Origin of the sequence: Hymenobacter lapidiphilus (genome assembly GCF_013377885.1) — a bacterium.
Taxonomy (GTDB): domain Bacteria; phylum Bacteroidota; class Bacteroidia; order Cytophagales; family Hymenobacteraceae; genus Hymenobacter; species Hymenobacter lapidiphilus.
Genome location: NZ_JABKAU010000005.1, coordinates 57,672 through 114,610, shown reverse-complemented (window position 1 = coordinate 114,610; position 56,939 = coordinate 57,672). Strand labels below are relative to the sequence as shown.

The window sequence follows — 56,939 nt, the reverse complement described above, 5'->3', positions numbered from 1 at the left end:
CGATGGCTCCATCGACATCAGCAAAGCCCTCAAAATTGCCGAGCAGTTCGAGCAGAGCAAGCAGTTCTGGGCCTTTCTGACGGAAAAGTACGATGTCAAGGAAATTGAGCGGTTTATCAACTACATCCCACACATGAGCTTCGTGATGGGCCGCGAAAACGTGGAATCCCTGCGCAAGCGCCACGCGGCCCTCACCGAATCGGCCCTGTTCAAGGGCATGCAGTTCAGCGACGATCGGGCTGAAATTGAGAACTGGATGCCCTTGGTGATGGAGGGCCGCAACGCCGAGCAAACCGTGGCCGCTACCCGCATGGACCTGGGCACCGACGTTAACTTCGGCTCCCTGACCCGCGGCATGTTTTACCTGCTGCAGGAAAAGCCGGGTGTGACCCTGCACTTCCATCATGAGGTGGAAAAACTACGCCACAAGTTTGACGGCACCTGGGGCGTGAAAACTAAAAACCTCGAAACGGGTGCCGAGCTGAAAGTGCGGGCGAAGTTCGTATTCATTGGGGCCGGAGGCGGCTCGCTGCCGCTGCTCGAAAAGTCCGACATTCCGGAGGCCAACGGCTACGGAGGCTTCCCGGTAAGCGGGCAGTGGCTGCGCTGCATTAACCCGGCCGTTATTGCCCGCCACAACGCCAAAGTATACGGCAAGGCCTCGGTAGGCTCGCCGCCCATGTCGGTGCCCCACCTCGATACGCGCGTGATTGATGGTGAAAAGCAGCTGCTGTTTGGCCCTTATGCCGGCTTCAGTACCAAGTTCCTGAAAACGGGCTCCTACTTCGATCTGCCGGCCTCCATCCAATTCGGCAACGTGAAGCCCATGATTATGGCCGGCCTCAAGAACCTCTCGCTCACCAAATACCTCATCCAGCAGGTCGTACAGTCGCCCGACGACCGGTTGGCGGCCCTGCGCGAGTACCTGCCCGATGCCCAGGCCCAGGACTGGGAGCTGGCCATTGCCGGCCAGCGCGTGCAGGTTATCAAGAAGGATAAGGAAAAAGGCGGCGTGCTCGAATTCGGTACCGAGATGGTTACGGCCGCCGATGGCTCCATTGCCGCGCTGCTCGGGGCCTCGCCCGGTGCTTCCACCGCCGTCAGCATCATGCTAAATTTGGTGCAGAAGTGCTTTCCCGCGCAATCGGCCGCGCCCGAGTGGCAGGCAAAATTTCGCGAGATGGTACCCACCGTGGGCCACCAGCTGGCCAATGAGCCGGAGTTGGTGAACCAGACGCGCACCCATACCAGCACCGTGTTAGGGCTGGTAACGCCGCAGCAACTGGGTATTGAGGCCTAGCGCCTGCGCCCGATCAACGACTCAACCAAAACGAGCCCGCCGGAATTGGCAGGCTCGTTTTGGTTGGTAGTAGAAGGGTGACAACAGGCACATCATGTCCTTTTACTCGCCGGCCACTCAATTTAGCCGGCTACAATTTAAACGGCTTCGGGCAGAAACACCTCCGCCAGCATGCACCGGACGCTGCCGCCGCCCAGAGTTTCGATGGTGGGGATGGGCAGCGGCAGCAGCTCGGCGTGGCGGCTGAGCTGCTGCCGCTGCTCGGCCGTGAGCGAGTCGTGGGCGCTCTGCGACATGGCCAGCAGCACGGGGCCGCCCACGGGCTGCAGGGCCAGCATGTTGCCGGCGAAGCAGGCCACCTGGGCCAGCGAAATGGGCACGATTTCGTGGCCGGTTTCGGTGAGCGAGTCTACCACGGCGCGGCGTTCGGCCGCATCCACAATGCTTTCGAGGCAGGCCACTGCAAAGCCGGGCCCGATGCTGAGCATCACGTTGGTGTGGTAGATTTCCTGCCCCCGCCCATCGACGGACCGGAACGATACCGGCTGGTAGCCCAAGCGGGCACAGGCGTCGGCCAGCAGGCCCGGCTCGGTGCGGGCCGAGCGGCCGGCATAGGCGCGGCGGTGCTCATGGTCGAAAATAATGCTGCCGGTGCCTTCCAAAAACCGGCCTTCCGCCTCCGCGCCCGACAGATCAAGCACTTCGGATATCCCAAATTCCTGGCCCAGGGCCGCCACAATATCGGGGCGGCGCTCGGGGCGGCGGTTGGGGGCGCACATGGGGTAGAGCACGGCGCGGCCATCGGCGTGCAGCGAAAGCCAGTTGTTGGGAAACACGGCATCGGGCTTGGCGGGGGCGGGCGTATCGTCGAACACGCGCACCTGTATGCCCCGGCTGCGCAGGGTATCAACCAGGGCCTCGAACTCGGCCACAGCGCGGGCCTCGGCAGTGGCGGCGCTCAGGCTGGTGGAGGCCTGCTGGAAGTGGTTGGATTCGGCCGTTTCGGCGTTGAAGCCGAACCGGGCGGGCCGGACGACAAATACGGTGGAGGCTGCTTGCTTCATGGGGCTAAACTACGGAGAACGGCCCTGCAAATTCATCCTACCGCCCTACTACAGAGCGCAAAAAAGCACGCCCCTAGCTGGAGCGTGCTTTTTGCAACTACAAAAAGTAGGGTAGGCTAAGCGCGACGCACTTTAACGGCGTTCAGGCCCTTACGGCCCTGCTCTACTTCGAATTCTACCTTGTCATTGTCGCGGATTTCGTCAATGAGGCCGGTTACGTGTACGAAGATGTCTTCGCCGGTTTCGGCGTTGTTGATGAAACCAAACCCTTTGGTCTCATTGAAAAATTTTACGGTTCCCGTCTGCATGATGCTTGGAAGGAGGTGGAGATGATAAAGCAAGCAGCAGCGGGACGTATTGGCTCAATTCAGGCGGGCTGAGTTGAGTTGAGGACTCGTTGGCAATTTGCCTTTTAACGTGCTAAAGATAGACTTTTTTTTTGGAAGTACTCGACAGGTTATTTGTTATAAACCAGCATTGCGGCCACTGGGGTACCCAGGACCACCTTCGGCCGTTTCAGACGAGGCGCGTGCCGACCATAAAATAGCCCAACAGCAGCGCCAGCAGCCCCACCCAGGCCAGCAGTACCCGGCGGCGCGGCAGCAGCAGCCCAGCCGCCACCGCCGGAATGAGCACGCCCATCAGCAACGAAACCAGCACGTAGCCCAGGCCGGTTGCACGGCCCAGCCGCTCCAGCACCCGAATGGTGTAGTTGTAGAAGCCCTGGCCGGTGGTGCCCGGCTGCCGCAACACCATATATCAGGGCGGCTAGGGCCAAGTTACCGGCCAACAGTCAACTACCTAAGTTGCGGAGGTCGGTGTAGGGGCGGGGCTTAGCTGCGCTGTCCTTCGGTTGTCCCCGCCCGCCGTTGAACGATTCCCGTTGGAGGATTAGCGTTGCAGCGGCACGAACGGCGGGCGGGGACAAGCCGCCCCGCCCTTACACCGACCTCCGCAGCTTGGGCTCAACACTACATGGGTATGGAACGGGCCAGTGAAACTGGCGAGCATCGTTTGCATACGCCAGCAAATGGATTGGGTGGGCCCAGTTGTGGCGACGGTTTTTGAGGCAGCCGCGGCGGGAGCAACAACTTTATAGGGGCCGGCCGGGTAAAGCAGCTGTTCGCTTCGGTGCTGCGAAGGTCACACTTGGCCTTGCCTGCGCTGTCGCTCCACTCCTGCTACAGCTTTTTGTTTTCCATGACTGAACCAACCACTTCCGCTCCGGCCAACTCGCCGCTAATTGTACTGGCCGGGGCCACCGGGGCGCTGGGTTTGCTTATTGCCCACCAGCTGCGCCGGCGCGGAGCCGAGGTGCGGGCACTAGTACGCCCGGCCAGCCTGAGCGGGGCCGAAGCCGAGTCGTTGCGGCAGCAGGGGGTGCAGGTGGTTGCCGTGGACTATGGCAGCCTCGCCGACCTGACCCGCGCCTGCCAGGGGGCTGGCTGCGTAGTATCGGCACTCAACGGGCTGCGCGATATTATAGTGGAAACCCAGGGCCGGCTGCTCGATGCGGCCGTGGCGGCCAGCGTACCGCGCTTCATTCCATCCGACTTTTCGGCCGATTTCACCCGGGTGTCAGAGGGCTCGAACCGCAACTTCGACCTGCGGCGCGAGTTTGCCCGCCGGCTCGATAACGCGCCCATCCGGGCTACTTCGGTGCTCAACGGCATGTTCATGGATTTGCTGCGGGGCACGGCACCGGTAGTGCTGGCCGGCCCGCGGCTGGTGCTGTACTGGGGCAACGCCGACCAGCCCCTCGACCTGACCACCATGCAGGACACGGCCGACTTTACGGCCGCTGCCGCCCTCGACCCCACCACACCCCGCTACCTGCGCGTGGCCGGCGAAGTAGCCAGCCCCCGGCAACTGCGCGAGGCCGCCAGTGCCGCCACCGGCCGGCCCTATCGGCTGCTGCGGCCCGGCGGGCTGGGCCTGCTAAGTACGCTCATCAGCATTACCAAAACAATGGTTCCGGCCCCCAACGACGTGTTTCCGCCCTGGCAGGGCATGCAGTACCTGCGCAACATGCTCAGCGGCGACGCCAAGCTGCAGGGCCCCCTGGACAACAACCGCTACCCGGGCCTGGAGTGGACGACGGTACGGGCCCTGCTGGCGGCGAACCGGTAGGCGGGCCGGCGCCACGACCGAAACGGCCCGGCTTACGGCTGTTGCCGCGCCTGCCACCACGCCCACCCGAGCCGGCCCACACTCAGTAGCGCTATCAGCCAGATTACCAGCACCACGGTGCCTACCAGCCAATTGGCGTGCCGGGAAACGGGCGTAGCAGCTGCCCGCTCCCGGGCCTCCCGCATCACCTCGGCCGGCACCAGCCTAATACTGAGCGCTATGCCCGCGGGCACCAGTATCAGGTCGTCGAGGTAGCCCAACACGGGGATGAAATCAGGAATCAGGTCGATGGGACTGGCGGCGTAGGCCAGCGTCGCCACCATCACCAGGCGGGCATACCAGGGCGTGCGCGGGTCGCGAGCAGCGTAGTAGAGGGCCACCAGTTCGGTTTTGAGGACCCGGGCGCGGCTCTTGAGGTTGGTAAACATCATCGGAAAGGTAAGCCGTCCTGCCTGAAAACTGTGCGTTGGCCACCGGGCAGAACGCGCTGTACTGGCCGCAAACCAGTACGGTAAGCCGTCAGCAGGCTTTCGGTTGGTCGCCGTAGCTTTACGGCATCACCGTTTGCGCTTATGGAAAACCGCCCCTCTCCCACCGCTCCGATCTGGAAGCGAAACATTTACCGCGTCGTTTTTGAGGCTGATACGCGAGCCGGCCAGCTGTTCGACATCCTGTTGCTGCTGGCCATTTTGCTGAGCGTACTGGCCGTGATGTTGGAGAGCGTGAGCAGCATCAATGCGCAGTACGGGCCGGCGCTACGGGTGGTGGAGTGGGTGTTTACGGTGGTGTTTCTGGTCGAGTACCTGGTGCGGCTGCTGATTGTGAGGCGGCCGTTGCGCTACGCACTAAGCTGGCTAGGGCTGATTGATGTGGTAGCCATTGTGCCATCGTTGCTGGTATTGGTGCTGGCGGGCAGCCACTACCTGCTGGTAGTGCGCACGGTGCGGCTGCTACGGGTGTTTCGCATTTTCAAGCTGGGGCAGTTTATTGGGGAAGGCGAATTCATTCTGAATGCCCTGAAAGCCAGCCGCTTCAAAATTCTGGTGTTTCTATCGTCGGTCCTGACGCTGACCGTTCTGATGGGCACGTTTATGTACGTGCTCGAAGGGGGCCAAAATGGCTTCACCAGCATCCCGAAAAGCGTGTACTGGGCCGTAGTAACGCTAACGACAGTGGGCTACGGCGACATTTCGCCCGTAACGGTGCTGGGGCAGACGCTGGCCGCTTTGCTCATGATTATGGGCTACGCCATTATTGCCGTGCCCACCGGCATTGTGTCGGCCCAGATGTCGCGCAGCCAGGCCGCGGCGGTTCCGGCCGCTGGCGCCACCCCACCAGTAGCCGGAACCACCGCCGGGCTGGCCGCTCCGGCCTACAAACAGGCTCGTTGCTCCCGCTGCCAGGCCGAGGGGCACCGCCCCGACGCCGCGTTCTGCTGGCACTGCGGCGGCGCGGTATAAAGGTGGTTTAGGTAGCGGATAAGTACTTAGAGCTGAATAGCACTTGATCTGCATGGTTAACGCTCCATTTGCTGAGAGTATAGGCCACCAAAATTATCATTAGACAGCAAGATTCACGCTTTGAGCCTTGGCCACCAGATGTGCGCAGACACCAGTTCTCCATCTATGGTTAACAAAGGCTCGGGGTCGAACCCGGTGGGTGTGCCAGTACTGAATTGCGTGCCTTCGCTCAGCAGAACAATTCGCTTACCTAATAACAGGGAGATACTGGTCAGATAGCGCATCAAATGGTCATGGTCGATGCTCGAACGGACATCGCGCGGGTCAATGTCGCCATCAATAATATCCTCGCTTAGAAAAAAACAATTCACCCTTACCCCGCCAACTTGGATGCTGGCATGCGGCACGCTATCATCCTTGTCGTTACTATCCCAGTACTTGAATACGGCTGGCATATTTATTTCTACTTCTACGCCCTCGTGTCCGTCACCAGGAAAGTACTTCACCGGATAGTTGCTATTCACAAAATCTGCCCACCGCCGCCACTCGTCCCGGGTTGTTTCCAAAACATATGTATCTGGCAAGGAGCCATCGGCCGGATAGATGCATTTCTTCACATCCTCCCAACTTAGCTCCGCTAAATTGACTTGCATATAATGTGTGGTTAGAATTACTCCATTGCCGGAATCTGCACGCCTCGCTCCCGGGCTACCTGCTGGGCCAGTTCGTAGCCGGCGTCGGCGTGGCGCAATATGCCCATGCCGGGGTCAGTTGTCAAAACACGTTTGAGGCGTTCGGCTTTTTCGGGGGTTCCGGTGGCCACTATCACCATGCCCGAGTGGGTGGAGTTGCCGATGCCTACGCCGCCGCCGTTGTGCAGGCTCACCCAGTCGGCGCCCGAGGCGCAGTTGGCCAGGGCGTTGAGCAGGGGCCAGTCGGCCACGGCGTCGGAGCCGTCCTTCATGCCTTCGGTTTCGCGGTTGGGCGAGGCCACTGAGCCGCAGTCGAGGTGGTCGCGGCCGATGACGATGGGGGCCGACACTTCGCCCCGGGCCACGAGGTCGTTGATGACCAGGCCGAACTTTTCCCGCTCGCCGTAGCCCAGCCAGCACACGCGCGCCGGCAGCCCGATAAACGGCACTTTGGCCTGGGCCTTCTCAATCCAGCGGGCCAGCAGCTTGTCGTCGGGGAAGGTTTCGAGCAGGGCGCGGTCGATGCGCAGAATATCCTGGGGGTCGCCGGAGAGGGCCGCCCAGCGGAAGGGGCCCTTGCCCTCGCAGAACAGCGGCCGGATGTAGGCGGGCACGAAGCCGGGATACAGAAACTGGCCCTGCTCGTCGCGCACTTTCAGGCCGCCCTTTTCGGCTTGGCCGCGCAGGTTGTTGCCGTAGTCGAGGGCCACGGCGCCGGCCGTCTGCATATCGATTATGGCCTGGCAGTGCTTCATGATGGAAGCCAGCGCCTGACGCCGGAACTCGGCGGGATTGTCTTTCCGCAATTGCAGCACCGCGTCGATGTCGCCTTCGGGAATGTAGTCGAGCAAGTCGTGGGCCGAGGTCTGGTCGGTTACAATATCGATTCTGTAGCCACGCTCCAGCAGCTCGGGCAGCACCGTGGCGGCGTTGCCGGTAAGGCCGATGCTCCAGCCTTTGCGCTCCTGCCGGTACTGCTCGCACAGCTCCAGGGCGTGGTCGAGGTCGTGGGCCTGCTCGTCGAGGTAGCCTTCGCGCATCTTCTGCTTCACGCGCTCATCAATGGGCTCGATTACCAGGCATACGCCGTCGTTCATGGTAACGGCCAGAGGCTGGGCCCCACTCATGCCGCCCAGGCCGGCCGTTACGGTTACGGTGCCGGCCAGCGTGCCCGAAAAGTGGCGCTCGGCTACGGCGGCGAAGGTTTCGTAGGTGCCCTGCAGAATGCCCTGGGTGGCAATGTAAATCCAGGAGCCGGCCGTCATCTGCCCGTACATCATCAACCCCAACTTATCCAGCTCATCGAAATGCTCCTGGGTGCTCCAGGCAGGCACCAGGTTGGAGTTGGCGATGAGCACTCGCGGGGCGTGGGCCCAGGTACGCAGCACGCCCACGGCCTTGCCGCTCTGCACGAGCATGGTTTCGTCGGGCTCCAGGTTTTTGAGCGTGCGCACAATAGTCTGGTACTCCTTCCAGTTGCGGGCGGCGCGGCCGGCCCCGCCGTATACAATCAGCTCGTCGTACACGAGGCTCACGGCCGGGTCGAGGTTGTTTTCCAGCATCCGCAAGGCAGCCTCAGCTTCCCAGGTTTTGCAGCGCAGCGTGATGCCATGCTGGGCCTTCACAGTTTCCTTGGGCTGATACTCGTAGTACATGGGCCGGCCAGAAGCTGCCACGGCACCCAGTTTCGAGGTGGCTTCGAGGTTGAGCTCGGGAGTTTGCAGGGCAGATTGAGGCATGACGAGGGAGCAACAAGTGGGCACGCGGAGCGCATCAGCAAGATATTGCTTTTAGCCCGGCTGCCACCAGCCGGCAGCATAGCATACACGGGCTGCCGAAAGTGGCTGGCGGCTTTATTTCGTCTTTGGCAGCGGATCAGACCCGGTTCGTCAGTTTATACCAGCAGGCCAACATCCGAAGCCTTACTTTTGCCGTAAGCAGCAGCACGGCCCTCCAATGGGGCCGGCTGACCCGATTCGCACCTTACTCTAGCATGCAACGTTTTACCAATTTCCTTCGATTTTTCCTCCTTTTCGCGTTACTACTGGTTGGCGCTGCCAATCGGCCGCAGTCTACCCCCCGCGTATCTCTCACCGACGAAGTACTAGCCCTATTCCGCACTACAACTACTAGTCCCCAGAGCTAAATTCGGCAACATCCCAGTTCTAACCCGGCCCAGCAGCCGGGTTTTTAGTGTCCTGCAGCTACATCGGCTGCGGGCTATTTTTGCTTTCCTTGAAACCGACGCGGCGCTCTGGCTCCGCGTCGGTTTTCGTTTAGGTCAGTTTGGCTTCCTATTGAAGCACCCATTACGGCGCTACGCCGGGCTGCTTGACGCGCCCTCTTCCAGGCGGGTTTGCAGCTGTGCAAGCTGCTGTTCGAGCAGAGCCACGCGCTCTTCGAGCAGGGCCGGGCGGCGCAGGTAAGTGCTGAAGCTGCCATGTACCTCCCAGATTTCGAGGGCTTCGGGCAGGTGGAAATCCTGGGGCGGATAGTCGGGGTTGTCGGCTCGTAGTTTGAGCACCTGGCCGGGCAGCTGCTCCTGCAGGCGGCGCACCAGCAGGCGGCTTTGGGTGAGCAGGGCGTACACCCGGCCGCTGTGCAGGCGAGGCAGCACCTTATCAACGCGGCAGCAGAGTAGCACGTCCTGGTGGCGCAGGGTGGGCGCCATGTCGGGGCCGTTGAGGTCGAAGGCGCGGGTGGCGGGTCCCAGCTGGTGCGGGAACGTGAGCGGAGGCAGCGCGTCGATAAAGGCCGAATCGTGGTGGCGAACGATGTATTCGAGCAGTCGGGCCTGAGGCACGTAGGGCGTGAGCTGGGGCCGCTGATCGGCCAGCGCGGCGGCGGCGGGCGCATCGGCTTTGGTTAACACCGACTCCTGGGACTTGAAAATATCGAACCGATAGAGCTCATTTATGGTCAGCTCTTTCGTGAGTAGCAAATCCACTGACAAGCCAAAATGCTGAGCAATCTGCAGCAGCGTCTCCATTTTCGGCTCCGACCTTCCTTCCTCGTAAGCGCCCACGCTGGGCCGTGCCAAGCCAAAAAGCTCCGCAAAAGCGGCCTGACTGAGCTTTTTGACGGTTCTTATCTTCCGGATGTTCTTGCCAACGTACGACATAGACGAAAATATTTTTAGCTCAAACTTTGAGCATATAGCAAACTTTGCTTACTATTGCATCGTAAAGTTACCACAATCCCAACGGTCATTCAATCTGGCTGCTACTTTTTTGAGCTACGCGAAACATCAGGAGCTGCCAGCCCAACAATCCGCCCGAATTGCCTAAGTTGTTTGCTCTCTACTTTTTCTCTCCCACTCTGCTATGGCTACCCCTTATTTCACGCTGCTACACACCTACTTACTGGAGCTGGGCTTCGATGTACACCATCAAGATGAAGCCGCCAGCCTGCTCGTAGTAAGCCGGCCGGAGCTGGGCATTCATCACCTGGTGCTGGGCTGCGGCGAGCCATTACTCATTATGGAGCAGTACCTGCTGGAACTACCCGCTGCGAGTTGCACCGTTTACCAGCGCCTGCTCCAAAAAAACCGCGACATCATCCACGGGGCTTTCGTGCTCGACGAGTCAGGCCTCAAGGTCATCTACCGCGACACACTCCAGCTTGATATTCTGGACCGTGCGGCCCTCGAAGCCGTGCTCAATTCCCTGGCCTTGGTACTCAGCGAGTTTGGCGACGAGCTGATTGAATTTTCAAAAGGAATCCCCGAGAAGTTGGAGGCTTAGCTAAAGCTCTTTTTTAGTCCTTCCAGTTCCCAGACCCCATAAACCCCACTATCATGAGCTTTCTCAATCGTCTCTTCAAAATCGGACAAGCCGAAGCCCATTCGGCCGTCAATCAGTTCGAAGACCCCATCAAAATGACCGAGCAGGGCCTGCGCGACCTGCGCGAGGACCTCGACAAGGCCCTGCACGCGCTGGCCGAAGTAAAGGCCCTGGCTATCCGGAGCCGCAACGACGCCGAAACCGCCCGCAGCAAAGCCCTCGACTACGAGAACAAAGCCGTGCTGCTGCTCCAAAAGGCCAACCGCCAGGAGTTGGAAACCGCCGACGCCGACCGCCTGGCCACCGAGGCACTGACCAAGAAAACCCAGCACGAAGCCCAGGCCACCCGCGCTGGCCAGGACCAGGAGAAGTTCGAAGCCTCGGCCAGCCAGCTCAACCAGAATGTGCAGCAACTCAAGCAGACCATTTCGCAGTGGGACAACGAGCTGCGGACGCTGAAAGCCCGCGTGACGGTGAGCACGGCCACCAAAACCATCAACCAGCAGCTGGCCCAGCTCGACTCGTCGGGCACGGTGAACCTGCTGGAGCGGATGAAGGAGAAGATTGCCACCGAGGAAGCCCTGGCCGAATCGTATGGTCAGATAGCCAACGAAAGCAAGTCGGTGGACCAGGAAATTGATAAGGCGCTGGGCGCCGACGGCAGCGGCCAGGCCTCAGCCGATCTGGCGGCCCTCAAGGCCAAGCTGGGCATGCAGAAGCAGCTTGGCAGTTCTGAATTGTAAGGAAAGCCCTTTATCGATAGTGCTATGACGACCCTCGAAAAGTTCTTATTCTACTTCGGTGTTGCCCTCATTCTAGGCTCGGCCCTGGCGCGGGTTTCCCACGTCATCGAGTTGGAGCAGGCCTACTTCCTAATGCTGATAGGCGCGGCCCTTGAATTCAATGGCCAGAGTCGCTACAACCGCCGGCTGCGGCAGCGAATTGAGGAATTGGAGGCCCAGCCGGGCCGCTAGCAGCTACCCCTGTTTTTTCTTATTTACCCTTCCTTCATGACACGCTCTCCTAATTTGTTCTTTGCCTTGGCCACGCTAATACTGCTGACCAGTGCGGGCCTGCGCTTTATTGATGGGGCAAATATGCGCTGGGCTCCGTCGCTAATGATTTTTGGATTCTGCTTTCTGGCGGCGGGCTTTGTACGCTACCGCCGCAATCAGCAGGAAAACGAGCAGAACCACTCATAGCCGCCTCGCTAAAACCACCGGCACCCTTGGCCGCCACCCCGATTCACGTACCTTCCCGCCGCTAATCCTCTCCTGATGAAAGAACTGCTCCACGCGGCCGTTGCGCCGGCCAGCCTGCTCCCCACGGGCCTGCTGGTGCTGGTGTTGCTGTACTGGCTTACGGTGCTGCTGGGCCTGCTCGACCTCAAGTCGCTGGATTTAAGCGTACAGGCCGATTCTCACGCCGATCTGCACACCGATACCCACACCGGAGCGCACGCACATGAGTTGGGTACTTCGTTTCTGAACTCGGTACTGGTCTTTTTCAACCTGGAGCGGGTGCCGCTGATGGTATTCGTGAGCTTTGTGGTGCTGCCTTGGTGGGTGGGCAGTATTCTGGCCAACCACTACCTGGGTAACGAGGGCCTGCTGGTGGGCGCGGTGCTGCTCGTGCCGTTGCTGGTGGGCAGTCTGCTGATAGCAAAAGTGCTTACTACGCCTTTCATAAGCCTGTTTGCCGCGCTGGAGCAAGAATCGGAAGGCACCAACTCGCCGCTGGGCAAGGTGTGCACGCTGCTGCTGCCCGCCACCCACGAACAGCTGGGCCAGGCCAGCGTCCGGCTCCGCAAGGGCGCTCCACTTATGCTTAATGTGCGAGCCGCCTCGCAGTCGGCCGAACTACGCAAAGGCGACACGGCCCTCATCATCGACTACGACCAGCTGCGCCGCTGCTACCTGATAGAACCATTCGAGCTGACGCCCTAAGGCACTAAGTAGCACCAGAACCTTATTTAACTACTCCCCTATTCTAACATGAAACAGATATTCCCGTCCGAAATCAGCTGGTGGCTATTCGGACCTATTGTAGCCCTATTGGTTGGCAGCGGCGTATATGCGGCGGTGGCGCAGACGTGGCTGGATGCGCTGACGATGGTAGCGGCGCTGGCACTTTTCCTGTGGCTGCTGCGCCGGACTTACTACGAACTGCAGCCCGAGAAACAGCTGCTGCGCGTCGTGTCGGGCCCGCTGGTGTGGCGGGTGCCGGTACAGGATATCACGTCTATTCTGCCCACTCGCAGTCCCTTCAGCTCCCCCGCCCTATCCCTCGACCGGCTCAAAATCCATTATGGTAAGTACCGCTCGGTAATGATTTCGCCAGCCGACCGCGCCGGCTTCCTGGCCGCATTGCTGCAACTAAACCCCGCTATCCGCCATGACTGAGTTGCTCCATCTTCTCCAGAAAGGCCTGCGCTGGCTCGGCGACGTGCTGCTCGACGGCCTGCTCGCCGACTTCTTCAACTGGCTGGCCGACTGGCTGCTGACATAGGCGCGGGGCTTGCTCCTGCCCGCCGCCTAAACGAAACTACTTGGTTTCATTCAACGACCCTGGAAACCGGCGGGCGGGGGCAAACTCCGCCCCTACTCCCCCCCCCCAAAAAACTTCCCCAAGGCACCCAACAAATTCTAACTCTCCGAAACACTCCTACTCTCTATTTTCATGATTGATCAACTTTCATTGGTGGTGCTTGTCATCATCGCCGTTTTTGTGCTCGGGTTTGTGGCCTTTGTGGCCCGTATGTACAATAAAGCCGTGCAGGGCGAGGCCCTGGTACGCACCGGCATGGGCGACACGAAGGTGTCGTTCAGCGGAATTATCGTGGTGCCCGTGCTCCATAAACTGGAGGTGATGGACATCAAGCTCAAAACCATCATCATTCAGCGGGCCGGCTCCGAGGGGCTGGTGTGCAAAGACAACCTGCGGGCCGACGTGAAGGTGAACTTCTTCGTGCGGGTGAACAAGACGCCGCAGGACGTGATTAACGTAGCCCAGAGCATCGGCGCGCACCGCGCCTCCGACCCACTGGCGCTGGAAAACCTGTTCGACGCCAAATTCTCGGAGGCCCTGAAAACCGTGGGCAAGCACTTCGATTTCATTGAGCTTTACAACTCCCGCGAGCAGTTCAAGCAGCAAATCCTGGCCATCATCGGCACCGACCTCAACGGCTACGTACTTGACGACTGCGCCATTGATTACCTGGAGCAAACCCCGCTCACGGCTCTCAACCAGGACAATATCCTCGATGCCGAGGGCATTAAGAAGATTATTGCCCTGACTTCGGAGCAGAAAATCCAGGCCAACTCGATTGAGCGCGAGAAGCAGAAAACCATTAAGAAGCAGGACGTAGAGGCCCAGGAAACCATTCTGGAACTGGAAAAGCAGCTCATCGAAAACCAGGAAAAGCAGAAGCGTGAAGTGGCCAACATCCGGGCCCGCGAAAATGCCGAGTCGGCCAAGGTGCAGCAGGAGGAAATGCTGAAATCGGAGCGGGCGCGGATTTCGACCGAGGAGGAAGTAGGCATTGCCGAGCAGAACCGCGACCGTCAGGTAATAGTGGCCGAGCGCAACAAGGAGCGCACCGACGCCGTGGAAACCGAGCGCGTGGCCCAGGCCAAAGCCCTCGAAGTAAACGAGCGGGAGCGGATTGTAGCCCTGGCTCAGATTGAGAAGGAAAAGGCGCTGGAAGAAGAGAAAAAGAATATCCAGACCATTATCCGCGAGCGGATTACGGTGGAAAAAGCCACGGTAATCGAGGAGGAGAAAATTAAGGATACCCGCGCCCAGGCCCTGGCCGAGCGCGAGAAGCTGGTGGCCATCACGGCCGCTCGCCAGGAAACCGAAGCCGCCAGCGTGAACCTGGTGGGTACGGCCGATATGGAGCGCCAGGCCGCCGAGTTCCGCGGCAAGCAGGCCCTCATTGAAGCTGAGGCCGAGAAGGCTTCTGCCGAGTTCAAGGCTTCGGCCATTCGTACGCTGGCCGAAGCCGAGGCCAGCAAAGCCGCCGCCGTCGGCATGGCTGAGGCCCAGGTAATGCAGGCCAAAGCCGCCGCCCGCCAGAAGGAGGGCGAGTCGGAAGCCAACGTGCTCCAGCTAACGGCCACGGCCGAGGCCCAGGGTATTCAGGTGAAGGCCGGCGCCCAGGCCGAAGCCGATGAGAAGCTGGGGATGGTAGCGGCCCGGGTGAATCGCGAAAAGGGCATTGCCGACGCCGACATCATCCAGGCCCGCGCCGATGCCGACCAGAAAAAAGGTCTGGCCGAGGCCGCCGTGTCGGAGCAGAAGTACGCCGTGGAAGCCAAGGGTATCGAGGCCAAGGCCGATGCCATGCGCAAGCTCGACGGCGTAGGCAAAGACCACGAGGAATTCAAGCTGCGCCTCGACAAGGATAAGTCCATCGAGCTGGCCCAGATCAGCATCCAGAAGGATATTGCCGCTTCGCAGGCCCAGGTTATTGGTGAGGCCCTCAAGGCGGCCAAAATCGACATCGTGGGCGGGGAAACCATGTTCTTCGACCAGATTATCGGCTCCATCACCAAGGGCAAAATGGTCGACCGCGCCGTGCACAACTCCGAAGTGCTGGGCACCGTGAAGGACACCTTCTTCGGCGACGACGGCAACGGCGGCGGAGACTTCAAAGCCAACTTGCGCCGCTTCGTCGACCAGTTCGGCCTGAGCTCCGACGATATGAAGAACCTGAGCGTGTCGGCGCTGCTGCTTAAGCTCATGAGCCAGGCCAACGACGACGCTACGCGGAGCACTATTAAGCAGCTTACTAGCACCGCTAAAGCGTTGGGGATTGGGGATACGATGGTGCGGATGCTGGAGCTGAAGTAAAAACTGACAATTCTTTAAGCTAAACGTTAGAAACCAGCTCTCCGCTTCATCTGAAGTGGGGAGCTGGCCCTGGCTACCTGCCCATGCACGCACCCGATTCTCCCAATCCACCGCAAACAACCCGCCGGCAAGTAGTGGGTATTATTCTCGGCCTGGCTTTCTGTGTTGCCTTATTGGCTGGCCTCATCCACTTCATCAAAACGGATATTGCGGAGAAGCGCGAGTCGCTCCTGAAAAACCCGGGATATGCCACGGGCGTCATCACCCGGGTAAGAAGGTACAAGGGCCGACGCGTATCCGTGCGGTATACAGTTGGCGGCGTGAAGTATTCCTTTAGAACGAGGGTACCCAGAACGTTTTTACGCACCCACGCAAAAGGCGATACTACTGCCGTCATCTATGCTAAATCAGACCCAGCTAATGCTACCCTGAAGGCCAAGTTACGACCTTCAACCAACTAACCAGCAGTCCTTTTTCTCTTGCAAGGGTTCGTGCCTTGCCCTCTTATGGAAGCTCCAGCTACCCAACTCGAAACCGGCACCTACGAAATCCTGCGTAACCGCCTGCAAGCCGCCGGCACCGACCTGCGCCAGCGCCTCGAACTGCTCAATGCTGAGCGCAAGCAGGTGTTCGGGGCCGTGGATACGCGCCTGATTGGCACCGGCCGCATCAGCACCGAGTACAACTGCGTGGCCTGGGACCTGGTGCCGGTGGGCGGGCGGTTCATTTTCGGCTACAACGTGGTACTGGGCCTCAAGGCCGAGCCCGATTTGGCCGACGTGTTCGGGGTGTACGAGTACCAGGACCACGATTTCCGGCCCCTGGGGCTGGAGCTGCTGGCCGATGTCAGGTTTGAGGAGGAGTTCCGCAACCTGTACCGCTACTACAAGAACACCCAGTTCGTGAAGTTCGCCGTGCTCGGGCCGCACCTGTTCATGGTGTTCCGCATTGGCAAGGGCTCTTCGGATGTGAAGACGTTTAAGTGGCTCATGCGCGGCGACACGCTGACCTACCTCGACAACCGCTCCGACCACGAGTACGGGTTTCCGCCCCAGCACGAATTTGGCTGGCAGCGCGCCACCCGCGACATGCACCGCGGCGGCCGACACCCGCATGTGAGCATAGCAGACAAGGTATTCGTGGAAACCGTGGGCGGCGACCTCACCATCAAAGTGGAGGACAACACTGCCACCGGGCGCGGTATTCTGAGCGAGCCGGTCGATGACAAGGACCAGACCCTCGACGACTCGGAAATCTACTACGCGGTGGTGGGCAACCTGGTGCTACTCAAAATCCGGCCCTACCAGGAGCAGCAGTACCGCTACTTCATCTTCAACTACAAGCTCAAAAAGGCCCAGCGCCTCGATGCGCTGGCCGATGCCTGCGTGCTGCTACCCGACGGCCAGGGCCTGATTTTTCCGCACGGCTTCTACCTGCAAACCGGCGACAACAAGCTGTTTGACAACGGCCTGCGCGACATGCTGTTCGAGAAGCGCCTGGCCTCGCCCAACGGCGAGGATTTCCTGTACGTGTTCTATAACAAGGACTCGGGGCTGTACCTGCTGCTGAGCTACAACCGCATTGCCCAGCGCGTGGACAACCCCATCGTGTGCCACGGCTACGCGGTGTTTGAGAACGGGGAGCTGTGCTACTTCCGCACCGACGAGGAGCCCAAGAAGCACCACGCGGTGCAAATCTGGCAGACGCCGTTTACCGGGCCGGATTTTGAGTTGCCGGTTACCTCCGACTCTTACCTATACAAGCTCGGCAACAAGGAGATTGTGCGGGCCATGAGCGAGGTGCAGGAAGTCCTCACGCTCACGGGCAAGGACGATTCATACGCCGGCCTCTACCTCGACCTCATCCGCCAGACTACGGCCCTCACCGACGCCTACCATTGGCTGCGCGAGCCCGCCGCCCAGGACCTGGCCGCCCCGCTCAACGACATCCGCCAGGCCGCCACCGCCGCCGTGGAGGAGTTTGAGAAGGTGCGCAGCATCCGCAAAAGCACCGTCCAGCAAACCCAGGACGTTTTTCAGCAGGCCACCGAGCTAACCGACCGCATCCGCCGGGCTGCCCCCGACGATGTGACCGGCTTCGTGCAACTGCTGGGCGAGTTGCGGGCCGTGCGCGGGGCCGTGGTGGGCCTCAAGGAGCTGCGCTACGTGGAGCTGCCGGCCGTGGAGGAGCGCGCGGCCACCCTCGAAACGCTGACCCAGGAAGTGGCCGGCCAGACCGTGGAGTTTCTGCTCCGCGACGACGCGCTGGCCCCCTACGAGCAGCGCGTGCAAACCATATCCGATGGGGTAGAGCAGGTGGCCAAAACCGTGGAGGCCGACGAGCGGGAGCGGGAAACCACCGCGCTGGCCCAGGAGTTGGAGCTGCTGATTGACGTGGTCAGCAACCTGCCCATCTCCGACCCCACCCAGACCACGGCCATCATCGACCGGATTTCGACGGTGTACGCCCGCTTCAACCAGATTCGGGCGGCCCTGAAGCGGCGGCGGCAGGCGCTGGCCGGCACCGAAGCCCAGGCCGAGTTTACGGCCCAGCTCAAGCTGCTGGAGCAGGCCCTCACCAACTACCTCGACCTGGCCGATACGCCTGCCAAGTGCGACGAGTACCTGACCAAGCTCATGGTGCAGCTCGAAGAACTGGAAGGCCGCTTCCCCGACTTCGACCAGTTCCTCGACCAGCTGACCACCCGCCGCGAGCAGGTGGTAGAGGCGTTTGAAGCCAAGAAAGTGGCCCTGGTAGCCGCCCGCAACCAGCGTGCCTCTGCCCTGCTGCAAAGCGCCGAGCGGCTGCTGAAGGCGGTGCAAACCCGGCTGGCCCGCCTCGAATCGGTAGCCGATATCGGGGGCTACTTCGCGGCCGATTTGATGGTGGAGAAGGTGCGCCAGACCGCCCGCGAGCTGCTCGAACTGGGCGACCCGGTGAAGGCCGACGATGTGCAGAGTCGCCTGAAAACCCTGCGCGAAAACGCCGTGCGCCAGCTGCGCGACCGGGCCGACCTGTACGCCGACGGCGGCCAGACCATCAAGTTCGGCCCCTACGCTTTCACCGTGAACACCCAGCCGCTGGAGCTGACCGTGGTGCAGCGCGACAACGCGCTGTTCTACCACCTCACCGGCACCAACTTCTTCCAGCCCATCGAGGATGAAGCCTTGCTGGCGGCCCGCCCGGTGTGGGACCAGACCGTGGTATCGGAAAGCCCCGACGTGTACCGGGCCGAGTTTCTGGCCTGGCGTATCCTGCAGGCGGCCCACCACCCCACGCCCGCCAACCCCGAAGCCGGCCGCACCACCGTGCTGTCGGTGGCGGAAATGGCCCACTTGAGCGAGGGCGAGCTGCTGAGCTACGTGCAGCAATTCATGGCCCCGCGCTACGCCGAGGGCTACCTCAAAGGCGTGCACGACCACGACGCGGCCCGGCTGCTGACGGCCCTGGTGCGCCTTACCCGCACCGCCGACCTGCTCCGCTACCCCGCCGACACCCGTACCGCCGCCGCCCTGTTCTGGCTCCGCTTCTGTGACCCCACCCAGCGCACCCACTGGCAGCGCCAGCTGCAGGGCATCAGCACGCTGCTCCAGGTTTTCCCCGACTCCCGCCAGTTCGACGCCCTGCAAGCCGAGCTGCAAACCGCCGTGGAGCAGTTCGCCCGGCAAACCGGCCTTTTCACGCTTGACGAAGTACAAGAAGCGGGGGAATTTCTATTCGCTTCGCTAATTAAAAATGAAGAATCAAAAGTTAAAAATGGTCTTCCTGTTGAGCCAGTAGATGTCTCCGATCCAGTCAAAATCAGGAAGCAGGACAATAACCAACCCAGCCCTAACAACCAACAACTAACAACTGACAACTCTTTCCCTATTTCCCAGGAGGCGGCCGACCTGTACCGGCAGTTCCAGCAGCAACTCCAGGAGCGGCGGGCCACTGAGCTGTTCGGGCAGTCGGTGGCGGCGCTGGCGGGGCAGCCGGTGGCCCAGTTTGCGCTGGTGCGGCAGTGGGTACAGGCGGCCAGACCCCTCCCCCAACCCCTCCCCAAAAGGGAGGGGAGTCAGGCGCCAAATTCCTTTGCCGCCGCGACAGAATCAACTAATCATCAGAACGCACCCCTCCCTTTTGGGGAGGGGACGGGGGAGGGGTCCACAAGCAGCGCAACCGAGGTAGCCCTGCTACTCCTAACCGACTCCTTCGACGCCGCCCGCATTGTGCCCACGCCTACCCGCGAAACCCTCACCGGCTTCCAGGGCACCCACCCGCGCGTCGATGGCACCAGCTACCACCTCGATTTCCCCGCTTTCCGCCGCCGTCTGCTGCGCTACAACCAGCAGCTGGTGCCGCAGTTCGAGGGGTTTCAGGCGCTGAAGAAGCAGCGGGTGGCCGAGGCTACGGCGGCGTTGCGACTGGAGAGCTTCCGGCCGCGCGTGCTCACCTCGTTCGTGCGCAACCAGCTCATCGACCAGGTGTATCTGCCGCTGATTGGGGCCAACCTGGCCAAGCAGATTGGTACGGCCGGAGAGGGCAAGCGCACCGACCTGATGGGCCTGCTGCTGCTGATTTCGCCCCCCGGCTACGGCAAAACCACCCTCATGGAGTACGTGGCCAACCGGCTGGGGCTCATCTTCATGAAAATCAACGGCCCGGCCATCGGCCACTCGGTCGTGAGCCTCGACCCGGCCCAAGCCCCCAACGCCGGGGCGCGGCAGGAGCTGGAGAAGCTCAACCTGGCCTTCGAGATGAGCGACAACGTGATGATTTACGTCGACGACATCCAGCACTGCCACCCCGAGTTCTTGCAGAAGTTCATCTCGCTCTGCGACGCCCAGCGCCAGATTGAGGGCGTGTACCGCGGCCGGCCCCGCACCTACGATTTCCGGGGCCGCAAGGTGGCCGTAGTGATGGCCGGTAACCCCTACACCGAAAGCGGCGACGTGTTCCAGCTGCCCGACATGCTGGCCAACCGCGCCGACATTTACAACCTCGGCGACATCCTCACGGCTGGCTCCGAAGCCGCGTTCCGCCTCTCCTACCTCGAAAACGCCCTCACCAGCCACCCCACCCTGGCCCGCCTGGCCACCCAAAGCCCCCAAGACGTACCGGCGCTGCTGCGCCTAACCGAAACCGGCTCGGCCGAGGGCCTCACCTTCGAGGGCAACCACTCGCCCGAGGAGCTGAACGAGTACGTGGCCGTACTGGGCCAGCTGCTGCGCCTGCGCGACGTGGTAGCCAAGGTAAACACCGCCTACATTGCCAGCGCCGCCCAGGCCGACGCCTACCGCACCGAGCCGCCGTTCAAGCTCCAGGGCTCCTACCGCAACATGAACAAGCTGGCCGAAAAGGTGCGCCCCATAATGAACGACCAGGAGGTAACCGACCTGCTGGCCGCCCACTACGCCAGCGAGGCCCAAACCCTGACCAGCGCCACCGAATCCAACCTGCTTAAGCTGCGCGAACTGCTCGGCTGGCTCACCCCCGCCGAAGCCGCCCGCTGGCAGGAAATCAAAACCACTTTCCAAGCCAACATCCGCAACTCCGGTGCCGGCCAGCTCCTGCAACTCCTGGAGAAGCTGGAGGGCATTACAGGCGGTTTGAGCGGGATTCGGCAGGCGTTGAAGGGAGGATGACAAGCATTCATAAAGAAAGGAGCATGTTAAGCGATGCGGAGTGCACCTAATCTGACGCCAATGCTCTACTCCTGGTTTTCTTCATATTCTTTGTTTGCCTGAATGTCTTGCTTCACGAAATCTTTCAAGTCTTGCCCCATATGCAAGCCTTCGTGCGACCAGATAAAATCATCTATTTCCTCGTCATAAATTTCTTCCCGGGGAAACCCATCATGCGCGGCCTGATAAACTGTCGTGTCAGCAGAGGTTTCCAGACTGATAAAAAAATCATTGCCGCCCCCATCTGTTCCAATGCAAAACTTTCCCCGGCACGGCCCTACTTGCCTCGGTACACCTATTTCTTTGTTCGTTTGAAGAAGCCACTCCGCATCAGTTGCTAGTGAAAGGTGCTCTTGATCAGTGAGTGGCCCTTGCCGCATTTTCTGAATAAGCTCTGTCTCCTGTAAATGAAAATTCTTGTAATACACAGGAAGCTCTACACGTAGCTCCTGTTCCAGTCTATTGAAATCTGTTTGTGTCAGAAAAATCATGTGGCGAAGGTTTGAGTGAGTAATATAGACTTCCCATAAGCCTCTTGACTACTATAATATGATTGTACCCCGCACCAAACAACTCTCCTGTTACTGATATGGGCCTGACACCCACTTCGGACGTCCACAGCATCCTGTGGTTCTTGGCCGGCGCGGGGGCCCAGGTTTGGGGCAACGCCACCCGCCTCCGCTGCCGCTACATGCGCCGCCACGGCCGGCCGGCTACCGGGCTCGTTAGTGGCACCGTCACCGAATCATTCGACCCCGACGATAGTTACAGCAGCCAATTAGACCCGTTTAGCTTCTTTCCCACCGTCCGCTTCACCACCCACGACGGCCGCCGGATTTGCCAGACCATTTTCACTTTGAATCCGGTGTACTATGGCCAACAGCCGCACGAGCTACCTCTACGCTACCACCCTGATGGGCCCGACGATTTTCTGCCAGACTCTTCGCTCCGGCCATTGCTGGACGTCGTGGCTATGCTGGCCGGCGTGGGGGCCATTGGCTACGCTGGCTGGTCAGTATTGATCCAAATATGATTGTTCATGTCGCCAATTGAGGAGCGCAGCTACTCGGCCTCTCATTGCGGATTGAATACCTATTAATTAACCGAGGCAGCCAGCCCAACGAACCGTCGCGCTATGCCGCCAGTAACCCGATATGCGCTACGTGGTGGCGGCCGTGCCAGCTGTACTGCACCAGCGCCTGATCGAGGGAGTAGGTGCGGTCGTAGAGCGGGTGGTAGAAGGTGCGCTGCCACTCGGCGTCGGTGAGGTGCCAGAGCAGCGTGACCCAGCGCGAATGCAACGCCTCCAGCAGCGCCAACGACACCGTAACGGGCACCGCGTCGTTGTCGGGCAGCGCGGCCCAGGCGTTCATATCGAAGGCCCGGATAGTGGAATTGTCCTCGGTGAGGGCCAGGCGGTAGCGCAGGTAAAAGTTCAGATGCACATCGGCTACATGATGAATTACCTGCCGCCCGCTCCAGCTGCCGGGGCGGTAGGGCTGCTCCAGGGCTACGCCCCCGGCCCGGCGGGCAGCGGCCATGAGCTGGGCCGGCAGCGCCGCCAGCTGCTCGATGTAGCCGGCCCGCTCGGCAGCCGTCAGGGGTTGTTCGGGCAGTGCGGGGGCCTTGCTGATGGGGTATTGGCGGTCGATGAAGGGAGGTTCCATAAGCAGTCAACCGCCACCGCCCGGGCAGGTTCGCCCGCAGGGCGCGGCCAGCTACCCCGGGGCCCAAACGCCCCGTTCCCCTCCCACTACCAACTGGTCAGGATCAGCTGCTTATTTACGTAATCTATGGTGGTGCGGTACTGGCTGAGCATGGGGTAGCCCGCAATGCCCTGGATACTCGCTGCGCCGGGCGTTTTGTTGAGGTGGGAGATGTCGGAAAATACGGTTCGCTGCCGGCGGAAGGCCAGCTTTCCGGCCAGCTGCATTTCGGGCAGTTGGCCCTGCACTACCTGCCGGGTGGCGCTGCCGGCCCCGGCCAGCGTGGCCTGGCTGCTTTTGCGCAACCTGGAAGCCAGGGCCGGGGCCAGCTGCTCGTCGAGCAGGTTGCTTTGGGCCCCCGTGTCGAGGGCCAGGTCGTAGGTCTGGCCGGCTAGCGTGAAGGGCAGCACCGGCAGGTGGCCGCGCAGCGTGAATGGCACCGTGAGCAACGGGACGGCCGCCGCGGTTGCGGCCGCATCTTCGGTACCGGGGCGGCGCAGCTCCACCCGGCCGGCCCGGTAGTCGAGCGTCAGGGCGTACTGGTTCAGCAGGTTGTAGCCGATGATGCCCAGCAGGGGCGTCCCGTTCAACTTTTTCTCCACCTGCGTCAGGTCGACGGTGGGCACCTCCTTGTTCTGAAAGCCCAGCCCCTCCCAATCGAAGCGGCCCACCTGGTAGTACGACATGGCCCCCACCGAACCGTTCACGCCCATGGGCGCAGTGGGGTTTGGGGCCGCCATCGTGCCAGGCATGGCGAACCGCGCCTTGTTGAGCACGAACGAGGAAGCCCCCGTATCGAGGAAAAACGCCCCCCGCCGTCCGTCGATTTCGGCCTCCACCACCATCAGGCCGTCAATTAGTTTGATGGGAGCCGTCAGGCGCGGGGGCAGGGCCAGGTCTTCGGGCCTGAACTTGGTGTCAATCTTTTTCGCCTGGGCCATGCCCAGGTTCAGCTCCAGAAACTTGTTGGCGGGCGTCAGCAGGAAATCGTACTCCTTTTCCTGCTCCTTGCGGGTGAGGGCGCAGACGTAGCGCGTGTTCTCGCCTTACGGCTGCTGGCGAACCAGCCGCGCGCCACTCACCGGGCCAATTGCCGCCAGCAGCTGGGGTAGCAGTTGCGCAGTGTAAGCGGCCGGAAGCTGATCGACCCGGGTTTCATCGGTTAGGTAGGGCTGGAGCGGGGCCGCCGACTTCCCCTCGACGGCCGCAAAGAACTGGTCGAGGGGCTTAACGCCCAGGGGCGCTTGGGCATGGGCCGGGGCCAGGCTGGCCAGGTAGAGCAGGGCCAGCAGGAGGAAGGGTTTCATAGAGTAGGGGGATGTATGAGATAAGCGTTGCAACTTCAGTCCGGCCACCAGCCCGGGCCGCGTTTCGCCATTCAGCCCGGGCTGGTGGCCGGACCTTGAAGCCCCCTAAATTGCGCTCTTACTTGCGTTGCATCGCCGCTTTTCAACAAACTGCCCCGCAGAACGCAGGCAACACGCTCCTACCACCCATGAACCACGTCCCTACTCCCCCCGACCTGCTCGATGAGCTGGACTTTCTGCTGACCGAAGGCAACGCCCACGTCTCGCTCGAAGATGCCTGCACTGGCCTCACGCCGGCGCTCATCAATACTACGGTGCCGGGACTGCCGCACACCATCTGGCAACTGGCCGAGCACCTGCGCATTGCCCAGTGGGACATCGTGGAGTTCTGCCTGAACCCGGCCCACGTCTCGCCCGAGTTTCCGGCCGGCTACTGGCCCCCGGCCCCCACCCCGCCCGCCGATGCGGCGGCCTGGCAAGCCACCCTCCGGGTACTGAAAGCCGACCGCACTCGTTTTCTGGAACACCTGCGCCATGCCCCCAATCTGCTCGCGCCCCTGCCCCACGGCACCGGCCAGAACCTACTGCGCGAGGCCCTGCTCATCGCCGACCACAATGCCTACCACGTAGGCCAGATCGTGCTCGTGCGCCAATCACTCGGAGCCTGGGCGTAACGCCCGGAACGCAGCCACGCGGCCAGGTAGGGGTTTCCGGGCCACTTGCGGCCGGCCGGGCTTCTTACACGGCTTACCTTGAGTAGTGCTTGTCGATGAAGGGATTATGCATGTGTAGGTAACTGTTCCCTCGCGGTTGGGATTTAGTAGCGGTTTCAATCGCCGCCGCCCCGTTGTACCCGCGTTCAGCCAGCCGGTTGCCATTCCGGGGTGACAAGAAGCATACTGTCGCCACCCCGCCACGGCCGGGGTGTGGGCAGAATCCGGCGGCCAATGCCTAATCTTGCGGCCCCGCTGTTCCGGGTTCCCTATGATTCACTACCTGCTGATTGACTGCCCCGACGAGCCCGGCCTCGTGTACCGCACCTCCGAAGTGCTCTTCCGCCACGGCCTCAACATCCTGCGCAACGGCGAGTTCGTGGAGCCCTACGACAGCCATTTTTTCATGCGTACCGAGTTCGATGGCGACTGCGACCCGGCCGCCCTCATCCGCGACCTGCAGGCCGCGCTGCCGCCCACGGCCGTTGTCCGGCTCCGCAACGACCAGCCCCGCCGCATCGTGGTGCTGGCCACCCGCGAGCACCACTGCCTCTCCGAGCTGCTGGTGCGCCACTTTTTCGGGCAGCTGCACGCCGAAATCCTGGGCGTCATCAGCAACCACGACAACCTGCGCACCATCACCGAGCGCCTCGATGTGCCCTACCACCACATCAGCGCCGAGAGCCTGAGCCGCGAGGCCCACGAGGCCGCCGTACTGGCCCAGATTCAGCAGTACGAGCCCGAATACGTGGTGCTGGCCCGCTATATGCGCATTCTGTCGCCCGAGTTCGTGGCCCACTTCAGCGGCCACCTCATCAACATTCACCACAGCTTCCTGCCGGCCTTCATTGGGGCCAGCCCCTACGCCCAGGCCTACGAGCGGGGCGTAAAAAGCATCGGGGCCACTGCCCACTTCGTTACCGACCAGCTCGACCAGGGCCCCATCATCGCCCAAAGCGTCATCCCGACCGACCACACCCAGAGCGCCCGCGACATGGCCCAGGCCGGCCGCGACGTGGAAAAGCTTACCCTGGCCCGCGCCCTCACCCTGGTTTGCCGCGAGCAGGTATGCGTACACCGCAACAAAACCATCGTGTTCGAATAAGCCCGACAGGGTGGAGTAGCAGCTAAAAAGCTAGCTCCCCCCTCATTCGAGGAAGGGAGCTAGCTTTTTAGCTGCTGAAGATGTTTAGAAAGTCAAAAGCACGTCATGCTGAGCGCAGCCGAAGCATCTCTACCGCTTCGTTGTAACTGTTCACTCGAAGCGGTAGAGATGCTTCGGCTGCGCTCAGCATGACGTCCTAATTGATTCCGGGTACTTCCTAAGCAGCTTCGCTACTAATTACGGAGCAGTACCCCGAATTACATCCGCGAGTAGTGCTCGTCAATGGCCTTATCCATCGCGCCCTTGAACGACAGCAGCAATTTGTCGCGCTCCATTTCCGGCAGCTGCTGCAGGGCCCGCTCGAAGGTCATGCGGTACACGTGGGTCATGAAATCGGCCCCATACATGGTGAAAAAGCCGTCGTGGATCTTGTCGAAAGCCAGCTTTTCGGCTGACGAGATGGAAAGCGAAAGCGCCAGCCATTCTTTGGCGTTGTTGGCTAAGCTGAGTTGCAGGTCCTGATCCATTGAAGGGGGCGAGAGTTGGGGGAATGAAAACGAAATGGGGCGAAAGCCGGCCTTACTTCAACTGGCACTAAGTGCAGACGGTCCATGCCTTACCTGGCGTCTGCTTGCCGAAGCATTTTTACCGCTTCATTGTTTTCAGCATCGATGACCACTGCGCGTAGGGAGGCTTCGGTAAGCACATAGCAGACAAGGCGTAACACTCAGGTCGGCAACAAAATAGGAGTGACATTTAAGCGACACTCCGCAAGGCACCATTCTGTTGCCGAGAAGCCACAGCCATCAGCCGGATACCTCGGCGGGCCAGTTTACCTGGCGCAGCAGCACGCGCAGCTCGGCTTCGGAAGCCACGCGGCCCTGGAAGCAGTAAAGCAGTTGGCCGTTTACTGCTTCGAGCAGCGTCATTTCGCCGTCGGCGTAGAGCACCACGGTTTCCTGGCCGACTTCACTGGGGCGGCTGTAGCGCACCTGCCCGGCCGGCGAGGAGTTGCTGCGGAAGCCAAACTTTGCCAGCAATTCGGCCGGGGGTTGGTAAGAAGAATCCATGGAGAGAAAGCCCAGAAACGGGGCGCGGGGCCGGATGGCCGGGCGCTAAGCCACTACCGCAGTGCGCACGGGCCGTAAACAGCCACGCCCGAGTCATCAAAGCCCCGGAAGGTCGTCATTTTCCAGCCAATTTTAGCCTGAAGCTCCTCCGTAACGCATAAACCGCTGCAGGTAGGGAGCCGTTTTGCTGGCTTTGGACTTGGCTACCGTGGCAGGAGGGCCTTCGGCTACTACCTGGCCGCCCTCGTCGCCGGCGCTGGGGCCCATGTCAACCACCCAGTCGGAGGCCGCTACCACGCGCATGTCGTGCTCGACTACCACCACGGTGTTGCCGGCCGATACCAGTGCCTGCAGCTGCACGAGCAGGCGCTCCACGTCGGCGGGGTGCAGACCGGTGGTGGGCTCGTCGAGCACGTAGAGGGTGTGGCCGCGGCCGGGGCGCTGCAGTTCGGTGGCCAGCTTGATACGCTGGGCCTCGCCCCCACTCAGTTCGGTGGCCGGCTGGCCCAGGCGCAGGTAGCCCAGGCCCACTTCGCGCAGCACCGTCAGGGCCCGGTACACCGGGGGCTCGTCGGCGAAAAACGCACTGGCCGCGTCCACCGTCATGCCCAGCACCTGGGCGATATTCTGGCCGTGGTACTCAATTTCGAGGGTTTGCTTGTTGTAGCGGGTGCCGTGGCACACCGGGCAGGGCGCGTACACGCTGGGCAGGAACAGCAGCTCCACCATCACAAACCCTTCGCCCTGGCAGTTGGGGCAGCGGCCTTTCTTCACGTTGAAGGAAAACCGACCCGCATCGTAGCGGCGCTTGCGGGCTTCGGGCGTGGCCGCGAACAGCCGGCGCACGTGGTCGAAGAGGCCAGTGTAGGTGGCCATGTTCGAGCGCGGCGTGCGGCCAATGGGCTTCTGATCGACCTGCACCAGCCGGGTCAGCGGGGCCACGCCTGGCGAGAAGCTGAACGTCAGCGCCCCGCTTCCCTCGTCGCGATCGTCGCTTTCGGCCGCCAGCAGCTCGTCGGCTGTTTCCGGCTCATCCTCCATTGGCGCTTTGGCGCGGGCACTCTTCACTTCCAGCCTCAGCAGTTGGCTAACCAAACTTGATTTTCCGGAGCCCGACACGCCCGTTACGGTCGTGAGCACGCCTAGCGGGAAGCGCACGGTGAGGTTTTGCAGGTTATGGCGCGTGATGCCGGCCAGCTCCAGCCAGCCGGCCGGCGTGCGGGGTTCGGTTGTGGCCGTTGGCTGGCCTTCTTCAGGGAACAGGAACCGGCGCGTCTGGGAGCCTTTTACCTGCTTCAGCCCATCGGGCGGGCCGCTGTACAGAATTTCGCCGCCCTGCTCGCCCGCCTCGGGGCCCACGTCCACGAGCCAGTCGGCGCGGCGCACCACATCCAGGTTGTGCTCGACTACGAACAGCGAGTTGCCGGCGCGGCGCAGGCTGGCCAGGGCCGTGAGCAGCGCCTCGGTATCGGCCGGGTGCAGGCCCGCCGAGGGCTCATCGAGCACGTACACTACCCCAAACAGGTTGGAGTAGAGTTGAGTGGCCAGCCGGAGCCGCTGCAGCTCGCCCGGCGAGAGGCTGGGCGTGCTTCTTTCCAGGGATAAATAGCCCAGGCCCAGATCGAGCAACACCGCCAGCCGGGCCCGCAGGTCTTCGGCAATGCGGCGGGCGGCCTCCACCTGGGCCGGGTCGTGGGCAGCGTGCCGGGCGTGGCCGGTTTCGGTGCCGGCCTCGTAGGGTTGCAGCAACGTGGCCACCTGCTTGAGCGGCAGGGCATAAAAATCGGCAATATCGAGGCCCGCAAACATTACGCTCAGTGACTCGCGGCGCAGGCGCTTGCCGTGGCAGCTGGGGCAGGCGGTGCTCAGCATATACTGCTGCACCCGCTTCTTCATCTGGGCGCTCTGGGTGTTGCCGAACGTGTAAAGCACGTGCCGCCGGGCGCTGCTGAAGGTTCCCATGTAGTTGGGCTCCTGCTGGCGCTGCACGGCCCGCCGGGTTTGCTCGGGCGAGAGGCCGGGGTATACCGGCACCACCGGCTGCTCGTCGGTAAACAGAATCCAGTTCCGGTCTTTCTGGGGCAACTCCTGCCAGGGCGTATCCACGTCGTAGCCCAGCGTTACGAGGATGTCGCGCTGATTCTGGCCGCCCCAGGCCTGGGGCCAGGCGGCAATGGCCCGCTCGCGGATGGTGAGCGTGGGGTCGGGCACCATGCTCTGCTCCGTGACTTCGTACACACGGCCCAGCCCGTGGCAGGTGGGGCAGGCGCCCTCGGGCGTGTTGGCCGAAAACGCTTCGGCATAGATGATACCTTGCCCTTTGGGATAGTCGCCGGCCCGCGAGTAGAGCATGCGCACGAGGTTGGAAAGCGTGGTAACCGAGCCCACCGACGAGCGGGTGGTAGGCGTACCACGCTGCTGCTGCAGGGCCACGGCCGGCGGCAGGCCCTCAATAGAATCCACCTCGGGCACCGCCATCTGATGAAACAGCCGCCGCGCATACGGCGACACCGACTCCAGGTAGCGGCGCTGGGCCTCGGCGTACAGGGTGCCAAAGGCCAAACTGCTCTTGCCCGAGCCCGACACGCCGGTAAACACCACCAGCGCATCGCGCGGCACATCAACGTCCACGTTTTTCAGGTTGTGCTCGCGGGCACCGCGCACTTGTACGAAGCCGTTGAAATTAGTGGTTGGTTGAGCAGAGTCGGACATGTAAAAGCAATGGGGATGAGGGCCCCGTATACGGCGCCGATCAGAAACCGGCTGGTGCCCTTAACCGGCTGCTTTACGGCCGGTTTTGCTGAGCGGTAAAGGCGTGCTGATGTGCACGATCAAAAAAAGTATCTTTGTTGCGTTATACCGAACCCGTCAATACGCGCTTATGCCATCGTTTATTCGCTTTATTATCTTATTAGCTATATACATGCTGTCGGCTCTCTCCACCAGCGCACAGGGGCCGCTGCTCGTCAGGCACTGGGACAAGACCTACAGTGGCAACGCCGGCGACAACCTGCAGGTTATCCGGCCTACTCCCGACGGCGGCTACCTGCTGGGCGGCTCGTCATCATCGAATGCGGGCCTCGACAAATCGCAGGACAGCCGGGGTAGCGACGACTACTGGCTGGTTAAAATTGACGCCGCGGGCACCAAGCAGTGGGATAAAACCTACGGCGGTACCGGTCCCGACTGGCTGAGCGCCATCATTACCACCCCGGATGGCGGGTACCTGATCGGCGGCTCGTCCGCGTCGGGGGCTAATGGCGACAAGTCGCAGGCCAGCTTTCCGTCCGAAGTCGAGGGCGTGCCATCGTGGGATTACTGGGTGATACGGCTGGATGCGCAGGGCAACAAGCTATGGGACAGGACGCTGGGAGGAAACCAGATTGATATGCTTAACTGCCTCGCCCTTACCGCCGAGGGTGGTTTTCTGCTTGGTGGCTACTCCTACTCTACCGTATCGGGCCAACGGACGCAACCCCGGACGGGCCAGGTCGATGGCTGGGTGGTTGGGCTCGATGCCCAAGGTAACACCCTCTGGGACGCGGCCTACGGCAGAGGAATCGATAGCCGGGTAAACAGCATCGCGCCCACTCCGGATGGACTCGGGTACGTGCTGGGCAATACCTGCTACCAGGGCAACAACTCGGACTATTGGCTGGTGCAGATTACGCCCGGCGGCGAGGTGGTCTGGAACCAGGCGTACGGGGGCACTTCGAACGATAACCTGACCTTGGTGCAGGCGACGGCCGATGGCGGCTACCTGGCGGGCGGCTGGTCGTACTCCGATACTTCGGGCCAGAAAACACACCCCAACCGCGGCGGACCCGACTACTGGGTGCTGAAGGTGGATGCCGCCGGCCAGCCGCAATGGGACCAGACGCTAGGCGGCAACGGCTTCGATTACCTACGGGCCGCGCTGCCCACGGCAGACGGGGGCTACCTGCTCGGCGGGTTCTCGGAGTCGGGCGTGAGCGGCGACAAAACCCAGCCCGTCAGCGCCGGCACCCGGCCGGGTGCTTTCGATTACTGGGCCGTTAAGTTGCGCAGCGACGGTTCCAAGCAATGGGATCTGACGTTTGGCGGGCCAGAAACAGATAACCTGTACGGCTTGGCTGCCACGGCTGATAACGGCTTTCTACTGGCCGGCACGTCCAGCTCCGGCGTAACGCTGCCCGACAAAACGCAGGCCTGCCAAGGGATTTCCGACTTCTGGCTGCTCAAAATTGCGCCCCCGCCGCCGGGCCTCGTCAGCATCAGCGGCCCGCCGGCGCTATGCCCGGGCGCTACGGCCTTATTACAGGTAACTACTACGCCAACGGCCACCGGCCTGCGTTGGAACACAGGTGCCACCACCGCCACCATCAGCGTCGGGCAACCCGGCATGTATACCGTCACGGCCACTTTCCCTGGCGGGGAACCCGTAACGGCGCAGCATAGTATAGCGGCCAGTACCGTAGTGCCGCTGCCTGTGGAGGGCCTGGGCCCCGATACGACCCTGTGCACGGGAGCATCCGTGATGCTGTACGCGCCGCTGCCATTGCGCAACGGCCTGCGCTACCAATGGTCCGACGGCTCCAGCGGCCCCACCCTGCGGGTGCAGCAGGCAGGCACCTACACGCTCGAAATCAGCAATGGTTGCTCCTCGCGCCTGCTTACCAAGCGCGTGGCCGTCGCCTCGTGCCTGTTCGTGCCAAACGTCATCACGCCCAACGCCGACGGACGCAACGACTACTTTGTTCTGAAGGGCGTAGCACCCGGGTCCTGCAAGCTGCAGTTGTTCAATAGGTGGGGGCACCAAGTTTTCGTAGCGGGTGCCTACCAGAACGACTGGGGAGCAGAGGCCGCCGCCGGCACCTACTACTACATCCTGCAACAGGCGGGTTTTCCCATTTATAAAGGCTGGTTACAGGTGATACGATAGCCCGCGGGCCACCCCTGCTGGCCAGCAAATGCCTCAGCCGTACACTTCTTCCAGCACCAGGCTCGCCGAGTTGATGCAGAACCGCAGCCCAGCCGGCGCCGGCCCATCGGCCGAGACGTGGCCCAGGTGGCCGGCGCACACGTTGCAGCGCACTTCCACGCGGTGCATGTGGTGGCTGTCATCAAACTGAAACCGCAGGGCGTAGCGGCTGGCGGGCTGCGTGAAGCTGGGCCAGCCGGAAATGGCGTGGTACTTGGTGGCCGAATCGAACAGCAGCTGCCCGCAGCCGGCGCAGCAGTAGCGGCCCGGCACATAGCTGCGGCAGAATTCGTTGCGGTAGGCCGGCTCGGTTTCGGCCCCGCGCAACACCCGAAACTGCCGCGCCGTGAGCCGGGTAGCCCATGCAGCCTCCGGCAGATCCAGGCGGCGCACGGGCTCAGGGTTGCCGTAGCGGGCGAATATGAGGACGTCGCACCAGCGCAGGAGCGGCAGACCAAAATCCTTAATTTTCATACATTAGCCCCGAAGATTTCCTACAAAGCACTCCCAGATATGGAAGTCCTCTACGACTCGCCGCCGCTTGCTATTTCTTATGATCCGGCTCACGAATGGCTTTACGTGGAGTGGCGCGGCAGCCATACGGCAGCCAGCGCCCGCAGCGGAGGCGAGCAGATACTGGACTGCCTGCGCCAACAGCCGTGTCGCAAAATGCTCAACGACAACACCTTGGTAACCAGCGACTGGGAGTCGGCCGCCCGCTGGGTGGGAGGCGAGTATTACCAGCAACTGGCCGAGCTGCGGATGCGCTACGTGGCCTGGGTGTGCGCCACCAACTGGTCGGCGCGCAAGAGCATGGAAACGGCCATGCTCTTCATTACCGAGCCCACCGTGGTACTGTTTGATGATGTGGCCACGGCCTACACCTGGCTCGCGCGGCAGGGCCGCCACTGACCGGCACCCGACCGGGTCGTGGCTACGAGCTGCACGAGAGTGTAGCGCTGCCGGGCTTGGCAGCGGCCCACTCGGGACGGCGGGCGGCCAGCGCCTCGTGCTCAGGCTGCTCTTCAAAAGGGCGCTTCAGTACCTCGTGCAGGGTGTGCAGCGGGGCCAGGTTGCCCGCCTCGGCTGCTTCGATGGCCTGCTGAGCCAGGTAGTTGCGCAGCACGTACTTGGGATTTACGGCCAGCATGCCGGCCCGGATGGCTTCGGGCGTGGCCGGCTCCTGCCGCAACCGGGCGGCATACTGCCCCAGCCACGCCCGTAGCGACGCGCTTTCCGCAGCTTCGGGCGCGGCATACGAAACGGCACTCAGCAACTCCCCTGCCAGCTCTTCGGCTGATTCGTCGGTCAGCAGCCGGGGCACGAGGTGGGATAGGTGGCGGTAGAACAGCGTCATATCCACCTGGGCCCCTTCCATGGCTGGCAGCAGGCCCCCGACGAACTGTTTGTCGGCGGCGTCATCATTGGAAGCCGTGAGGCCTATTTTGGCCAGCAGGCGCACGTGGTGGCTGCGGTTGAAAGTGGCCACGTACTGGTTGAGGGCCGGGCGCAGCAGCTTGGGGTCGGGCACCAGCGGCGTGAGGGCCTGGGCCAGCTGCGTGAGGTTCCAGAGCACCACCTGTGGCTGCTGCCCGAAGGCGTAGCGGTAGTTGGTGAAGTCGGTGGTGTTGGGCGTCCAGCCGGGCTCATAGGGTTCCAGCCAGCCGTAGGGGCCGTAGTCGATGGTGAGGCCCAGGATGCTCATGTTGTCGGTATTCAGCACACCGTGCACGAAGCCCACCGTCTGCCAGTGCGTCACCATTTCGGCCGTCCGGCGGCATATTTCGGTCAGCCAGGCCACGTATACTTCGGGCGTATCGGGCGAAGGCGTACCCAACTCGGGAAAGTGGTGGCGGATTACGTAGTCGGCCAACGCGCGCAGGTTGTCGGTTTCCTCGTGGGCCAGCAGCAGTTGGAAGTTGCCGAAGCGCACGAATGAGGGCGCCACCCGGGCTACTACGGCCCCCGGCTCATCCTGGGCGTTGCCATCGTAAAACATGTCGCGCAGCACCTGGTCGCCGGTACTTACCAGGCTGAGGGCCCGGGTGGTGGGCACGCCCAGGTGGTGCATGGCTTCGGAACACAGAAACTCGCGCACCGAGGAGCGCAGCACGGCCCGGCCATCGGCGCGGCGCGAGTAGGGCGTTGGCCCGGCCCCTTTCAGCTGAATTTCCCAGCGCCGCCCGTCCTGGCCCGGCAACTCGCCCAGCGAAATGGCGCGCCCGTCGCCGAGCTGGCCGGCCCAGTTGCCGAACTGGTGGCCGCCGTAGCGGGCGGCGTAGGGCCGCATCGAGTCGGCCACGCGGTTGCCGGCCAGCAGCTCGGTGGCCGCACCCTGCTCCGGCGGCCGCTCCAGGCCCAACTCCTCTCCCATCTCCTGAGACCATTCCAGCAGCCGCGGATTTGCCACCGGCGTAGGCGCTACGGGCGAGTAGTGGTAGCCCGGCACCTGCCGCGGCACGTTCTCGCGCGAAGGGTCGCCGGCCAGCTCATCGACGAAGGAATTGGTAAACGTGGCGGTTTCAAGTGATTTCATAAGAGCGTAGTTGAGAGTTGGCAGGCAAAAGCCGATGCCATGCTGAGCGAAGTCGCAGCATCTCTGCTGCAATGCTAAGCTATAAAACGTAGCCCGGCGGCATCTTGCAGCTGGGGCCGTTTCTGTTGAGCCTGCTTCCTCTTGCGCATCAATAGCTGGCAGCGGTGCAAGGAGTAAGTATCCTGATATATCTATATTAGCTCCGTTTACCCCGTAAGCGGACGATACTACGAGCACTCACCGGCAGAACGCATGAATGAAAATAGCTTTTCCAGGGTCGCCCTTGCTGGCACAGCACTCGTAACAGTAGGTATCTGGACGCTGCTGGCCTGGAGCCATTACCACGGCGGCGTGCCGAGCCATCATTTCCTGGCTCGGGCGGATATGCCCGAAATATCAAACTGGTGGGGCGGGCTGTTGCTGCCGGTGCTCACCGGGTTGCTACTCTACCGCATTCGGAAGCAAGCCTACGGCAAAGCTGGCTTGTACTCTGAACCCACTCAGGCCTTGCTGCGCGCCCTGTACGGATTCGTCGGGGCTTTGCTATTTGGGGTCTTGATATCCGTTTTGTTTACGGCCGGCGAATCGGATATGGCGGGTAATGTGATGCTCAGTTTGTTTGTATTTGCCTTTTTCGTCCCGATTTACCGGCCAGAGTGCCTGCTTGGCTTCGTGCTGGGCATGACGTATACTTTCGGGGCCGTGCTGCCTATGATAATCGGCACCGGATTGGGGTTGGTGGGCCTGGTGCTGCATGCCTACCTCCGGCGGGGCCTGCTGTACGCCGGGGCCAAGCTGCTGCCAACCAACAAACCCGGAGTCAACGGCTAATACCTACCGTCAGGCCTTTGATCCGGCGCCGGCCAGCACCTGCGCGGCGGCCCTAGCGCCGGCTTCCACGGCCCCATCGAGGCGGCCCCACTCGCTGCTGGCAGTTTCGGCCCCCGCCCAGATAAGGCGGCCCTGCCAGAGCGGAGCACGCAGCTCCGGCGGGCCCTGCAACGGCACCGATAGCGGGGCAGCTTCGTCGGCGGGGGTACTGGTGTACGGTTCGTGGGCCCAGTCGAGCTCCTGGTAAGCCAGCGGGCGGGCAGCCGCCGGCCCGAATATCCGCACCAGCTGGGCCACTACGGCTGCCTCGCGAACAGCAAGCGGAGCACTACGCAGCGGATGAGGCGCGGCGAAAAACCCGAACAGCACGCCCGGCCGGCCTTCGGGCGGGCTGGCATCGTGTATTTCCGTAAGGGGCCCATCCTGGCTCACGGCAAAGCCCGACCAACCCTGCTCGCGCCAGAATGGCGTTTCGTAGGTCACCAGGCTTTTCATGGAGTGGCTCATCCAGGTGGGCATCTGCTGCTGGGCGGCCTGCACGGGGGCGGGCAGCGCGGGCACAAACACCAAGCTGTGGGCAGCCAGGCGCGGCGGCAGCGCCACCACCACAGCATCGGCCCGGTAGACGCGCGGATGCCCACTTTCCTCCGTCGTTACCTCCACCCCGTTGGCCAGCTGCCGCAGTGCGGTGGCCTGAGTATTAAGCTGCACGGTGCCGGCTGGCAGCCCCGCTGCCAAGCACTGGGCCAGCGCCGCCGCGCCGCCCGCAAACCGCAGGTAGCCTGCCGAGCCCGACGGGTGGGGCAGCCGATGCACTGCGCCGCCCGTTTCGTAGGCAGTGGCTCCGGTGCTGAACTGCACGAACGGTTCGAGGCGTAACTCCTGCGCCAGCGCCAATAGCTGCGGCTGATGGCTCCAGCCCCAGGTAGCGCCCAGGTCGGCGGGGGCAGCGCCGGGCAGGGCAGTCAGGGCATGGGTGCGGCCACCCACCCGGTTGCGGGCCTCCAGCACCCGCACGGTGCGGCCGGCCGCCACCAGCCGCCGCGCCGCCACCAGGCCCGAAAGCCCGGCCCCCAGTACGATAACCGAAAAAGAATCTGTCATAGGCTCCCTAACAGGCGTAGGACGACAAAGTAACGGGCAGCGCGGCCAATCGGCCGTTTCGGGTGGGCGTCGGCTCAATACTGGCAGGGTTTGCGAGGCGTCGGCAGTTGCAAATAAACTACTTTATCTATATATTAAGACACTCTCCTGCTGCTGGTTGTCGGCAGATTTCACCCACCTTTCGCCACCGCACCATGAAAAACGTTCTGGTTCCTACCGATTTCTCCCCCGAATCCCGGTATGCCTTTGAGGCGGCGTTGCAATTGGCGCAACGCAGTGGGGGACACCTGCTGCTGCTGCACTGCTTCGTACCTCCCATCGACTCCCATATTTCCACCACCGGCGGGCTGGTGGGCAACCATGGCCTCAACGACGTGTACGTGCTCAAAAGCCTGCAGGCCGTTAAGCGCCGCATGCACGAGCTGATGGCCCAGGCCCAGGAGCTGGCTCCCGGCGTGCCGGTACAAGAGCTGGTACTCACCGAGGAGCCCGAAACAGCCATTCCGGAAACCATCCGCGAGCGAAACATTGATCTGGTAGTGCTGGGGTCGCATGAAAACACCTCCTGGACCCGTTTTTTCCTTAGTTCGTACACCGAGCAGATCATGCGCGATGCTCCCTGCCCGGTGCTCACAGTGAAGCATCCGGTCAATAATTTCGATGTGCGCCACCTGGTATTTGCCTCCGACTTCTCAGCCGAAGCCAACCAGGCAGTACCCGCGCTGCAGCAGCTGTTAAACCTCTTTCCGGATGCTATGCTGCACCTGCTCGATGTGGTGCCCAGCGCCGGCCACCATGCCAGGGCACTGGAGGCCATTCATACATTTGCCAAGCGCCACCAGTTCAGCCACTACGAGCCCGACGTGTTCGACTCCCCCCGCGTCAGCACCGGCATCCCGCGCTTTGCCGAGCAGGCTCACGCCGACCTTGTAGTGATGCTCACCCACGGCCGCTCCGCCTTCAGCCACCTGCTGCAGGGCAGCATCTCCGAATCGGTAGCCCTGCACGCTGCTCCGCCTGTGCTCACAGTTCACGTGTAGCCGCTGGCTGCTTTGCGGCGGCCTTATGCAAAACAATGGCTCGTGTCTATCAGCACGTTGTAGGGGCGGGGCTTGTCCCCGCCCGCCGTTCGCACCCCTGCAACGATACTCGTTCAATAGTACTCGTTCAACGGTACTCGTTCGATAGTACTCGCTCAACGGTAATCGTTCAACGGCGGGCGGGGACAAGCCCCGCCCCTACAACGTGCTGATAGACGTATACCGTCGCTTGGGCTTGCTACTTTTTCAGTGGATCGTGGCCCCAGTTCATCAGGGAGTAGCGCCAGGGCGAGGTGCTGGTTTTGCTCTTGTCGTCGGGGCCGCCCTGGGCTAGGTGGCGGCTGATGTAGCTATGCACCTTGTGCATATGGTCGTAGTCGGCGGTGGTAAGGTCGGCCTTTTTCTTCTGCAGAATCTGCACGATTTTCTCGCCCGAATGGTGGCCGATGCTGCTGCCGTCGCCGCTGTCCTGGCCCACCGACTTCGACTCGTCGGTTTTCAGCCACTTCTCCAGCTCCGTCGCCGTCATGTTCACGTCGCTTTTGAATTCGGTGTAAATAGTGTCGGAATCGTGGTCGTTGGCAGCCATGAGCAGATAGGTTCAGATGAAGGAATACAGGCCGCAGTCGGCCCGTTTATTCAACGTACTGCTTGTGGTACCGGTTACGCCCGGCCCCACGCAGAAAGGTGGAGAAGCACCGGCCACTGGCCCTGCTTCTCCACCTCTCTGCTTATCCAGCTTTTGCGCGGCAGCTTACAGCAACGTAACCCCTGCGTCGGCCAGTTCGCGGCGCACTTCCTCGGGCCAGATGCTCACCTGCACCTCGCCAATGTGGCCTTTGCGGAGCATAAACATGCACACCCGGCTCTGGCCAATACCGCCCCCAATGCTCTCAGGCAGTTCGCCCCGCAGTAGCCGCCCATGGAAATCCAGCTCCTGGCGCTGCTCGCAGCCGCGCACTTTCAGTTGCCGCATCAGCGCCAGGCTATCCACCCGAATACCCATCGACGAGAGTTCGAGGGCCGTTTGTAGCACGGGGTGCCACACCAGCAGGTCGCCGTTGAGGCCCCGGTAGCCGGGGGCCGTTTCGGTGCTCCAGTCGTCGTAATCGGGGGCGCGGCCGTCGTGGGCCTCCCCGTTGCCGAGTGCGCCCCCAATGCCCATCAGAAATACGGCACCGTACTGCCGGGCGGCCTCGTGCTCGCGCTCTTTAGGCGTGAGCTCGGGATACTGGCGCAGCAGGTCCTCGGCGTGCAGGAACGTGATGCGGCCGGGTAACACCGGCAGAATATCAGGGTATCGGGCAGCCACTTCGGCCTCAGTAGCCCGCAGGGCCTCATAAATCTGCTCGACGGTGGCGCGCAGGAACTCCGGCGTGCGCTGCTCGGCGGTTATGCACTGCTCCCAATCCCACTGATCAACGTAGATGGAGTGGATGGGCGAGTAGTCTTCGTCGGGGCGCAGGGCGCGCATATCGGTGAGTAGGCCACGGCCGGCCGCTATGCCCAGCTCGTGCAGCCGCAACCGTTTCCACTTGGCCAGCGAATGCACTACTACTGCCCGGCGCTCGGCCAGGGCCTTTACCAGGAAAACTACCGGCCGCTCTACCCCGTTCAGGTCGTCGTTGATGCCGGTGCCATCGAGCACGGCAATGGGGGCCGAAACACAGCTCAGGCGCAGGCGGCGGGCCAGTTCGCGGGCAAATACGCTTTTCACCAGGCTAATTGCCTCTTCGGTTTCAAGCAGGTCGGTGGTGGTCATTTCGGCGGTAATCATGGGGCTGTTTTTTAAAAGGTTTGAGAGATTTTTTTTTCAAAAAGGCACACAGGTTTCCCTACTCCTGCCGGAGCATTTTTTCGATTTTTTATTCCGTTAAATAACTTTCAGTTCCGACTCAGCAACGACCCCTTATAGGGTTATTTCTGCTTCAAAAGCACAAAAAAAGCCTTCCGGGGAGGAAGGCTTGAGAAAAAATCACTTATTGATTTTTATTTTTCCCAGGGAGCAATAGCCTTCCAGTCCCGAATAATATTATTATTCGAATTATTATTCTGGCGGATATTGCGGAAGTGGCGCATTGGAATACTCCGTTTATTCAGGAGTTCACAAGTATAACAAGTTGCTATAATATTTGCAAGTTTTTATGCGCATATTTTTATTTAACCTGCTCTATCGGCTCCTACGCGGGTTCATCATCCGGCTCGCCGCTTAACGCATGGCGCACATTGCGCACGGCCGGCAGCACCGACAGCGGCACGGGCGCCTCGGGGTGTAGCAGGTGCAGCAGGCGCAAGTACTTGGCCCGGCCTTCCGAACGCATTAGCGGAGGCACAGCATACACGAACACTTTAAATGGCTCCGTTTTCTGAACGCCAATCAGCAAAAACCGTTCGGCCTGCAGCGCATCGGCATAAAAGGCAGCCTGCCGGTCGTAATCGTAGTAGGTACACTGCTCCACGAAGTGGTTGTAGTCGCGGGCCATCGTGGTTTTGAAATCAACGACGGTGTAGGGGTGGCCGGGGTGGTCGATGACCAGATCGGCGCGCAGCTTGCAGAGCGTGCCCGTAACGGGCTCGGTGAAGATGCAGCTGGGCTCGGGCGTGCCCACCTCAAGCAGCACCTTTACCTCGGGGTCGAGCTGCACGCCCTCCACCATCCACCAGATGAGCGTGTCGTTGATGCCGGGCTGGCCCGATTCGTAGAGGTCGGGCTCGAGCAGGGCCGTGTGAAAGGCCGTGCCCAGGCCCAGCGCCCCGCCTACGCTGCTATGGGGCCGCGGCGGACGGCCATTGAGGGCGTCACGCAGGCGCGAGAGGTCGGAGTTGGCAATGGCCGGCAGGGCGCGGTAGTCATCGTAGGGGATGCGCAGCAGATCGGGGCGGGCAGGCAGAGGAGTAGCAGTTGGGTCAGTCACAGAAGGAGAACAGCAGAACAGAAAGGATAGTTGGCTTTGGATTGGGGTGAAGGGTGGTGAGTACGGTCATTCTGAGCATGTGGCGCATAGAGCCAGTGTCGGAGCGCAGTCGAAGAATCTCTACCGCTTCGCTGCTTGCCCGCCCCGTTTCCTTGAGGATAATGAATCAACGAAGCAGTAGAGATTCTTCGACTGCACTCCGACACTGGCTCTATGCGCCACATGCTCAGAATGACCGTTCAGTTACCTCACCCCTCCTCGCCTTTGGCAAATTTCGGCATTTCGTACTCGCCCACGCGGCCAAAGCGTCGTTCGTGCTTCAGTCCTTCATCTTCGCCGTAGGGGTGGCCGCCAAAGCCATGGCGCATCATGGCAATAGCCTTGGCCCAGGTAGGGTTTTGGTCGCGGGAAGTGAAGAGCTGCATGATTGACTGCGAAATGACCGGAATGGGCACTTCCATACGCAGGGCATCGGCCACCAGCCAGTTCACTTCGCCTGTGTCTTCAATGTAGCTGGGCACATCGAAGCTACCGCCTTTCTGATCGTACATCTGTTTCATGAGTTGCACCAGCCACGAGCGCACCACCGAGCCGTTGTTCCACAGGCCCAGAATGGCGCTGATGTCGAGTTCTTCGCGAAAGTGCGTGAGCATGCCCATGCCCTCGCCAATAGCCTGCAGCATGCCGAATTCGATGCCGTTGTGCACCAGCTTCACGTAGTGGCCCGTGCCGGCCGGGCCGGTGTGCAGGAAGCCCTCGGGCACAGCGGTATCCACGAAAAAGTCTTTCAGCTGACTTACGGCTGCCGCCTCGCCGCCCACCATGTAGCAGGCGCCGTTGCGGGCACCGGTGGGGCCGCCGCTGGTGCCGCAGTCGATAAAGTAAATACCCTTGCGCTGCAGCCGGTCGGCGCGGCGAATGGAGTCGCCCCAGTACGAGTTGCCGCCGTCCACGATGATGTCGCCTTCCTCAAAATACGGCTCCAGCTGGTCAATCAGGCCATCGACGGCCGCACCGGCCGGAATGTAAAGGAATACCTTGCGCGGGCGCTCCAATTGCTGCGCCAGCTCGGCCACGGTAGTTACCACGCGCAGGCTATCGTTCTCAAGGTCGGGCCGGGGCCGGATGTCCATGCCCACTACGGGGTATCCCCTCTCAACGGCCTGCTGGGCCAGGCCCGCCCCCATCTTACCCAAGCCAATAATTCCTATTTGCGTCTTTTTCATGCGGTGAGATTGACTGAATGAGCGAACAGAACCGATACGTAACAGGCCCAGCAAGCTGAGCGATATGCTCGTTTCGGAAGGCCGCTCCTAGCTTTCTGTTTCTACAGCTTACGGGCCAGTACGCGGGCGGGGGCCCCATCGGTGCCTTTTATTTTCAGCGGCAGGCACAACAGCTCGTACTCGCCGGGCTGCGCGTGCTGCAGGGCCAGGCCCTCGATTACGCTGATGCCCGAGCCAAGCAGGATATGATGGGTGTCGGCGTTGCCGACCGAGAGGTAATCGACGCCCACGCACACCACGCCTTTATCGCGCAGCCAGGCGGCGGCTTCGGCCCCAAGGCGCACAAAGTCGGGGTTGAAAGGCTCTGTTGACCAGTTGCGGGCGGAGTTGCGGGTTTTAAACAGCACCCGGCTACCCTTTTCCAGCCTCAGGTGCTCTACGTCGGCCAGTGCAATAACCTTTTCCGAATCTACGGCCACCAGCAGCGCCGGCCCCATCAGGTGGCTTAAATCGAGGCTGGCCGCGTCGGAGCCGTCGGCCAGAAAGTGCAGAGGCGCATCGACGTGCGTGCCCGTATGCACACTCATACTGATTTCCGACACGTTGGCCGCCGCGCCATCAGCCATGCTCAAGGTGCGCCGGATGCGCACCGGCGCGTTGTCGGGCCAGTAGGCCATACCGTCGGTGATGGGGGTCGTAAAGTCGAGCCATTCCATAGTTCAGGGGGTTAAAATCGGGGATAGACCGGGTTGAAGGCGCCGCGCAGACGACCCGTTTCACTTAGGCATCCCCGGCATCTCATCGGTGTGGGGCTGAATGAGCTTGGCCACGAGGCCGGTCCAGCCGGTTTGGTGGGTAGCGCCGAGGCCCTCGCCGGTGTCGCCGTTGAAGTACTCGTGAAAGAGCAAGTGGTCGCGGAAATGGGGGTCGGTCTGCATCTGCTGGTTGGTCCCGAAGCAGGCCCGCTCGCCATTCTCATCGCGCAGAAACAGACTGATTAGCCGGTCGGACAGGGCCTGCGAGATTTCGAGAATCGTGCAGTACGTGCCCGAGCCCGTGGGGTATTCCACCTTGAACTCGGGCCCGTAATAGTGGTAAAACCGCTGCAACGACTCCACAATCATGAAGTTGGTGGGCAGCCAGACAGGGCCGCGCCAGTTGCTATTGCCCCCGAACAACGACGTGGTAGACTCGGCCGGCTCATAGCTGACCTTCGCGTTTATGTCGCTTTCGTGCTCGAACACATACGGGTGCTGCAGGTGGTGGCGCGAGAGGCTACGCACGCCGTGCCCGGAGAGGAACTCGGCCTCATCGAGCATGCGGCGCAGCAGCAGCTTCATGCGGTGGCCGCGCAGCAAACTCAGCAGGTGGCGCTGGCCCTTGCCCGGCTCCTGCCAGCGGCTTACCAGGGCGGCCAGTTCGGGGCGGTTATCCAGAAACCAGTTCAGTCGGCTTACAAACCAGGGCACATCCTGCAGGGTAGCCGTGTCGAGCACCTCCACGGCAAACAACGGAATGAGGCCCACCATGGACCGCACCCGCAGCGGAAAACGGCCGCTGTCGGGCGTGTTCAGCACGTCGTAGTAGAATCCATCCTCTTCGTCCCACATGTCGATGCTTTCATCCGACACGCAGGTCATGGCCTGGGCGATGTACAGGAAGTGCTCGAAAAACTTGCTGGCCAGGTCCTGGTATACCGGGTTAGCGCGCGACAGTTCCAGGGCAATGCGCATCATGTTGAGCGCGAACATGGCCATCCAGGCCGTGCCATCGGCCTGCTCGATGTAGCCGCCGGTAGGCAGTGGGGCGCTACGGTCGAATACGCCAATGTTGTCGAGGCCCAGAAAGCCGCCCTCGAATACGTTGCGGTTGTCGCGGTCTTTGCGGTTCACCCACCACGTAAAGTTAAGCAGCAGCCGATGGAATACGCTTTCCAGAAACGCCGTGTCGCCGGTGCCACCGCGCTGTTTCTGATCGATTTTATACACCCGCCAGGTGGCGTAGGCGTGTACCGGCGGGTTCACATCACCAAACTTCCACTCGTAGGCCGGCAGCTGGCCGTTGGGGGCCATGTACCAGTCGCGGCACAGCAGCCGGAGCTGGTTTTTGGCGAAGTCGGCATCGACCATGGCCAGCGGCAGGCAATGGAAAGCCAGGTCCCAGGCCGCATACCACGGATACTCCCACTTGTCGGGCATCGAAATGATGTCGGCGTTGTTGAGCTGTTTCCAGCTGTGGTTGCGCCCGTGCAGGCGGCTGGCGGGCGGCTCGGGCATGGCCGGGTCGCCGCGCAGCCACTGGGCCACATCGTAGTAGTAGTACTGCTTGCTCCAGAGCATGCCGGCCAGCGCCTGGCGCTGCACATTGCGGGCGTCGGCACTCTCCACCCCCTTCTGCAGCTCGTGGTAATAGGCGTCGGCCTCCTGTTGGCGCTGCTCTAGCAGGGGGGCGAAATCGGCGAAGGGCTGCGCGAGGCCAGGGGTCGCCAGCCGCAGCCGCACGGTGCGGCTTTCGCCGGCCGGCACCTCCAGCAGGTAATGCACGGCCGCCTTAGTACCCCGGAGGGCCGGATTTACGGCCCGCTTCCGGCCATGCAGCAGGTAGTCGTTGATGCCGTCTTTGCAATAAACGGAAGGATTTTTCGAGTTAAAGAGGCGCCCGGCATTGGTTTCGTTTTCGCAGAACAACAGCTCGGGCGGCTGCTCATCCGCCGGCTCGCAATACAGCTCCAAGCCGGGCAGGCTGGTATGGTCAACGGTTATGGAGCCGTCCGATTCGGATGCCCGCAGCTCGGGCTTGTACTGGCTGTAGCCCCAGGCCCAGGTGTTGCGCAACCACAGCTGGGCCAGCACATGCAGCGGGGCGGGCTGGTCGCCGCGGTTATGCACCGTAATCTGCAGCAACAGGTCGTCGGGGCCGGCCTTGGCATATTCAATAACAATATCGAAGTAGCGATTCTCCTTGAAAACCAGCGTATCAATCAGGTCGAACTCAGGCTTGTCGCGGCCGCGCCGGGCATTTTCGGTTACTAGCCAGTCGTACGGAAAAGCGTGCTGCGGATACTTGTAGAGCATCCGCATGTAGGAATGGGTGGGCGTGTTGTCGAGGTAGTAATACAGTTCCTTCACATCCTCCCCGTGGTTGCCTTCGGGGCCGGCCAACCCAAACAGCCGCTCCTTCAGAATAGCGTCCTGCCCGTTCCAGAAAGCCGGCGCCAGACACAGCAGCTGCTGGTCGTCGCTGACGCCACCAATGCCCTCCTCGCCCCAGCGGTAGGCATACGAGCGGGCCATATCGTGGGTGGTATAAGTCCAGGGCTGGCCATCGGCCGAGTAGTCTTCGCGCACGGTACCCCATTGCCTATCCGACACGTAGGGGCCGAAGCGGTGCCACTTAGCTTTCCCATCGCGCAGTTCCTGCTGCCGTTGCTGCTCCTGGTTCATGCGTTGGAGGTTTTAGTGTTTTAAACGACGTAGGGGCGGGGCTTGCCCCCGCCCGCCGCCTGAACGGTGCTGACAGGACGGAATCGTGGCAACCGATGGGGCGCGTGTCGTTCAGCGGCGGGCGGGGACAAGCCCCGCCCCTACGTCGTTCCTTGTTCCTTCTTCGACTCAGCCATTATCGGCGAAGCCCGGGTACAGAGCCATGCCGCCATCGGCGAAAATGCTGGTGCCGGTTACATAGTCCGACTCATCGGAAGCCAGCCAGACTGCCACCTTGCCAATATCGCGCGGCTGGCCGATGCGGCCGTAGGGGATGAGCGTGAGCAGCGACTTTTCTTCCTCGGGCGTGTCGCGGGCCGTGAGGTTGATAGGCGTAGCAATAGCGCCCGGCGCAATGCTGTTGATGCGGATTTTGTCGGGGGCCAACTCCTGAGCCATGCTTTTCATCAGCAGCATAATTCCGCCCTTGCTGGTGGCATAGTTTACATGGCCGGCCCACGGAATTACCTCGTGCACTGAGCTCATGCAGATGATTTTGCCCAGCGCACTCGAAATTTCTTCCTGCGGGCCGCGGCGCAAAAACTCGCGGGCCGCCTCGCGGGCACACAGAAACTGGCCCGTCAGGTTCACATCAATCACCTTTTGCCATTGGTCCAAGGTCATGTCCACGAACTTGGCATCCATCTGAATGCCCGAATTGTTGACCAGAATGTGCAGCGTCCCGAACTTCTCGCGCACGAAATCGAACATGCGCAGCACGTCGTCCTCCTTGCTTACATCCGCCTGAAACGATACTGCCTTGCCCCCGGCATCGGTAATTTCCTTTACCACCGCCGCTGCCTCATCGGTGCTGTGGGCGAAGTTCACAACGACTGTTGCGCCCTCGGCAGCCATGGCCCTGGCTACTCCCGCCCCAATGCCGGAGCTGCCGCCCGTAATCAGGGCAATCTGGTTTTTGAGTCGGTTAGGAAATGGGGTTGCAGGCATAGCGAAGGGGTTGAAAAGCAGCAGAAATCAGCAAACTATAGGTATGGGGTAGACTGTTATTAGGCGACTTTGGTTACATACAAACACTGCAACAAATTGACCATCATTTATTTACTATAAAATAATTCTCCTTTTCCTCCTTTTTAACCGGCTACCTTTCCTCCCAGATAAAAATGACAGACCGGCAAATGAGGGGGTAGCGGCCCGGCCAAAGCGTGCGGACGCAAAAAACCGCCGCATCCAATGGATGCGGCGGTTTCAGCCATCAAGGCGCACTCCCCTCAGAATGCGCCCGGATGTTTGGCCGCCCAGAGTACATACAGGCGACTTCTATACCAAAGCAGTGGCAAAATCATGCAGTTATTCTCGGGCCGTTGCTCGCTGCGGGGCGTTGGCCTATGCTTTTGAAGGGGCAGCAGATGCATAGGCCTGAGCAGCCGACTTCTGCTCAGCCGACATAATTCCATATATGGAGTCCAGGCTTGGGAGGCTGTCGTTTTCCACCTGCAGGTCCTTCAGCAAGCCCTCCTTGATGTCGTAGACGAGGCCGTGCAACTTGGGCGGGTTGGGCCCTCGCAGTGCGTTCTGGATGATGCTGGTTTTGTTCAGGTTGCGCACCTGTTCAATCACGTTCAGCTCCACAAGTAGCCGTAACCGGGCCTCTTCATCCTGAATGCCCAAAAACTCCTTTTCGTGTAGCCGGACAACGTCGCGGATACCGGTCAGCCAGCCGTCAATCAGCCCGTATTGCTTGTCGCCGGCCGCCGCGGCCACGCCGCCACATCCGTAATGCCCGCACACCACTACCACCTCTACCTTCAGCACCTCTACGGCGTACTGCAACACCGACAGCAGGTTGAAATCGGTGGGTACTACCAAGTTGGCAATATTCCGATGCACGAACATTTCGCCAGGGCCGGTCCCGGTTATATCGGAAGCTGATACCCGCGAATCCGAACAGCCGATAAAGAGGTATTTGGGCTTCTGCCCGTTAACTAGCCGGCTGAAAAACTCGGGGTCGGCAGCCCGGCGTTCGGCTACCCAGCGGCGGTTGTTTGCAAGTATTTTATCCACTGTTAGAAGTTGATTAAGCGGATTATCTATTAATTGAAAGGCATAGATGTCATATACGATAGTACTGTTTGGTAGCTGGTGTCTGCCTCTAATGGCCCATTACCTCTACCCGGGGAATGTTGCGCACTTCCAGCTCGATACCACGCTCAGGCGCGCCCCGACGGAAGTTTTCGATGGCTTCCAGCACATCGTAGTCAATGTACACCGAGTCGGACCCGTCGATGACCACATGGGTATTATGGGGCAAGTCTTCCAAAGCCCGCATGATGCTGGCCTTATTGAGAAACGACACCTGTTCGGATAGCCGCAAAACAATCGGGCCGCCCGATGCCTGGCCCAGGTCACTGCGGAAGTAAGCTGAATCGTAGTTGGCTTTGAGAATGTAAAATATTCCCACTACCAAGCCCATCACTACTCCCCTGAGCAAATCGGTGAACAGAATGGCTACAATGGTGATAATAAAGGGCAGAAACTGCTGCCACCCCAGCTTCCATTGGGTGCGGTACAGGTCGGGGTTGGTGAGTTTGTAGCCGATAACGAGCAGAATGGCCGCCAACGCCGACAACGGAATCCGGTTGAGGAGCGGGGCCAGAAACAGCAGGCTTACGAGCAGCAGTATGCCGTGGAAGAAAGCCGACATCCGCGTCTGGCCACCAGCATTAATATTGGCCGAACTGCGCACGATAACAGCTGTCATGGGCAGGCCACCCAGCAGGCCGCTCAGCATATTGCCCGCGCCCTGGGCCATCATCTCGCGGTTGGTGGGCGTGCTGCGCTTGTGCGGGTCGAGCTTATCAACGGCCTCTACGCTAAGCAGGGTTTCGAGCGAGGCAACAATGGCAATGGTGAAGGCCACTGTATAGGTTTCAGGGCGGCTGAAAGCCGTCCAGTCGGGCGTAGTAATCAGGCTGGCCGCGTCCTGCAGCGAGTTGATGTGCGGCAGACTCACCAAATGCGTAGTCCCAACTGCCAAGCCCGGGGCTAGGCCCTGAAAGACTTCATTGAGCAGAATAGCCGCTACCACTACAATCAGCGCGCCGGGCACCATCTGGGCCGCTTTCACACGCTTGCTCAGCACTTTATCCCAAAACAGCAACAGGCTCAGGGCCATCACCCCTACCATAGCCGGGCCGGGCTGAATGTTCTGAATGGCGTTGCTGATTTGGCTGAACGTGTTGCTTCCGTCGATTTGCGTAAATGTCAGGTCCTCGAAATAGTCGGAATCAACCCCCAAAAAATGAGGAATCTGCTTGAGAATCAGAATCAAGCCAATAGCGGCCAGCATGCCGCGAATAACAGAGGTGGGGAAGTAGAGCCCGATGATACCTGCGCGGGCCAGGCCCAGCCCAATCTGCAGAAAGCCAGCCATTACCGTAGCGGTCAGCATAGCCTCGAATGAGCCCAGCGTGGCAATACCCGCCACTATAATAGCCGTAAGGCCAGCGGCCGGCCCGCTCACGCTCAAGGACGAGCCACTGAGCCAGGATACTACCACACCGCCTACAATACCGGCAATAACGCCCGACAGCAGCGGCGCGCCCGAGGCCAGGGAAATACCCAGGCACAACGGCAGCGCCACCAGAAACACTACCAGTCCGGCGGGCAAATCCTGACCCAGAGAACTGAACGTCGAGGGAAGACGACTGGGAGCTACAGGAGCGGCCACCGTCTTCGAGGCCGGAACATTTTTCATCATAACGAGGGGAGGCAGTACAGGAAGTCTGGGCGGCCTTCCATTTAGCTGAACGCAGCCAACCCGACGATACAACAGTACGGCCAGCTCGTTAACCTCTGATTAAAACCATATTAAGGCACGATTAAATCCCGATTAAAAAATCACAAACTTTTGACTGACAACCAGTTAAATTATGCAACTAGTACTATTATTTTCCCCTACTGCTCTTCTGGCTCTAGTAGCTATCTGCCAAACAATCATAGGGCTTGGGCTACTAAGCAAGTAGGCGGGAACGTCCGTTGGCCCGGTAGCCCGCTAGCCGGCTGCCGGGAAGGCGAGCAGTACACGGGTACCCTGACCCAGGGTGCTGGCCACCTCTACACGCCCGCCATGCAGTTCCATAATTTTGGCCGTGAGCGGCAGGCCGATACCGTGTCCGGGTACATTCCGTACCGTCTCAGCCCGGAAAAAAGGCACGAATACCTGCTGCCGGTCGGCCTCGCTCATGCCCGGCCCTTGGTCGACGACGAGTAGCTGTATATGGCTGCGGGTGGCCGTGAGCGTGGCCACAATGGGCGCCCCCGGATTAGCAGCCGTGAACTTGCAGGCGTTTTCCAGAATGTTGAGGAAGGCCACCAGCACCAGCGCCTCGTTGCCGAGCACGGCAAACGGCATGGCCGCTGCTACGCCGGGTGTTTCGCGGAAATCGAGGTCGATGCGGCGGGTGGGGTGGCGGCGGTGCAGCTCCTCGTGGGCCAGCAGCAGCAACTCATCGAGGCGCAGGCGGCTGCGTGGCACTTGGCTGGGGTCGTCGGAGGCACGGGCAATCTGGAGCAGACCGTTGGTCAGGTCCTTGAGCAGCCGGGCGGCATCGAGCGTGGCGCGCAGCACCCGCTGGTACTCCTCGGGGGTGCGCTCCTGCTGGAGCAGGGCTACTTCGAGCTGCCCGATAATGGCGGCAAGGGGCGTACGCAGCTCGTGCGAAGCATCGCGCACAAAGGTTCGCTGGCCCACAAAAGCTGTTTCGAGCCGATCGAGCAGGCTATTGAAGCGCTGGGCAAGCAACGATACTTCGTCGCGGCCCTGGCCAGGGCTCAGGCGCTGGTGCAGGTCGGAAGCCGTGATACTATCCACTTCGCGAATGATGCGCTTCATGGGCGCAAGCGCCTGGCCGGCAAAAAACAGCCCCCCAATACCCACCACTACAAGCGAAACCAGCAATCCGAAGGTGAGTACCGTCAGCAGGTTGCCCAGCTTTTCTTCGCTGTCGGCATCAACTGATGAAGCTACCACCACAAAGTTGCCCCGGCCGGGCTCCCTGTAAAGCAGGCCCACCGTTTGGTGAAAACGACCCTCAAACCGCTCCTCCCGGCCGCTCCGGCGCACCTGCTGCAACAGTGCAACCGGCACACTCCGACCCTTGAGGCCTTCGCGGCCCTCACGAAATACTACCCGGTTGCTGGCATCAAATACGTATACCTCCTCGGCCGGCAGCGTGCGGTAAAACTGCCGCAGATAGCGCCGGTACGAAGCCCGGCTTCGCTCGTCGCCGCGCCGCGTACCATCGAGGTACACATGCGCAACCACCCGGGCCCGTGAAAACAGGCTTTCGGTAAACGCTTCGTGCCGCGACTGATAAGTAAAAAAGTAGATTACGGCTGCAAACAGCAGCAGCGTAACCACCAGAATGGCCGCAAACTGCACCGTAAGCCGCGTACGAATCGTCATCAGGCAGTGTAGTGGTTAATGGAAATTACGACCGTCATGCTCAGCATGACGGTCGTAATTCAGCCCTAAAAATTACTCCTCCTTCATCACGTAGCCCATGCCCACAAGCGTATGGATGAGTTTGGGCGTGAAGTCTTTATCGAGCTTTTTACGCAGGAAGTTGATGTATACATCGATGACGTTGGAGCCGGTGTCGAAGCTCGTATCCCAGACCTGCTCCAGAATATCCACCCGCGACACCACCCGGTTCTGGTTGCGCAGCAGGTATTCGAGCAGGGCAAACTCGCGGGCCGTCAGCTGGATGGGTTGGCCGGCCCGATGTGCCAATTTGCTGGCCGGATCAAGCGTGAGGTCGGCCAGCTGGAGCACACCGCCGGCCGGGGCTACATCGTGGCGGCGGCGCGTAAGGGCCCGGATGCGGGCCAGTAGTTCCTGAAACGCGAAAGGCTTTACCAGGTAATCATCGGCCCCGGCATCGAGGCCACGGATTTTATCGTCGGTTTCGCCTAGGGCCGTGAGCATGAGGATGGGCACGCCGGTGTTCTGGGCCCGCACCTGCCGGCATACCTCCAGCCCGCTCAGGCCCGGTAGCAGCGTATCGAGGATGAGCAGGTCGTAGCCACCCTGCTTGGCCAGGCGCAGGCCCAGCAGGCCATCGGCAGCCAGGTCTACCTGGTGGTGTTGTTCGCTCAGGCCCTGATGCAGAAACGCGGCCACCTTGGGCTCATCTTCAACCAGCAGAATTTTCATAGCTGCAAGATACATGGCTGGCCGACTTCAGCCTTATCAACGAAAAACCCCTCACTACGAAACGTAGCAAGGGGTTTTGGTGATCCCGCTGGGATTCGAACCCAGGACCCATACATTAAAAGTGTATTGCTCTACCAGCTGAGCTACAGAATCATTCCACTTCACTGGGGCCAAAGCCTTTTCAGAAGGGAGTGCAAAAGTAGCAGCCTTATCCGGACGGTGCAAACAAACGAGGTACTTTTCACCCCAATTCGCTCTCACTACCACCCAATACCCTGACATTCAACCGAATTATTTGCAGCCACCCTGCTAACCCGCAGAGAAGCAGCCGCTAGATTTTAGCCATTTCATCCTGCACGAAGTCGGCCAGAGTGCGCAGATACTCGGTACTGAAATCGAAGCGGATGCCCGCGGCGGCGTAGATTTCACCAATCGGGGCCGTATAGCCCAGAGCCAGGGCGCGCTGGTAGCCAGCCAGGGCGGCCTGCGGGTTCTGGCGGTAATTGCGCCACACAGCAATGGCCCCAAGCTGGGCCATGGCGTACTCGATGTAGTAGAACGGCACTTCGTAGAGGTGCAGCTGCTTCTGCCATAGGTAGGGCTTAACATGCTCCAGGCCTTTCCAGCTCACGGTACGCTGGTTGAACTCATCGAACAGCTCGACCCAGCGGGCATGGCGCTGCTCCTCGGTGTGGGTCGGGTGCTCGTATACCCAGTGCTGAAACTTGTCGATGGTAGCCACCCAGGGAAAAGTTTCGAGCACGCTTTCGAGGTGGGTGCGCTTGGCCCGCCGCAGCTCGTCCGGGTCGGTAAAGAACACGTCCCAATGGTCGAGGCTGAGCAGTTCCATGCTCATAGAGGCCAACTCGGCCACCTCGGAGGGTGGGTGCTTATCGGCGCCCAGCGGCAGGCGGCGCGTGAGGAAGCTGTGCACCGCGTGGCCGCCTTCGTGCAGCATCGTCACCACATCACGCAGGCTGCTGGTGGCGTTCATGAAGATGAAGGGCACTCCCGTTTCGTCGAGCGGGTAGTTGTAGCCACCGGGGGCCTTGCCTTTGCGGCTTTCCAAGTCAAGGTTGCCCATCTGGCCCATGGTGCGCAGGCATTGCCCCAGAAACGGGTCGAGCCGGTCGAAAACGACCGTGGTTTTGGCCAGCAGCTCCTCCCCCGTATCAAACGGCCGCAGCGGGGCCTGGCCCGATACGTCCACATCGAGGTCCCAGGGGCGCAGTTCGGGCAGGTTCAGGTCCTGGCGGCGCTCCAGGTCGAGGTTGTCGATGAGCGGCACCACGGTTTCGCGGATAGCGCGGTGGAAGTTCAGCGTGTCCTGGGGCGTGTAGTCGAAGCGACCCAGAGCGGCGAACATATAGTCGCGGAAGTTGGCGAAACCGGCGTTTAGGGCCATTTGGTGGCGCAGGCCGATCAGGCGCGTGTATAACTCGTCGAGGGCTTTGGCATCCTGCAGACGACGCTCCTGCACGGCCCGCCAAGCCGTTTCGCGCACCTGCCGGTCGGGGCTTTTGAGGCGGTCGGCGGCGCGGGGCAGCGTCAGCTCCTCGCCGTCAAGCGTTACGGTCATGGCCCCGGCCAGGGCGGCGTATTGCTGCTGCTGGGTGCTGATTTCGGTTTTGATCGGCACGTTTTCGGGCCGGTAGATGGCCAGTGCCTGCCGCACCGACCGTACAAATACCCGGTAGCGGTTTTCATCCAGCTCACTTAAAAACTCCGAGGCCAGCATCTTCTCGTTGAGCGCGTGGTCGTGGGGCGCGACGTGGGGCTCAATCTCGTTCACAAAGAACTGAAATGCCTCGGTGCGCGCACTGTCCTGGGTATTGCAGGTCATGCGGATGTAGCGCCAGGCCAAGTCTTCGCCCAGTACTGCCTCCAGCTCCGAGCGGTTCAGCAGCCAACGCTCCAGTTCGGCCACCGAGCCTATCTCCCGGTCGCGCAACTCCAGAAAGTACGGCTCAATCGTGGCCCAATCGGTAACGGTGAACGACTCGGGCAAGTACTGGCGCGGGGGCCGTTGGGTATCGGCGGCGGGCATAGAAGAGGTCATATCGGGGAAGCTAGAAGTTTGGAAGCGGAGAATTGCAGGGCTGAGAGCTATAAAAACGTCATGCTGGGTCTGCCGAAGCATCTCTACCGCAATAGCAATCTTCGTGTTTGATTACCACAGCGGTAGAGATGCTTCGGCAGGCGCAGCATGACGCTCAATTTTAAGCTCCTGGCTTTTCAGAAATGCCTAGCCAATCTCAATCACCACGTCGCTCGTGAGCGGGTGGCCGACGCAGGTAAGTATATAGCCCTGGTTCATCTCGGAGTCCGACAGGCCTTCGCGCTCGTCGAGGTGGACTTTGCCCGAGAGGCACTTGCCGCGGCAGGCGGTGCACAGGCCAGCCTGGCAGCTGTAGGGCAGGTCGATATCCTGGTCGAGGGCAGCTTCAAGAATAGTCTGCTCGGGGCTAACCTGGAACTGGTATTCGGCGCCCTCGTAGTGAATGGTGACGTTGCGGGAGCTGCTTTGCTCGTCATCAGCAGCGGCCGATACGTCGCCGTGGCCGCCCGACTGGGCAGCCGCCTCGGCCGAATCGGCGGCGGCCACGAAACTCTCGCGGCGCACCCGGGCGGCCGGTACACCCAGCAGCTCCAGGGCCGACTGGGCTTCCAGCATCAGGCCATCGGGGCCGCAGAGGAAGTACTCGGCCTGGGCAGCTGGAAACTGGTGGCGCTGCTCCAGAATCCGGAGCAGCGTGGTGCGGTTGAGACGACCGGTGTGCTTGTGCTCGGCCGAAGGGCGCAGGGGCTGGCTGAACACATGCTCGATCTGGAAGCGGCCAGCGTACTGCTGCTCTAGCTGCCGCAGCTGGTCGGCAAAAATCACCGAATCCTCGTTGCGGTTGCCGTAAATAAGCAGCACGTGGCTCTTGGGCTCGTCACTGAGAATGGCCTTGAGCATGCTCATGAGCGGGGTGATGCCCGAGCCGGCACCCACCAGCACAATGGAACGCGCCGCCTGGGGCTGGGGCGCCAGCACGAAGTTGCCCAGCGGGGCCATTACCTCCAGCTGCTGGCCTACCTGCACGGTGTCGAGCAGGTAATTACTCACCAGGCCGCCCGTTACGCGCTTTATCGTGACGGCCAGGCGCGGGGCCTCGCCCGGTGTGCTGCTGAGCGAATAAGCGCGGCGCTCCTTCTTGCCACCGGGTCCGCAGGGCAGAATCAGGGTCAGAAACTGGCCCGGCTGGCAGGCAACGGGCTGGCGGTCGGGCCGCTCGAAATGGATGGTAACGGCGTCGGAGGTTTCCTGGGTCAGCTCAACAACAGTTAGCGTCAGGTAGGGGCTACTCATAAAGGCAGGTAGATCTTATCGGGGTGGGTTTGAACACAAAGTTCGTTATTCGATTTTTGTTTCCCACACAGAACGTAATCCCGGGGAAGTAGAACGTGTCATGCTGAGCGCAGCGGAGCGTAGTCGAAGCATCTCTACTGCAGTAGTAATCCTGGCGTTTGGTTAGCATTGCAGTAGCGGTGCTTCGACTTCGCTCAGCATGACACCGTTCTTTTAACCCACCAACCCCCAATGCTTTCCGAACTCCTCCACCGCCACCAAGCCGATTTCGGGCCCGTGCTGCCCCTTGACCTGAACTCGCCCGAGGTAGCGCGCCTCGATTTTACGGCCGCCAACCCGCTGCTCACCGCCGCCAACCTGCACGACACGGCCACCTTCGACCAGCTGGTAGCCCGGTTGCTGGCCGATAAAAACGCCCTGATTGGCGTGGGCGGCTACCTCGAAGACCGGGTCATCTACCGCCGCAGCCCCGGCCTGTTCGACGCTGACCCCACGGCCCCCGCCCGCTCGCTGCATCTGGGCGTCGATGTGTGGGTGCGGGCCGGTACGCCGGTGCTGGCCCCGCTGCAGGCCACCGTGCACAGCATCCAGGACAACGAAGGGCACGGCAATTACGGTCCCACCGTCATTCTGGAGCACGAGCTGGAAGGCGTAGTTTTCTACACCCTTTATGGCCACCTCAGCCGCCGCGAAACCGCCCTGCTGCGCCCCGGATTGGTGATTGATAAGGGCGACACCTTTGCCGAAGTAGGCCCCGCACCCGAAAACGGCGACTGGCCGCCGCACCTGCATTTTCAGGTAATAGCCGATCTGCAGACCCGGGTGGGCGACTTTCCTGGTGTGGCGCTGATGTCGGAGCGCGCCACCTGGGCGGCCCTATGCCCCGATCCGAACCTGATTCTGCAAAGCCGCCACCTGACCACGGATTGACCCGGATTTTTTCGGATTCTATAGTCGGACCTCCCGTATCTGCGGCCGTTGGGCGTTTTCTGTTTCCCCAAAAAGCAAAAAGCCACCTCAACTGAGGTGGCTTTTTGCTTTTTAATCGTCGAAACCGTTTAGAAACTCAGTGACACCAATGAAACGTCATGCTTCATCTGGCGTCCGCGCAGTCGAAGCATGACATTCCTTCTACTTTGTAAATAGTTTTGCCTACAAAATCCATGAAATCCGAAAAAACCCGGGCTAATCCGTGGTCAGTCGAACTTAATGGCGGCCACTGGCTTGATGCGCGATATCAGGTAGGTGGGGATGAGCACGGCCAGCAGGGAGGTGAAGAACGTGGCCGCGTTGAGCATCAGGATGATAGTCCAGTCCCAATGAATCGGTACGCGGTCCATGTAGTAGTTTTCGGGGTCGAGCGGGATAAGGTGCAGGTAGTACTGCATGGCGCAGAAACCCAGCCCGATCAGGTTGCCCCACAGAATTCCGCGCACCGTCAGGCTCAGGCCGCGGAAGAAGAACATGCTCCGAATCTGGTTGTCGGTGGCCCCGATGGCTTTCAGCACCCCAATCATGTTGGTGCGCTCCAGAATCATGATGAAAATGGTGGCCACCATGTTGAAAGTAGCCACGAAAATTATCAGTACCAGGAAGATAACCACGTTGCGGTTGAGCAGCTTCAGCCACTCGAACAGCTGCACGTATTGCTCGGTAATTTTATCGAGTTTGAGGTCGTAGCGCAGGTTTTCGTAGAGGTTGTCGGCTACCGGATCGAGGCGGTTGAAGTCTTTGAGCGTTACTTCGAGCCCGCCCACCAGCGTATCAGGCCAGGCGTTCAGGTCGCGGATCTGGCGGATGTCGCCGATAACAAAAGCCTCGTCGAACTCGTCGAGGCCGGTCTGGTAAATGCCGCTGACGATGAACTGGCGCACCCGTGGCGGACTCTGGATAAAGTAAAACAGGGCCTTGTCGCCGACCTTAAGCCGCAGCTTATCGGCCACTTTGCGCGACACGAGCACGTCGTTGCTGGCGGCTGAATCGGAGAAGGTGATGAACTTGCCGGCGGCCAGGTTCTTGCGCATCGACGAGGGGCTGGTCTTCTCGTCGATGCCCTTAATCACCACGCCCAGCACCTCATCTTTAGTTTTGATGATGGCCGTTTTGCGGGCGAAAGGCTGAATGGTGGCTACCTGCGGATTCTCGCCCAGCTCGCGCACGAGCTGCGGCTGGCCGATGGGCTCGGCCTCAAGCGAGTTGTTGGTGTCGTACTTACTGATTTGCAGGTGCGAGCCGAAGGAGAAGATTTTGTTCTGGATTTCGTTGCGGAAACCCTCCAGAATGGCAAACGACACCACCATCACGGCCAATCCCATGGCAATGCTGATGATGGCTATCTTTGTCACCGACGAGGTGAACGAGCCCGCATCGGCCCCGTCAATCTTATGAGATATGTACTGCGAAACGTTCACCGGCGTAAAGCTAGATGAATCCGAGTAGTTTTCCACTCCCGCCCATGCCTTCTTTCCT

Annotated in this window: 52 protein-coding genes and 1 tRNA gene (2 of these 53 cut by a window edge); 21 read left to right on the top strand and 32 right to left on the bottom strand. The window is 61.1% G+C overall.

Annotated features, from left to right (window positions below; translation table 11 throughout):
• A protein-coding gene (locus tag HW554_RS04105) for a malate:quinone oxidoreductase (protein ID WP_176907077.1) crosses the window boundary here: on the top strand, positions 1–1,300 show its 3' portion. 224 nt of this gene lie to the left of the window's left edge; 1,300 of the gene's 1,524 nt are visible here — the last part of the coding sequence; its start codon lies off the left edge, out of view; the stop codon is at positions 1,298–1,300.
• Between the two features lie 137 nt (positions 1,301–1,437).
• Here the strand turns inward: HW554_RS04105 and ctlX are convergent, their stop codons facing one another.
• The 3 genes from ctlX to HW554_RS04090 all read right to left on the bottom strand — a co-directional run bounded on the left by ctlX (position 1,438) and on the right by HW554_RS04090 (position 3,120).
• Positions 1,438–2,364, bottom strand: coding sequence for a citrulline utilization hydrolase CtlX (ctlX, locus tag HW554_RS04100; protein WP_176907076.1), 927 nt, complete (start codon positions 2,362–2,364; stop codon positions 1,438–1,440).
• A 116-nt stretch (positions 2,365–2,480) separates the two neighbouring features.
• Positions 2,481–2,672, bottom strand: a complete 192-nt coding sequence (locus HW554_RS04095; protein WP_019949498.1) for a cold-shock protein — start codon at positions 2,670–2,672, stop codon at positions 2,481–2,483.
• Between the two features lie 208 nt (positions 2,673–2,880).
• On the bottom strand, positions 2,881–3,120 hold the full coding sequence (locus HW554_RS04090) for a hypothetical protein (RefSeq protein ID WP_176907075.1): 240 nt from the start codon (positions 3,118–3,120) through the stop codon (positions 2,881–2,883).
• A 444-nt stretch (positions 3,121–3,564) separates the two neighbouring features.
• Between HW554_RS04090 and HW554_RS04085 the strand changes: the two genes are divergently transcribed.
• Complete coding sequence (locus HW554_RS04085; RefSeq protein ID WP_176907074.1) at positions 3,565–4,494, top strand: NmrA family NAD(P)-binding protein; 930 nt, start codon at positions 3,565–3,567, stop codon at positions 4,492–4,494.
• A gap of 32 nt (positions 4,495–4,526) precedes the next feature.
• On the opposite strand, the gene HW554_RS04080 is transcribed toward HW554_RS04085, so the two are convergent.
• Complete coding sequence (locus HW554_RS04080) at positions 4,527–4,925, bottom strand: YkvA family protein (RefSeq protein WP_218134585.1); 399 nt, start codon at positions 4,923–4,925, stop codon at positions 4,527–4,529.
• Between the two features lie 141 nt (positions 4,926–5,066).
• On the opposite strand from HW554_RS04080, the gene HW554_RS04075 reads away from it, so the two are divergent.
• Positions 5,067–5,954, top strand: a complete 888-nt coding sequence (locus HW554_RS04075) for an ion transporter (RefSeq protein WP_176907073.1) — start codon at positions 5,067–5,069, stop codon at positions 5,952–5,954.
• Between the two features lie 113 nt (positions 5,955–6,067).
• Here the strand turns inward: HW554_RS04075 and HW554_RS04070 are convergent, their stop codons facing one another.
• The 3 genes from HW554_RS04070 to HW554_RS04060 form a co-directional block, all read right to left on the bottom strand.
• Positions 6,068–6,607: a hypothetical protein gene (locus HW554_RS04070; protein WP_176907072.1), complete on the bottom strand. Its 540-nt coding sequence runs from the start codon at positions 6,605–6,607 to the stop codon at positions 6,068–6,070.
• A gap of 17 nt (positions 6,608–6,624) precedes the next feature.
• The gene (gene hutU, locus HW554_RS04065) at positions 6,625–8,385 is read right to left on the bottom strand and encodes a urocanate hydratase (protein WP_218134584.1); all 1,761 of its coding nucleotides are present in this window, start codon (positions 8,383–8,385) and stop codon (positions 6,625–6,627) included.
• Positions 8,386–8,963: 578 nt separating this feature from the next.
• Entirely contained in the window at positions 8,964–9,767 is an 804-nt protein-coding gene (locus HW554_RS04060; protein WP_176907071.1) for an XRE family transcriptional regulator, read from the bottom strand.
• Between the two features lie 202 nt (positions 9,768–9,969).
• Here HW554_RS04060 and HW554_RS04055 point away from each other — a divergent pair, with 202 nt between their 5' ends.
• The 9 genes from HW554_RS04055 (at position 9,970) to HW554_RS04020 (ending at position 20,909) form a co-directional block, all read left to right on the top strand.
• A complete protein-coding gene (locus HW554_RS04055) occupies positions 9,970–10,389 on the top strand; it encodes a YbjN domain-containing protein (protein WP_176907070.1) in 420 nt (139 codons plus the stop codon).
• 53 nt (positions 10,390–10,442) lie between these two features.
• Positions 10,443–11,171: a PspA/IM30 family protein gene (locus tag HW554_RS04050; protein ID WP_176907069.1), complete on the top strand. Its 729-nt coding sequence runs from the start codon at positions 10,443–10,445 to the stop codon at positions 11,169–11,171.
• A gap of 24 nt (positions 11,172–11,195) precedes the next feature.
• Entirely contained in the window at positions 11,196–11,402 is a 207-nt protein-coding gene (locus tag HW554_RS04045) for a hypothetical protein (RefSeq protein ID WP_176907068.1), read from the top strand.
• Positions 11,403–11,438: 36 nt separating this feature from the next.
• A complete protein-coding gene (locus HW554_RS04040) occupies positions 11,439–11,630 on the top strand; it encodes a hypothetical protein (RefSeq protein ID WP_176907067.1) in 192 nt (63 codons plus the stop codon).
• A gap of 75 nt (positions 11,631–11,705) precedes the next feature.
• Positions 11,706–12,374, top strand: coding sequence for an OB-fold-containig protein (locus HW554_RS04035; protein ID WP_176907066.1), 669 nt, complete (start codon positions 11,706–11,708; stop codon positions 12,372–12,374).
• A gap of 48 nt (positions 12,375–12,422) precedes the next feature.
• On the top strand, positions 12,423–12,830 hold the full coding sequence (locus HW554_RS04030) for a PH domain-containing protein (protein WP_176907065.1): 408 nt from the start codon (positions 12,423–12,425) through the stop codon (positions 12,828–12,830).
• A gap of 277 nt (positions 12,831–13,107) precedes the next feature.
• Positions 13,108–15,282: a flotillin family protein gene (locus tag HW554_RS04025; RefSeq protein ID WP_246285093.1), complete on the top strand. Its 2,175-nt coding sequence runs from the start codon at positions 13,108–13,110 to the stop codon at positions 15,280–15,282.
• Positions 15,283–15,365: 83 nt separating this feature from the next.
• A complete protein-coding gene (locus tag HW554_RS21155; protein WP_449405188.1) occupies positions 15,366–15,743 on the top strand; it encodes a DUF3592 domain-containing protein in 378 nt (125 codons plus the stop codon).
• Positions 15,744–15,788: 45 nt separating this feature from the next.
• The gene (locus HW554_RS04020) at positions 15,789–20,909 is read left to right on the top strand and encodes a DNA repair ATPase (protein ID WP_176907064.1); all 5,121 of its coding nucleotides are present in this window, start codon (positions 15,789–15,791) and stop codon (positions 20,907–20,909) included.
• Between the two features lie 65 nt (positions 20,910–20,974).
• Here the strand turns inward: HW554_RS04020 and HW554_RS04015 are convergent, their stop codons facing one another.
• Complete coding sequence (locus HW554_RS04015) at positions 20,975–21,439, bottom strand: SMI1/KNR4 family protein (RefSeq protein ID WP_176907063.1); 465 nt, start codon at positions 21,437–21,439, stop codon at positions 20,975–20,977.
• A gap of 98 nt (positions 21,440–21,537) precedes the next feature.
• Here HW554_RS04015 and HW554_RS04010 point away from each other — a divergent pair, with 98 nt between their 5' ends.
• Positions 21,538–21,981 (top strand): DUF3592 domain-containing protein, encoded by a 444-nt coding sequence (locus tag HW554_RS04010; protein ID WP_176907062.1) that lies wholly within the window; start codon positions 21,538–21,540, stop codon positions 21,979–21,981.
• 100 nt (positions 21,982–22,081) lie between these two features.
• On the opposite strand, the gene HW554_RS04005 is transcribed toward HW554_RS04010, so the two are convergent.
• The 3 genes from HW554_RS04005 to HW554_RS03995 form a co-directional block, all read right to left on the bottom strand.
• Positions 22,082–22,615, bottom strand: coding sequence for a YfiT family bacillithiol transferase (locus HW554_RS04005; protein ID WP_176907061.1), 534 nt, complete (start codon positions 22,613–22,615; stop codon positions 22,082–22,084).
• A gap of 86 nt (positions 22,616–22,701) precedes the next feature.
• The gene (locus HW554_RS04000) at positions 22,702–23,595 is read right to left on the bottom strand and encodes an aspartyl protease family protein (protein WP_176907060.1); all 894 of its coding nucleotides are present in this window, start codon (positions 23,593–23,595) and stop codon (positions 22,702–22,704) included.
• Positions 23,596–23,700: 105 nt separating this feature from the next.
• Complete coding sequence (locus tag HW554_RS03995) at positions 23,701–23,961, bottom strand: hypothetical protein (protein WP_176907059.1); 261 nt, start codon at positions 23,959–23,961, stop codon at positions 23,701–23,703.
• A 188-nt stretch (positions 23,962–24,149) separates the two neighbouring features.
• Between HW554_RS03995 and HW554_RS03990 the strand changes: the two genes are divergently transcribed.
• Together HW554_RS03990 and purU are read left to right on the top strand one after the other, a co-directional pair.
• Positions 24,150–24,635 (top strand): DinB family protein, encoded by a 486-nt coding sequence (locus tag HW554_RS03990; RefSeq protein ID WP_176907058.1) that lies wholly within the window; start codon positions 24,150–24,152, stop codon positions 24,633–24,635.
• Positions 24,636–24,945: 310 nt separating this feature from the next.
• On the top strand, positions 24,946–25,779 hold the full coding sequence (gene purU / locus HW554_RS03985; RefSeq protein WP_176907057.1) for a formyltetrahydrofolate deformylase: 834 nt from the start codon (positions 24,946–24,948) through the stop codon (positions 25,777–25,779).
• 257 nt (positions 25,780–26,036) lie between these two features.
• Here the strand turns inward: purU and HW554_RS03980 are convergent, their stop codons facing one another.
• The 3 genes from HW554_RS03980 to HW554_RS03970 form a co-directional block, all read right to left on the bottom strand.
• The gene (locus HW554_RS03980; RefSeq protein ID WP_176907056.1) at positions 26,037–26,306 is read right to left on the bottom strand and encodes a hypothetical protein; all 270 of its coding nucleotides are present in this window, start codon (positions 26,304–26,306) and stop codon (positions 26,037–26,039) included.
• 279 nt (positions 26,307–26,585) lie between these two features.
• Positions 26,586–26,849, bottom strand: coding sequence for a hypothetical protein (locus tag HW554_RS03975; protein ID WP_176907055.1), 264 nt, complete (start codon positions 26,847–26,849; stop codon positions 26,586–26,588).
• Positions 26,850–26,981: 132 nt separating this feature from the next.
• Complete coding sequence (locus HW554_RS03970; RefSeq protein ID WP_176907054.1) at positions 26,982–29,561, bottom strand: excinuclease ABC subunit UvrA; 2,580 nt, start codon at positions 29,559–29,561, stop codon at positions 26,982–26,984.
• A 211-nt stretch (positions 29,562–29,772) separates the two neighbouring features.
• Between HW554_RS03970 and HW554_RS03965 the strand changes: the two genes are divergently transcribed.
• Positions 29,773–31,770 carry a gliding motility-associated C-terminal domain-containing protein gene (locus tag HW554_RS03965; protein ID WP_176907053.1) on the top strand — a complete coding sequence of 666 codons (1,998 nt, stop codon included), beginning with the start codon at positions 29,773–29,775 and terminating at the stop codon, positions 31,768–31,770.
• 33 nt (positions 31,771–31,803) lie between these two features.
• Here HW554_RS03965 and msrB read toward each other — a convergent pair whose 3' ends face one another.
• Positions 31,804–32,283, bottom strand: coding sequence for a peptide-methionine (R)-S-oxide reductase MsrB (msrB, locus tag HW554_RS03960; RefSeq protein WP_176907052.1), 480 nt, complete (start codon positions 32,281–32,283; stop codon positions 31,804–31,806).
• Positions 32,284–32,322: 39 nt separating this feature from the next.
• On the opposite strand from msrB, the gene HW554_RS03955 reads away from it, so the two are divergent.
• Positions 32,323–32,721 carry an STAS/SEC14 domain-containing protein gene (locus HW554_RS03955; protein WP_176907051.1) on the top strand — a complete coding sequence of 133 codons (399 nt, stop codon included), beginning with the start codon at positions 32,323–32,325 and terminating at the stop codon, positions 32,719–32,721.
• A 22-nt stretch (positions 32,722–32,743) separates the two neighbouring features.
• Here the strand turns inward: HW554_RS03955 and HW554_RS03950 are convergent, their stop codons facing one another.
• Complete coding sequence (locus HW554_RS03950) at positions 32,744–34,345, bottom strand: protein adenylyltransferase SelO (RefSeq protein WP_176907050.1); 1,602 nt, start codon at positions 34,343–34,345, stop codon at positions 32,744–32,746.
• A gap of 384 nt (positions 34,346–34,729) precedes the next feature.
• Between HW554_RS03950 and HW554_RS03945 the strand changes: the two genes are divergently transcribed.
• Positions 34,730–35,176, top strand: a complete 447-nt coding sequence (locus tag HW554_RS03945; RefSeq protein ID WP_176907049.1) for a hypothetical protein — start codon at positions 34,730–34,732, stop codon at positions 35,174–35,176.
• 9 nt (positions 35,177–35,185) lie between these two features.
• On the opposite strand, the gene HW554_RS03940 is transcribed toward HW554_RS03945, so the two are convergent.
• The gene (locus tag HW554_RS03940) at positions 35,186–36,280 is read right to left on the bottom strand and encodes a flavin monoamine oxidase family protein (protein WP_176907048.1); all 1,095 of its coding nucleotides are present in this window, start codon (positions 36,278–36,280) and stop codon (positions 35,186–35,188) included.
• Between the two features lie 194 nt (positions 36,281–36,474).
• On the opposite strand from HW554_RS03940, the gene HW554_RS03935 reads away from it, so the two are divergent.
• Entirely contained in the window at positions 36,475–37,320 is an 846-nt protein-coding gene (locus HW554_RS03935) for a universal stress protein (RefSeq protein ID WP_176907047.1), read from the top strand.
• Positions 37,321–37,558: 238 nt separating this feature from the next.
• On the opposite strand, the gene HW554_RS03930 is transcribed toward HW554_RS03935, so the two are convergent.
• The 14 genes from HW554_RS03930 to HW554_RS03865 form a co-directional block, all read right to left on the bottom strand.
• A complete protein-coding gene (locus HW554_RS03930) occupies positions 37,559–37,909 on the bottom strand; it encodes a DUF3140 domain-containing protein (RefSeq protein ID WP_176907046.1) in 351 nt (116 codons plus the stop codon).
• Between the two features lie 165 nt (positions 37,910–38,074).
• Complete coding sequence (gene asnA / locus HW554_RS03925; RefSeq protein ID WP_176907045.1) at positions 38,075–39,097, bottom strand: aspartate--ammonia ligase; 1,023 nt, start codon at positions 39,095–39,097, stop codon at positions 38,075–38,077.
• Positions 39,098–39,500: 403 nt separating this feature from the next.
• On the bottom strand, positions 39,501–40,235 hold the full coding sequence (locus tag HW554_RS20925; RefSeq protein ID WP_176907044.1) for a PD-(D/E)XK nuclease-like domain-containing protein: 735 nt from the start codon (positions 40,233–40,235) through the stop codon (positions 39,501–39,503).
• Positions 40,236–40,483: 248 nt separating this feature from the next.
• The gene (locus tag HW554_RS03915; RefSeq protein WP_262889875.1) at positions 40,484–41,515 is read right to left on the bottom strand and encodes an NADP(+)-dependent, decarboxylating phosphogluconate dehydrogenase; all 1,032 of its coding nucleotides are present in this window, start codon (positions 41,513–41,515) and stop codon (positions 40,484–40,486) included.
• 47 nt (positions 41,516–41,562) lie between these two features.
• On the bottom strand, positions 41,563–42,177 hold the full coding sequence (locus tag HW554_RS03910) for a cyclase family protein (protein ID WP_176907042.1): 615 nt from the start codon (positions 42,175–42,177) through the stop codon (positions 41,563–41,565).
• Positions 42,178–42,237: 60 nt separating this feature from the next.
• Entirely contained in the window at positions 42,238–44,904 is a 2,667-nt protein-coding gene (locus tag HW554_RS03905; RefSeq protein ID WP_176907041.1) for an MGH1-like glycoside hydrolase domain-containing protein, read from the bottom strand.
• 168 nt (positions 44,905–45,072) lie between these two features.
• Positions 45,073–45,891, bottom strand: a complete 819-nt coding sequence (locus HW554_RS03900) for an SDR family oxidoreductase (protein ID WP_176907040.1) — start codon at positions 45,889–45,891, stop codon at positions 45,073–45,075.
• A 396-nt stretch (positions 45,892–46,287) separates the two neighbouring features.
• Positions 46,288–46,965 (bottom strand): carbonic anhydrase, encoded by a 678-nt coding sequence (locus HW554_RS03895; RefSeq protein WP_176907039.1) that lies wholly within the window; start codon positions 46,963–46,965, stop codon positions 46,288–46,290.
• A gap of 88 nt (positions 46,966–47,053) precedes the next feature.
• On the bottom strand, positions 47,054–48,661 hold the full coding sequence (locus HW554_RS03890; RefSeq protein WP_176907038.1) for a SulP family inorganic anion transporter: 1,608 nt from the start codon (positions 48,659–48,661) through the stop codon (positions 47,054–47,056).
• 294 nt (positions 48,662–48,955) lie between these two features.
• On the bottom strand, positions 48,956–50,368 hold the full coding sequence (locus HW554_RS03885; RefSeq protein WP_176907037.1) for a sensor histidine kinase: 1,413 nt from the start codon (positions 50,366–50,368) through the stop codon (positions 48,956–48,958).
• A 72-nt stretch (positions 50,369–50,440) separates the two neighbouring features.
• Positions 50,441–51,118 (bottom strand): response regulator transcription factor, encoded by a 678-nt coding sequence (locus tag HW554_RS03880; RefSeq protein ID WP_176907036.1) that lies wholly within the window; start codon positions 51,116–51,118, stop codon positions 50,441–50,443.
• 77 nt (positions 51,119–51,195) lie between these two features.
• Positions 51,196–51,271: transfer RNA gene (locus HW554_RS03875), tRNA-Lys, on the bottom strand.
• 178 nt (positions 51,272–51,449) lie between these two features.
• Positions 51,450–53,177, bottom strand: coding sequence for a M3 family oligoendopeptidase (locus tag HW554_RS03870; protein WP_176907035.1), 1,728 nt, complete (start codon positions 53,175–53,177; stop codon positions 51,450–51,452).
• A 186-nt stretch (positions 53,178–53,363) separates the two neighbouring features.
• Positions 53,364–54,470: a ferredoxin--NADP reductase gene (locus HW554_RS03865; RefSeq protein ID WP_176907034.1), complete on the bottom strand. Its 1,107-nt coding sequence runs from the start codon at positions 54,468–54,470 to the stop codon at positions 53,364–53,366.
• 231 nt (positions 54,471–54,701) lie between these two features.
• Between HW554_RS03865 and HW554_RS03860 the strand changes: the two genes are divergently transcribed.
• Positions 54,702–55,400, top strand: a complete 699-nt coding sequence (locus tag HW554_RS03860; protein WP_176907033.1) for a peptidoglycan DD-metalloendopeptidase family protein — start codon at positions 54,702–54,704, stop codon at positions 55,398–55,400.
• Positions 55,401–55,666: 266 nt separating this feature from the next.
• On the opposite strand, the gene HW554_RS20920 is transcribed toward HW554_RS03860, so the two are convergent.
• Positions 55,667–56,881: an ABC transporter permease gene (locus tag HW554_RS20920; protein ID WP_176907032.1), complete on the bottom strand. Its 1,215-nt coding sequence runs from the start codon at positions 56,879–56,881 to the stop codon at positions 55,667–55,669.
• 44 nt (positions 56,882–56,925) lie between these two features.
• Between HW554_RS20920 and HW554_RS03850 the strand changes: the two genes are divergently transcribed.
• On the top strand, positions 56,926–56,939 hold the beginning of the coding sequence (locus HW554_RS03850) for an exo-beta-N-acetylmuramidase NamZ family protein (protein WP_176907031.1). The gene runs 1,243 nt beyond the window's last position; only the first 14 of its 1,257 coding nucleotides appear in the window; its start codon is at positions 56,926–56,928; its stop codon lies beyond the right edge, outside the window.

Coding starts and splice junctions, on each gene's coding strand:
- ctlX (WP_176907076.1), bottom strand. CDS start 2,364: ATGAAGCAAGCAGCCTCCACCGTATTTGTCGTCCGGCCCGCCCGGTTC.
- HW554_RS04095 (WP_019949498.1), bottom strand. CDS start 2,672: ATGCAGACGGGAACCGTAAAATTTTTCAATGAGACCAAAGGGTTTGGT.
- HW554_RS04090 (WP_176907075.1), bottom strand. CDS start 3,120: ATGGTGTTGCGGCAGCCGGGCACCACCGGCCAGGGCTTCTACAACTAC.
- HW554_RS04085 (WP_176907074.1), top strand. CDS start 3,565: ATGACTGAACCAACCACTTCCGCTCCGGCCAACTCGCCGCTAATTGTA.
- HW554_RS04080 (WP_218134585.1), bottom strand. CDS start 4,925: ATGATGTTTACCAACCTCAAGAGCCGCGCCCGGGTCCTCAAAACCGAA.
- HW554_RS04075 (WP_176907073.1), top strand. CDS start 5,067: ATGGAAAACCGCCCCTCTCCCACCGCTCCGATCTGGAAGCGAAACATT.
- HW554_RS04070 (WP_176907072.1), bottom strand. CDS start 6,607: ATGCAAGTCAATTTAGCGGAGCTAAGTTGGGAGGATGTGAAGAAATGC.
- hutU (WP_218134584.1), bottom strand. CDS start 8,385: ATGCCTCAATCTGCCCTGCAAACTCCCGAGCTCAACCTCGAAGCCACC.
- HW554_RS04060 (WP_176907071.1), bottom strand. CDS start 9,767: ATGTCGTACGTTGGCAAGAACATCCGGAAGATAAGAACCGTCAAAAAG.
- HW554_RS04055 (WP_176907070.1), top strand. CDS start 9,970: ATGGCTACCCCTTATTTCACGCTGCTACACACCTACTTACTGGAGCTG.
- HW554_RS04050 (WP_176907069.1), top strand. CDS start 10,443: ATGAGCTTTCTCAATCGTCTCTTCAAAATCGGACAAGCCGAAGCCCAT.
- HW554_RS04045 (WP_176907068.1), top strand. CDS start 11,196: ATGACGACCCTCGAAAAGTTCTTATTCTACTTCGGTGTTGCCCTCATT.
- HW554_RS04040 (WP_176907067.1), top strand. CDS start 11,439: ATGACACGCTCTCCTAATTTGTTCTTTGCCTTGGCCACGCTAATACTG.
- HW554_RS04035 (WP_176907066.1), top strand. CDS start 11,706: ATGAAAGAACTGCTCCACGCGGCCGTTGCGCCGGCCAGCCTGCTCCCC.
- HW554_RS04030 (WP_176907065.1), top strand. CDS start 12,423: ATGAAACAGATATTCCCGTCCGAAATCAGCTGGTGGCTATTCGGACCT.
- HW554_RS04025 (WP_246285093.1), top strand. CDS start 13,108: ATGATTGATCAACTTTCATTGGTGGTGCTTGTCATCATCGCCGTTTTT.
- HW554_RS21155 (WP_449405188.1), top strand. CDS start 15,366: ATGCACGCACCCGATTCTCCCAATCCACCGCAAACAACCCGCCGGCAA.
- HW554_RS04020 (WP_176907064.1), top strand. CDS start 15,789: ATGGAAGCTCCAGCTACCCAACTCGAAACCGGCACCTACGAAATCCTG.
- HW554_RS04015 (WP_176907063.1), bottom strand. CDS start 21,439: ATGATTTTTCTGACACAAACAGATTTCAATAGACTGGAACAGGAGCTA.
- HW554_RS04010 (WP_176907062.1), top strand. CDS start 21,538: ATGGGCCTGACACCCACTTCGGACGTCCACAGCATCCTGTGGTTCTTG.
- HW554_RS04005 (WP_176907061.1), bottom strand. CDS start 22,615: ATGGAACCTCCCTTCATCGACCGCCAATACCCCATCAGCAAGGCCCCC.
- HW554_RS04000 (WP_176907060.1), bottom strand. CDS start 23,595: ATGGCCCAGGCGAAAAAGATTGACACCAAGTTCAGGCCCGAAGACCTG.
- HW554_RS03995 (WP_176907059.1), bottom strand. CDS start 23,961: ATGAAACCCTTCCTCCTGCTGGCCCTGCTCTACCTGGCCAGCCTGGCC.
- HW554_RS03990 (WP_176907058.1), top strand. CDS start 24,150: ATGAACCACGTCCCTACTCCCCCCGACCTGCTCGATGAGCTGGACTTT.
- purU (WP_176907057.1), top strand. CDS start 24,946: ATGATTCACTACCTGCTGATTGACTGCCCCGACGAGCCCGGCCTCGTG.
- HW554_RS03980 (WP_176907056.1), bottom strand. CDS start 26,306: ATGGATCAGGACCTGCAACTCAGCTTAGCCAACAACGCCAAAGAATGG.
- HW554_RS03975 (WP_176907055.1), bottom strand. CDS start 26,849: ATGGATTCTTCTTACCAACCCCCGGCCGAATTGCTGGCAAAGTTTGGC.
- HW554_RS03970 (WP_176907054.1), bottom strand. CDS start 29,561: ATGTCCGACTCTGCTCAACCAACCACTAATTTCAACGGCTTCGTACAA.
- HW554_RS03965 (WP_176907053.1), top strand. CDS start 29,773: ATGCTGTCGGCTCTCTCCACCAGCGCACAGGGGCCGCTGCTCGTCAGG.
- msrB (WP_176907052.1), bottom strand. CDS start 32,283: ATGAAAATTAAGGATTTTGGTCTGCCGCTCCTGCGCTGGTGCGACGTC.
- HW554_RS03955 (WP_176907051.1), top strand. CDS start 32,323: ATGGAAGTCCTCTACGACTCGCCGCCGCTTGCTATTTCTTATGATCCG.
- HW554_RS03950 (WP_176907050.1), bottom strand. CDS start 34,345: ATGAAATCACTTGAAACCGCCACGTTTACCAATTCCTTCGTCGATGAG.
- HW554_RS03945 (WP_176907049.1), top strand. CDS start 34,730: ATGCCCGAAATATCAAACTGGTGGGGCGGGCTGTTGCTGCCGGTGCTC.
- HW554_RS03940 (WP_176907048.1), bottom strand. CDS start 36,280: ATGACAGATTCTTTTTCGGTTATCGTACTGGGGGCCGGGCTTTCGGGC.
- HW554_RS03935 (WP_176907047.1), top strand. CDS start 36,475: ATGAAAAACGTTCTGGTTCCTACCGATTTCTCCCCCGAATCCCGGTAT.
- HW554_RS03930 (WP_176907046.1), bottom strand. CDS start 37,909: ATGGCTGCCAACGACCACGATTCCGACACTATTTACACCGAATTCAAA.
- asnA (WP_176907045.1), bottom strand. CDS start 39,097: ATGATTACCGCCGAAATGACCACCACCGACCTGCTTGAAACCGAAGAG.
- HW554_RS03910 (WP_176907042.1), bottom strand. CDS start 42,177: ATGGAATGGCTCGACTTTACGACCCCCATCACCGACGGTATGGCCTAC.
- HW554_RS03905 (WP_176907041.1), bottom strand. CDS start 44,904: ATGAACCAGGAGCAGCAACGGCAGCAGGAACTGCGCGATGGGAAAGCT.
- HW554_RS03900 (WP_176907040.1), bottom strand. CDS start 45,891: ATGCCTGCAACCCCATTTCCTAACCGACTCAAAAACCAGATTGCCCTG.
- HW554_RS03890 (WP_176907038.1), bottom strand. CDS start 48,661: ATGATGAAAAATGTTCCGGCCTCGAAGACGGTGGCCGCTCCTGTAGCT.
- HW554_RS03885 (WP_176907037.1), bottom strand. CDS start 50,368: ATGACGATTCGTACGCGGCTTACGGTGCAGTTTGCGGCCATTCTGGTG.
- HW554_RS03880 (WP_176907036.1), bottom strand. CDS start 51,118: ATGAAAATTCTGCTGGTTGAAGATGAGCCCAAGGTGGCCGCGTTTCTG.
- HW554_RS03870 (WP_176907035.1), bottom strand. CDS start 53,177: ATGACCTCTTCTATGCCCGCCGCCGATACCCAACGGCCCCCGCGCCAG.
- HW554_RS03865 (WP_176907034.1), bottom strand. CDS start 54,470: ATGAGTAGCCCCTACCTGACGCTAACTGTTGTTGAGCTGACCCAGGAA.
- HW554_RS03860 (WP_176907033.1), top strand. CDS start 54,702: ATGCTTTCCGAACTCCTCCACCGCCACCAAGCCGATTTCGGGCCCGTG.